This is a genomic window from Falsiroseomonas ponticola (assembly GCF_016805305.1).
In the GTDB taxonomy this organism is placed as follows: Bacteria; Pseudomonadota; Alphaproteobacteria; order Acetobacterales; family Acetobacteraceae; genus Falsiroseomonas; species Falsiroseomonas ponticola.
The window spans coordinates 277,929-333,394 of sequence record NZ_JAERQN010000002.1 but is presented as its reverse complement, the minus strand read 5'-3'; the positions used below and the strand labels follow the sequence as shown (position 1 = coordinate 333,394).

49 protein-coding genes and 1 tRNA gene (2 of these 50 cut by a window edge) are annotated in these 55,466 nt (G+C 72.9%); 19 read left to right on the top strand and 31 right to left on the bottom strand.

From position 1 onward, the window contains the following. On the bottom strand, nt 1-7 hold the beginning of the coding sequence (locus tag JJI54_RS09100; protein ID WP_203072644.1) for a dienelactone hydrolase family protein. The gene continues 656 nt to the left of window position 1, outside the view; the window shows 7 of its 663 coding nt (coding positions 1-7); it begins with the start codon at nt 5-7; its stop codon lies off the left edge, out of view. A gap of 39 nt (nt 8-46) precedes the next feature. Here JJI54_RS09100 and JJI54_RS09095 point away from each other — a divergent pair, with 39 nt between their 5' ends. Genes JJI54_RS09095 through JJI54_RS09085 form a run of 3 tightly spaced genes read left to right on the top strand, consistent with a single transcriptional unit; the run spans nt 47 to nt 1,861 of the window. Beyond that, nucleotides 47-232 (top strand): DUF4169 family protein, encoded by a 186-nt coding sequence (locus tag JJI54_RS09095; RefSeq protein WP_203072643.1) that lies wholly within the window; start codon nt 47-49, stop codon nt 230-232. A 34-nt stretch (nt 233-266) separates the two neighbouring features. Further along, a complete protein-coding gene (locus JJI54_RS09090) occupies nt 267-656 on the top strand; it encodes a YciI family protein (RefSeq protein ID WP_226381577.1) in 390 nt (129 codons plus the stop codon). Beyond that, a complete protein-coding gene (locus JJI54_RS09085; protein ID WP_203072642.1) occupies nt 653-1,861 on the top strand; it encodes a DUF6596 domain-containing protein in 1,209 nt (402 codons plus the stop codon). The genes JJI54_RS09090 and JJI54_RS09085 overlap by 4 nt, the downstream gene beginning before the upstream one ends. On the opposite strand, the gene JJI54_RS09080 is transcribed toward JJI54_RS09085, so the two are convergent. Beyond that, nucleotides 1,848-2,192 (bottom strand): YciI family protein, encoded by a 345-nt coding sequence (locus tag JJI54_RS09080; RefSeq protein ID WP_203072641.1) that lies wholly within the window; start codon nt 2,190-2,192, stop codon nt 1,848-1,850. The two genes, JJI54_RS09085 and JJI54_RS09080, sit on opposite strands and share 14 nt — an antisense overlap. A gap of 150 nt (nt 2,193-2,342) precedes the next feature. Between JJI54_RS09080 and JJI54_RS09075 the strand changes: the two genes are divergently transcribed. Beyond that, on the top strand, nt 2,343-3,479 hold the full coding sequence (locus JJI54_RS09075; RefSeq protein ID WP_203072640.1) for an Acg family FMN-binding oxidoreductase: 1,137 nt from the start codon (nt 2,343-2,345) through the stop codon (nt 3,477-3,479). Next, nucleotides 3,476-3,913 carry a MarR family winged helix-turn-helix transcriptional regulator gene (locus JJI54_RS09070; protein ID WP_203072639.1) on the top strand — a complete coding sequence of 146 codons (438 nt, stop codon included), beginning with the start codon at nt 3,476-3,478 and terminating at the stop codon, nt 3,911-3,913. Before JJI54_RS09075 ends, JJI54_RS09070 begins: the two co-directional genes overlap by 4 nt. A gap of 58 nt (nt 3,914-3,971) precedes the next feature. Here the strand turns inward: JJI54_RS09070 and JJI54_RS09065 are convergent, their stop codons facing one another. Beyond that, a complete protein-coding gene (locus tag JJI54_RS09065) occupies nt 3,972-5,405 on the bottom strand; it encodes an amidohydrolase family protein (RefSeq protein ID WP_203072638.1) in 1,434 nt (477 codons plus the stop codon). Nucleotides 5,406-5,516: 111 nt separating this feature from the next. On the opposite strand from JJI54_RS09065, the gene JJI54_RS09060 reads away from it, so the two are divergent. Next, nucleotides 5,517-7,040, top strand: coding sequence for an ABC transporter substrate-binding protein (locus JJI54_RS09060; RefSeq protein ID WP_203072637.1), 1,524 nt, complete (start codon nt 5,517-5,519; stop codon nt 7,038-7,040). 104 nt (nt 7,041-7,144) lie between these two features. On the opposite strand, the gene JJI54_RS09055 is transcribed toward JJI54_RS09060, so the two are convergent. The 3 genes from JJI54_RS09055 to JJI54_RS09045 are packed head-to-tail and all read right to left on the bottom strand — an operon-like array spanning nt 7,145 to nt 9,539. Further along, nucleotides 7,145-8,110, bottom strand: coding sequence for a Bug family tripartite tricarboxylate transporter substrate binding protein (locus JJI54_RS09055; RefSeq protein WP_203072636.1), 966 nt, complete (start codon nt 8,108-8,110; stop codon nt 7,145-7,147). Next, nucleotides 8,107-8,505 carry a RidA family protein gene (locus tag JJI54_RS09050; RefSeq protein WP_203072635.1) on the bottom strand — a complete coding sequence of 133 codons (399 nt, stop codon included), beginning with the start codon at nt 8,503-8,505 and terminating at the stop codon, nt 8,107-8,109. The genes JJI54_RS09055 and JJI54_RS09050 overlap by 4 nt, the downstream gene beginning before the upstream one ends. A 59-nt stretch (nt 8,506-8,564) precedes the next feature. After that, entirely contained in the window at nt 8,565-9,539 is a 975-nt protein-coding gene (locus JJI54_RS09045) for an OmpA family protein (protein ID WP_203072634.1), read from the bottom strand. 104 nt (nt 9,540-9,643) lie between these two features. Between JJI54_RS09045 and JJI54_RS09040 the strand changes: the two genes are divergently transcribed. The 5 genes from JJI54_RS09040 to JJI54_RS09020 all read left to right on the top strand — a co-directional run bounded on the left by JJI54_RS09040 (nt 9,644) and on the right by JJI54_RS09020 (nt 13,843). Next, a complete protein-coding gene (locus JJI54_RS09040; protein WP_203072633.1) occupies nt 9,644-10,072 on the top strand; it encodes a CoA-binding protein in 429 nt (142 codons plus the stop codon). A 166-nt stretch (nt 10,073-10,238) separates the two neighbouring features. Beyond that, the gene (locus JJI54_RS09035; RefSeq protein ID WP_203072632.1) at nt 10,239-10,937 is read left to right on the top strand and encodes a DUF2076 domain-containing protein; all 699 of its coding nucleotides are present in this window, start codon (nt 10,239-10,241) and stop codon (nt 10,935-10,937) included. A 104-nt stretch (nt 10,938-11,041) separates the two neighbouring features. Next, nucleotides 11,042-11,890 carry a LysR family transcriptional regulator gene (locus tag JJI54_RS09030; RefSeq protein ID WP_203072631.1) on the top strand — a complete coding sequence of 283 codons (849 nt, stop codon included), beginning with the start codon at nt 11,042-11,044 and terminating at the stop codon, nt 11,888-11,890. An 80-nt stretch (nt 11,891-11,970) separates the two neighbouring features. Then, a complete protein-coding gene (locus JJI54_RS09025) occupies nt 11,971-13,191 on the top strand; it encodes an MFS transporter (RefSeq protein ID WP_203072630.1) in 1,221 nt (406 codons plus the stop codon). Nucleotides 13,192-13,195: 4 nt separating this feature from the next. Next, entirely contained in the window at nt 13,196-13,843 is a 648-nt protein-coding gene (locus JJI54_RS09020; protein ID WP_226381575.1) for a trimeric intracellular cation channel family protein, read from the top strand. A 41-nt stretch (nt 13,844-13,884) separates the two neighbouring features. Here the strand turns inward: JJI54_RS09020 and JJI54_RS09015 are convergent, their stop codons facing one another. From JJI54_RS09015 to JJI54_RS08960, 12 genes are all read right to left on the bottom strand, one after another. Beyond that, nucleotides 13,885-16,731: an ATP-binding cassette domain-containing protein gene (locus JJI54_RS09015; RefSeq protein WP_226381635.1), complete on the bottom strand. Its 2,847-nt coding sequence runs from the start codon at nt 16,729-16,731 to the stop codon at nt 13,885-13,887. 5 nt (nt 16,732-16,736) lie between these two features. Continuing rightward, on the bottom strand, nt 16,737-18,872 hold the full coding sequence (locus JJI54_RS09010) for a cysteine peptidase family C39 domain-containing protein (protein ID WP_203072628.1): 2,136 nt from the start codon (nt 18,870-18,872) through the stop codon (nt 16,737-16,739). A 5-nt stretch (nt 18,873-18,877) separates the two neighbouring features. Beyond that, on the bottom strand, nt 18,878-20,215 hold the full coding sequence (locus JJI54_RS09005) for an NHLP bacteriocin system secretion protein (protein ID WP_203072627.1): 1,338 nt from the start codon (nt 20,213-20,215) through the stop codon (nt 18,878-18,880). A gap of 81 nt (nt 20,216-20,296) precedes the next feature. Then, a complete protein-coding gene (locus tag JJI54_RS09000; protein WP_203072626.1) occupies nt 20,297-21,409 on the bottom strand; it encodes a hypothetical protein in 1,113 nt (370 codons plus the stop codon). A gap of 182 nt (nt 21,410-21,591) precedes the next feature. Then, nucleotides 21,592-23,646, bottom strand: a complete 2,055-nt coding sequence (locus JJI54_RS08995; RefSeq protein ID WP_203072625.1) for a PP2C family protein-serine/threonine phosphatase — start codon at nt 23,644-23,646, stop codon at nt 21,592-21,594. Between the two features lie 4 nt (nt 23,647-23,650). After that, a complete protein-coding gene (locus JJI54_RS08990) occupies nt 23,651-24,634 on the bottom strand; it encodes an ABC transporter substrate-binding protein (protein ID WP_203072624.1) in 984 nt (327 codons plus the stop codon). Further along, nucleotides 24,631-26,670: an MFS transporter gene (locus tag JJI54_RS08985; protein ID WP_203072623.1), complete on the bottom strand. Its 2,040-nt coding sequence runs from the start codon at nt 26,668-26,670 to the stop codon at nt 24,631-24,633. The genes JJI54_RS08990 and JJI54_RS08985 overlap by 4 nt, the downstream gene beginning before the upstream one ends. After that, entirely contained in the window at nt 26,667-27,443 is a 777-nt protein-coding gene (locus JJI54_RS08980; protein WP_203072622.1) for a hypothetical protein, read from the bottom strand. The genes JJI54_RS08985 and JJI54_RS08980 overlap by 4 nt, the downstream gene beginning before the upstream one ends. After that, complete coding sequence (locus tag JJI54_RS08975) at nt 27,440-28,231, bottom strand: formyltransferase family protein (RefSeq protein WP_203072621.1); 792 nt, start codon at nt 28,229-28,231, stop codon at nt 27,440-27,442. Before JJI54_RS08975 ends, JJI54_RS08980 begins: the two co-directional genes overlap by 4 nt. Before the next feature lie 123 nt (nt 28,232-28,354). Continuing rightward, a complete protein-coding gene (locus JJI54_RS08970) occupies nt 28,355-28,774 on the bottom strand; it encodes a hypothetical protein (protein ID WP_203072620.1) in 420 nt (139 codons plus the stop codon). A 108-nt stretch (nt 28,775-28,882) separates the two neighbouring features. Then, nucleotides 28,883-29,992, bottom strand: coding sequence for an alanine racemase (locus JJI54_RS08965; protein WP_203072619.1), 1,110 nt, complete (start codon nt 29,990-29,992; stop codon nt 28,883-28,885). After that, nucleotides 29,992-31,110 (bottom strand): pyridoxal-phosphate dependent enzyme, encoded by a 1,119-nt coding sequence (locus JJI54_RS08960; protein ID WP_203072618.1) that lies wholly within the window; start codon nt 31,108-31,110, stop codon nt 29,992-29,994. The genes JJI54_RS08965 and JJI54_RS08960 overlap by 1 nt, the downstream gene beginning before the upstream one ends. 49 nt (nt 31,111-31,159) lie before the next feature. On the opposite strand from JJI54_RS08960, the gene JJI54_RS08955 reads away from it, so the two are divergent. Continuing rightward, a complete protein-coding gene (locus tag JJI54_RS08955) occupies nt 31,160-32,260 on the top strand; it encodes a M20/M25/M40 family metallo-hydrolase (RefSeq protein WP_203072617.1) in 1,101 nt (366 codons plus the stop codon). Between the two features lie 15 nt (nt 32,261-32,275). Here JJI54_RS08955 and JJI54_RS08950 read toward each other — a convergent pair whose 3' ends face one another. Genes JJI54_RS08950 through JJI54_RS08940 form a run of 3 tightly spaced genes read right to left on the bottom strand, consistent with a single transcriptional unit; the run spans nt 32,276 to nt 35,239 of the window. Further along, the gene (locus tag JJI54_RS08950) at nt 32,276-32,968 is read right to left on the bottom strand and encodes an ABC transporter ATP-binding protein (protein ID WP_318987472.1); all 693 of its coding nucleotides are present in this window, start codon (nt 32,966-32,968) and stop codon (nt 32,276-32,278) included. After that, a complete protein-coding gene (locus JJI54_RS08945; RefSeq protein WP_226381574.1) occupies nt 32,955-34,190 on the bottom strand; it encodes an ABC transporter permease in 1,236 nt (411 codons plus the stop codon). The genes JJI54_RS08950 and JJI54_RS08945 overlap by 14 nt, the downstream gene beginning before the upstream one ends. A gap of 8 nt (nt 34,191-34,198) precedes the next feature. Then, a complete protein-coding gene (locus JJI54_RS08940; RefSeq protein WP_203072615.1) occupies nt 34,199-35,239 on the bottom strand; it encodes an efflux RND transporter periplasmic adaptor subunit in 1,041 nt (346 codons plus the stop codon). 100 nt (nt 35,240-35,339) lie between these two features. Here JJI54_RS08940 and JJI54_RS08935 point away from each other — a divergent pair. Then, nucleotides 35,340-35,414 (top strand) — tRNA-Thr (locus JJI54_RS08935). A gap of 872 nt (nt 35,415-36,286) precedes the next feature. On the opposite strand, the gene JJI54_RS08930 is transcribed toward JJI54_RS08935, so the two are convergent. After that, entirely contained in the window at nt 36,287-36,937 is a 651-nt protein-coding gene (locus JJI54_RS08930; protein ID WP_203072614.1) for an invasion associated locus B family protein, read from the bottom strand. 25 nt (nt 36,938-36,962) lie between these two features. Continuing rightward, nucleotides 36,963-43,481 carry an autotransporter-associated beta strand repeat-containing protein gene (locus JJI54_RS08925; protein WP_203072613.1) on the bottom strand — a complete coding sequence of 2,173 codons (6,519 nt, stop codon included), beginning with the start codon at nt 43,479-43,481 and terminating at the stop codon, nt 36,963-36,965. Between the two features lie 254 nt (nt 43,482-43,735). Here JJI54_RS08925 and JJI54_RS08920 point away from each other — a divergent pair, with 254 nt between their 5' ends. The 3 genes from JJI54_RS08920 (at nt 43,736) to JJI54_RS08910 (ending at nt 47,074) form a co-directional block, all read left to right on the top strand. Next, entirely contained in the window at nt 43,736-44,767 is a 1,032-nt protein-coding gene (locus JJI54_RS08920) for an amino acid ABC transporter substrate-binding protein (protein WP_203072612.1), read from the top strand. A gap of 64 nt (nt 44,768-44,831) precedes the next feature. After that, nucleotides 44,832-45,977: an amino acid ABC transporter permease gene (locus JJI54_RS08915; protein ID WP_203072611.1), complete on the top strand. Its 1,146-nt coding sequence runs from the start codon at nt 44,832-44,834 to the stop codon at nt 45,975-45,977. A 2-nt stretch (nt 45,978-45,979) separates the two neighbouring features. Continuing rightward, nucleotides 45,980-47,074 carry an amino acid ABC transporter permease gene (locus JJI54_RS08910; RefSeq protein ID WP_203072610.1) on the top strand — a complete coding sequence of 365 codons (1,095 nt, stop codon included), beginning with the start codon at nt 45,980-45,982 and terminating at the stop codon, nt 47,072-47,074. 65 nt (nt 47,075-47,139) lie between these two features. On the opposite strand, the gene JJI54_RS08905 is transcribed toward JJI54_RS08910, so the two are convergent. From JJI54_RS08905 to JJI54_RS08895, 3 genes are read right to left on the bottom strand one after another with little or no spacing between them, the layout of a single operon-like run. Further along, nucleotides 47,140-47,853 carry an SDR family NAD(P)-dependent oxidoreductase gene (locus tag JJI54_RS08905; protein ID WP_203072609.1) on the bottom strand — a complete coding sequence of 238 codons (714 nt, stop codon included), beginning with the start codon at nt 47,851-47,853 and terminating at the stop codon, nt 47,140-47,142. 7 nt (nt 47,854-47,860) lie between these two features. Beyond that, entirely contained in the window at nt 47,861-49,336 is a 1,476-nt protein-coding gene (gene purF / locus JJI54_RS08900) for an amidophosphoribosyltransferase (RefSeq protein WP_203072608.1), read from the bottom strand. A gap of 12 nt (nt 49,337-49,348) precedes the next feature. Beyond that, nucleotides 49,349-49,906 carry a CvpA family protein gene (locus tag JJI54_RS08895; RefSeq protein ID WP_203072607.1) on the bottom strand — a complete coding sequence of 186 codons (558 nt, stop codon included), beginning with the start codon at nt 49,904-49,906 and terminating at the stop codon, nt 49,349-49,351. Between the two features lie 171 nt (nt 49,907-50,077). Here JJI54_RS08895 and JJI54_RS08890 point away from each other — a divergent pair, with 171 nt between their 5' ends. Beyond that, nucleotides 50,078-50,416, top strand: a complete 339-nt coding sequence (locus JJI54_RS08890) for a BrnA antitoxin family protein (RefSeq protein ID WP_203072606.1) — start codon at nt 50,078-50,080, stop codon at nt 50,414-50,416. Here the strand turns inward: JJI54_RS08890 and radA are convergent. Beyond that, entirely contained in the window at nt 50,376-51,818 is a 1,443-nt protein-coding gene (radA, locus tag JJI54_RS08885; protein ID WP_203072605.1) for a DNA repair protein RadA, read from the bottom strand. The two genes, JJI54_RS08890 and radA, sit on opposite strands and share 41 nt — an antisense overlap. 102 nt (nt 51,819-51,920) lie before the next feature. Between radA and JJI54_RS08880 the strand changes: the two genes are divergently transcribed. Next, the gene (locus JJI54_RS08880) at nt 51,921-53,021 is read left to right on the top strand and encodes a serine hydrolase domain-containing protein (RefSeq protein WP_203072604.1); all 1,101 of its coding nucleotides are present in this window, start codon (nt 51,921-51,923) and stop codon (nt 53,019-53,021) included. 63 nt (nt 53,022-53,084) lie between these two features. On the opposite strand, the gene JJI54_RS08875 is transcribed toward JJI54_RS08880, so the two are convergent. Genes JJI54_RS08875 through JJI54_RS08865 form a run of 3 tightly spaced genes read right to left on the bottom strand, consistent with a single transcriptional unit; the run spans nt 53,085 to nt 54,610 of the window. Beyond that, complete coding sequence (locus tag JJI54_RS08875) at nt 53,085-53,417, bottom strand: four-helix bundle copper-binding protein (protein ID WP_203072603.1); 333 nt, start codon at nt 53,415-53,417, stop codon at nt 53,085-53,087. 57 nt (nt 53,418-53,474) lie between these two features. Beyond that, on the bottom strand, nt 53,475-54,179 hold the full coding sequence (locus JJI54_RS08870) for an RES family NAD+ phosphorylase (protein ID WP_318987471.1): 705 nt from the start codon (nt 54,177-54,179) through the stop codon (nt 53,475-53,477). Further along, the gene (locus JJI54_RS08865) at nt 54,176-54,610 is read right to left on the bottom strand and encodes an antitoxin Xre-like helix-turn-helix domain-containing protein (RefSeq protein WP_203072602.1); all 435 of its coding nucleotides are present in this window, start codon (nt 54,608-54,610) and stop codon (nt 54,176-54,178) included. The genes JJI54_RS08870 and JJI54_RS08865 overlap by 4 nt, the downstream gene beginning before the upstream one ends. A 109-nt stretch (nt 54,611-54,719) precedes the next feature. Between JJI54_RS08865 and JJI54_RS08860 the strand changes: the two genes are divergently transcribed. After that, nucleotides 54,720-55,340, top strand: coding sequence for a hypothetical protein (locus JJI54_RS08860; RefSeq protein WP_203072601.1), 621 nt, complete (start codon nt 54,720-54,722; stop codon nt 55,338-55,340). A gap of 109 nt (nt 55,341-55,449) precedes the next feature. On the opposite strand, the gene JJI54_RS08855 is transcribed toward JJI54_RS08860, so the two are convergent. Further along, nucleotides 55,450-55,466: the end of an ABC transporter ATP-binding protein gene (locus tag JJI54_RS08855; protein WP_203072600.1), read on the bottom strand. The gene runs 760 nt beyond the window's last position; the window shows 17 of its 777 coding nt (coding positions 761-777); the start codon falls outside the window, past its right edge; the stop codon is at nt 55,450-55,452.

The window sequence follows — 55,466 nt, the reverse complement described above, 5'->3', positions numbered from 1 at the left end:
TCATCATGGCGTTTCTTCCGTTCCTGCGTCGCGGTATCCTGCCCCCATGGCCGAGATCGTCAACCTCAACAAGGCCCGGAAGGCGGCGCGGAAGCGGGAGGAAGCGGCGGAGGCCGCGGCCAATCGCGTGAAGCATGGCCGCACGGGGGCGGAGAAGCTGAACGACCGGCGGGAGGAAGCGCGCCGCCGCGCCCTTCTGGATGGCGCGAAGCGCGACGGGAAATCGACCTAGCCCCTGTCGAAACGGCGCCTCCCCCCGCGTCATCATGCCGGCGCCGACCGGGCGCCGCGACGAGGATGGGAAGACCGCCATGCAGGTGATGCTGCTGATCCATGCCGATGAGACCGCCTGGCCCCGCATGAAGGAGGCCGAGCGCAACGCCGCCATGGCGGCCTATGGCGCCTATACGGAGGCGCTGCGCGCCGCCGGCGCGCTGGTGAACGCCAACCGGCTGATGCCGGCCGCCACGGCGCATACCGTGCGGCTGGTGGATGGCGCGCCGCAGGTGCTGGACGGCCCCTATGCCGAGACGCGGGAGCAACTGGGCGGCTACTACCTGATCGAGGTGCCGGACATGGCCACCGCGCTGCGCTGGGCCGCGCGCTGCCCCGGCGCCGGCCATGGGGTGGTGGAGGCCAGGCCCGTGATGGCGTGACCGCGGCCTCGCTCGCCGCCGAACGCGCGGCGCGGGACAGCTATGGCCGGCTGCTGGCCTGGCTGGCGGCGCGGGGGCGGGACATCGCGCAGGCGGAGGATGCGCTGGCCGATGCCTTCGCCGCCGCGCTGGCCACCTGGCCGCGGGACGGCGTGCCGGACCGTCCGGAAGCCTGGCTGCTGACCGCGGCGCGGCGCCGGCTGCTGGACGGCCATCGCCGCCGCGCCACCGCCAGCGCGGCGGAGCCCACGCTGCGCCACGCCGCACTGCTGGCGGAGGAGCCCGAGCCCGACGCCATCCCGGACCACCGCCTGGCGCTGCTGCTGGCCTGCGCGGCGCCGGAGGTGGAGCGCGCGGCGCAGGCGCCGCTGATGCTGCAGGTGGTGCTGGGTCTGGATGCCGCGCGCATCGCCTCCGCCTTCCTGGTCTCCCCCGCCGCCATGGGCCAGCGCCTGGTGCGGGCGAAGCGGCGCATCGCCGCCAGCGGCGCCCGCTTCGCCCTGCCGGGGCGGGAGGGGGTGGCGGCGCGGCTGCCCGCGGTGCTGGACGCGATCTACGCCGCCTATGCCGCCGGCGCGCAGGACCAGGCCGATGGCGGCGCCCTGGCCGGGGAAGCGCTGTGGCTGGCCCGCATCGCCGCCGCGCTGGCACCCGACCAGGCGGAGGCGGCAGGGCTCGCCGCGCTGCTGCTGCACCTGGAAGCGCGGCGCCCGGCGGCGCGCAACGGCGCCGGCCGCTACGTGCCCCTCTCGGACCAGGATGTCAGCGCCTGGGACGGGGCGATGCAGGCGGAGGCGGAGGCGCTGCTGCGCCGGGCCTTCGCGCTGGGCGCGCCAGGCCGCTTCCAGTGGGAAGCCGCGGTGCAATCCGTGCACGCCGCGCGGCGGGTGACGGGCCGCACCGACTGGCCATCCATCCTGCTGCTCTACGACGCGCTGCTGGCCGCGACCGGCAGCCCCGTGGTGGCCCTGAACCGCGCCGTGGCGCTGGCGGAGGCCGAGGGCGTGGCGGCGGGGCTGGCGGCGCTGCGGGCGCTGGGCGCCGATGGGCGGCTCGTGGGCTACCAGCCCTTCTGGGCGGCCATGGCCGCGCTCGCGGCCCGCGCCGGCGAGGCGGCGGAGGCCGAGGCGGCCCGGCTGCGCGCCGCGGGGTTGGCGACGGACCCCGCGGTGCGCGACTTCCTGCTGCGCCTCAGCCCATCATGACGAGATGGGGGCGCAGCTCAATGGTGCCGAGCGCCGCGGCGGGGCAGCGCGCGGCCCAGGCCTTCGCCGTCTCCAGGTCCGGGACCTCCAGCGTGAAATAGCCGCCGAGCTGCTCGCGCGTTTCGCTGTAGGGGCCATCGAGCACGCGGTCGCCGTGGATGAGCGTCGCCGTCTCCGGCCCCTGCAGCCCGGCGCCACCCTGGACGAAGCCGGTCTGCGCCAGGGCATCGGCATAGGCCTTCCAGGCGCCCCAATAGGCGGGCGCGCGGGCGGGGTCGGTGCGCGCGGCGACATCCTCGGGCGCTTCGTGGATCAGCATCGTGACCTTCATGGCGGGGCCTGTCCTGTCTCGGCGCGCGGAATGGCGCGTCCGGCAGCATGACGGGCAAGGGGGCCGGATTTCGACAGCGGCGCGAAAAGAGTTGCATTTGTTCGTCGTCGAACCATATTGTTCGATGTCGAACATACTGGAGAAAACCCGATGCCCCTTCCCCGTCGCCTGATGCTCTCCGCCGGCCTGGCCGGCCTTGCCCTGTCCCGCACCGCGCAGGGGCAGGTCGTGACCGCCGGCGATCCGGCCGCCCCCTGGGCCGCCGCGCCGCTTGCCGCCGCGCATCCGGACCCGCGGGTGCGCGCCCTGGCCTGGGCGGTGCTGGCGCCCAACCCGCACAACCGGCAGCCCTGGATCGCGGAGCTGCCGGATGGGGCACCGGGGACGGTGGTGCTGCGCTGCGACCTCGACCGGCGGCTGCCGGTGACGGACCCCTTCGACCGGCAGATCACCATCGGCCTCGGCGCCTTCGTGGAGCTGTTCCGCATGGCCGCCGCGCAGCAGGGCTTGGCCGCGGAGGTGACGCCGTTTCCGGAAGGCGAGCCCCGGCCGAGGCTGGATGGACGGCCGGTCGCGCTGATCCGCCTGGCGCCGGGCGGCGTGGCGGATCCGCTTTTCGCCCATGCCGCCGCGCGGCGTTCGGTGAAGCGGCCCTTCGACATGGCGCGGCCGGTGCCGGAGGCGGCGCTGGCGGTGCTGGCGGCCGCCGTGACCAGCGGCTTCGGCGCCGCCACCGACCCCGCCCGCGTCGCCGCCATCCGCGACCTGGCCTGGCGCGCCTGGCTGGTCGAGGCGCGGGACGAGGCGGCGCATCGGGAGAGCGTGGACCTCATGCGGCTCGGCGCCGCCGCCGTGGCCGCGCAGCCCGACGGGATCAGCCTCTACGGGCCCGGGATCGAGGAGGGGGTCGCATCGGGCCAGGTCACGCGGGCGGCGATGCTGCCCGGCCGGCCGGGCTACGGGATGATGGTGGAGCGCTACCAGGCCATGCTGGCCGCGACCCCCGCCTATGTCTGGACGACGAGCCCGGGCGACAGCCGGGCGGAGGCTTTCGCGGCCGGGCGGGACTGGCTGCGGCTCAACCTGGCCGCCACCGGGCTCGGCCTGTCCCTGCACCCTGTCAGCCAGGCGCTGCAGGAGTTTCCGGCGATGGCGGGCCCCTATGCGGAGGCGCGGGCGATGCTGGGGGGTGGGGGCGTGGTGCAGATGCTCGGGCGGCTGGGCTATGGTCCTGCGGTGCCGGCGACGCCGCGTTGGCCGGTCGAGACAAGGATACGCCGCGCGTGAGTGATCCGCCGCTCTTCGCCCTGTTGAACGAGGTCTCGATCATCGAGCATCTCGCGCGCAACAGGCTGGAGCGGGCGTTGCCGGAGGGGCTGCGCGTGTCGCATTTCGTGGTGCTGAACCACCTGGTGCGGATGGGCGATGGGCGCAGCCTGGTGAGGATTGCGCGGGCCGTGCAGGTGGAGCGCCCCGCCATGACCAACACGATCCAGAAGCTGGAGGCGCGGGGCCTGGTACGGCTGGAGCCCGATCCGCGGGATGGCCGCGGCAAGCTGGTGTTTCTTACGCCGGCCGGCCGTGCCGCGCGGGAGGAGGCGGTCGCGATCGCGCAGGCGGCGGTGGCCCCGGTCGCCGGCGACGTGTCCGTCGCCGAGATCGAGATGGTGCTGCCCGTCCTCCGCCGTTTGCGCGCCGCCCTGGACCGCGCCCGCGACTGAAGGCGGGGTCCGGGGGGCGCCACGCCCCCCGGCGGGGGTACGGGGGCGGCGCCCCCGCTTACTGATACCGCGTCTTCTTCCAGAAGCTCTCCGGCGTGACGGCCATGTGGCGCATGCCGCTGCGGTCCAGCGCCAGCCCGATCTCCCGTGTCGCGTCGTCGAGGATGCTGTCCTCATCGACGGACAGCACGGTGCGTCCCGCCATGACGATGCGCCCGCCGACGATGACGGTGTCCACATCCGAGCCCACCGCGAAGCAGACGAGGCGATAGAGCGGCATGTCGCCGGGCCAGAGATGCGGCTTGCGGAGGTCGATGATGGCGATGTCCGCGCGCTTGCCGACTTCCAGGCTGCCGACCTCGTCGCCCATGCCGAGCGCGGCGGCGGCGTCGCAGGTGATCATCTCCAGCGCCTTGCCGGGCGGCAGGATCTTGGCGTCGCGGAAGTGGCGGCGGTGGTAGTGCATGGCCTGGAACATGTGGCGGAACATGTCGAAGCTGCGGTCGGGCGCGGTGCCGTCGGAGCAGATGGCGACGGTGGCGCCGGCATCCATCAGCTCGATCGCCGGGCAGCGGCCGATGATGGAGAAATTGGCGGAGGGGTTGTGCGCGACCTTGGTGCCTGATTCGGCGATGAGGGCGATCTCATCCTCGTGCAGGTCGATGCAGTGGGAGAGCAGCGCGTCGGGGCCGAGCAGCCCGGCTTCGGCCGCGGCGCGCACCGTCCCGCCCTTGTGGCCATCCTGCGTGAAGCCCACGCCGAGCCGCCGCGACAGCGCGCGCACCTGCTTCGCGGTGTCGTCGTATTGCGCGGCGACTTCCGGCGTCACGCCGGGGCGGCCGGAGAAGGCGACGGGCGCGCAGAGCATGACGCGGCTCATCGCGTTCGCGCGGTCATGCAGCGCGGCGGTCAGTTCCTCGCAGACCTGCAACTGGCGATCGAGCGTGACGGCGACGCTTTCGTGGCGGTCGCCGTCCCAGCGATAGAAGGTGTTGGGATAGGGCGGGGGCGAGGCGCCGGGGCAGATCACGTGCCGCACGCCGACGCGGCGATAGCCCGCCGCATGCGCCATCGCATGCGCGGGATCATCGGTGCGCGATCCATAGGCGCCGAAGATCGACAGGCTGGTGGTGACGCCGGCCTTGAGCCGTTCCAGCGCCGCGAGCGAGCCATCCGCGCCCCAGAAAGCGGGCGTGGCACCGCGGGGATAGATCGCCTCCACCGCCTCCGTCCATTTCGCGCTGTCGCCGCCGCCGAGCGTCTTCACGAGCGTGTGACCGGCATGCGCATGGGCGTCGATCAGGCCGGGCAGCACGGCCTTGCCCTTGGCACTGAGTTCGGGCGCGCCGGGGAAGCGCGCGCGCAGGGCGGCGGTGTCGCCGATGGCGGCGATGCGGCCGGCCTCGATCAGCACGGCGCCGCCTTCGATGACGCGGCGATCCGCATCCATCGTCACGACCAGCCCATCCACCACCAGCAGCCGATCCGTCATGGTCCGCCCTTCCGTTTTCCCTTGCGCGAAGCCTAGCATCGGATGACGTCAGGGAAAGGACCGGGGGCGATGAGGATGCGTCGAACGTGGGTTGCGGGATTGGCATCGGCGATGCTCGCCCTGCCGGTGGCGGCGCAGGAGGTGCGGATCGGCTATGGCGCGGCCGTCACCTCCGTCGATCCGCATTTCCATGCGCTGACCAGCAACGTCGCCATCCACCAGCACATCTACCAGGCGCTGGTCGGGCAGGATGAGAAGCTCGGCCTGAAGCCGGAACTGGCCACGGCCTGGCGCGCCATCGACCAGACCACCTGGGAATTCACGCTGCGGCGGACCGCGCGCTGGCATGACGGCACGCCCTTCACCGCGGCGGATTTCGAACCCAACATCCACCGCGTCGCCAATGTGCCGAACAGCCCCGGGCGCTTCACCATCTACACGCGGCGCATCAACCGCGTGGAGATCGTGGACCCGCACACGCTGCGCCTGCACACCGACGGGCCCCATCCGCTTCTGCCGAACCAGATGGCGGGGCTGATGCTGGTGCGTGGCAGCGATCGCGATTCCTCCACCGCCGACTTCAACAATGGCCGCGCCGCCATCGGCACCGGGCCCTATCGCTTCCGGTCATGGACGCCGGGCAGCCGCTTCGAGCTGACGCGCAACGACGAGTATGACGGCGCGAAGGAACCGTGGGAGCGCGTCAATTTCCTGCTGATCACCAACACGGCGTCGCGCGTCGCGGCGCTGCGCGCGGGCGATGTGCACCTGATCGACCAGGTGCCGACGGATGAGGTCGCGGGGCTGTCGCGGGATGCGAACCTCGCCGTCTTCTCCATCCCCGGCGTGCGCAACATCTACCTCTATGTGGACCAGGCGCGGGAGCGCACGCCGGGGGTCACGGACCTCGCGGGCAATGCCATCGACAACCCGCTGCGGGATGTGCGGGTGCGCCGCGCCCTCTCGCTCGCCATCAACCGGGACGGCATCGTGCGCGCGGTGATGAACGGCCAGGCCGTGGCGTCGGGGCAGCTGCTGCCGGCCGGCGTGATGGGGCACGACCCAGCGCTGCGCCCCGATCCCTTCGACCCCGAACGCGCGCGGCGCCTGCTGGCGGAGGCCGGCTATCCGCAGGGCTTCCAGATCGTCCTTGGTGGGCCGAACGATCGCTACATCAATGATGACCGCGTGCTGCAGGCGATCGCGCAGGGCTGGACGCGGGCGGGGCTTCGCGTGCGGGTGGAGGCGCAGCCCTCCGCCACCTTCTTCGGCCGTGCCGCGCGCAACGAGTTCAGCGTGGGGCTGCTGGGCTGGGGCACCGGCACGGGGGAGCCCGACAGCCCGCTGCAATCCCTGATCGCGACGAACGAACCCAGCCGCGGCTGGGGCGCCGTGAACCGCAGCGGCTATTCCAGCCCCCGCCTCGACCAGGTGCTGGCGCAGGCGCTGCAGACGCTGGACCCGGCAGCGCGGGAGCCGCTGTACCAGCAGGCCACGCGCATCGCGATGGAGGACCTCGCCATCATCCCGCTGCACCACCAGGTGAACATCTGGGCCGCGCGGCGGGGCTACACCTACAATGCGCGGAACGACGAGCGGACGATGGCGACGGAGTTGCGGCCGGCCGCGCGGTAGAATTCGGGGAAGGCGCTGCCTTCCCCGGACCCCATCCGCCAGGGGGCAGAGCCCCCTGGACCATCATCAGTTGAAGGGGGAGCAGCGCTCCCCCTTCGGACAGATCAATCCGCCGTCGCCCCACTCGCCCGCACGATCGGCGCCCAGCGCGCGATCTCGCTGCGGATGAAGGCACCGAACTCCGCCGGCCCGCCGTCGAGCACCTGCATCCCCTGCCCCGCCAGCCTCTCCCGCACCGCCGGCACCTCCAGCGCCGCGCGCGTCGCCGCGTTGATCTGCTCGATGACCGGGGCCGGCGTCCGCGCCGGCGCCACCAGCCCGAACCAGGCCGTGACGTCGAAGCCCGGCAGGCCAAGCTCCGCCAGCGGCTTCACCTCCGGCCAGCTCGCCATCGGCCGCAGCCCCGACAGCCCGATCGGCCGCAGCCGCCCCCCCTGCGCCATGCCGAGCGCCGCGGGCACGGAGGCGAAGGTCATCGTGGTCTGCTGGCCGAGCACCGCATTGATGCTCTCCGGCGCCGATCGGAAGGGCACATGCGTCAGCCGCGTGCCCGTCATCTGTTCCAGCACCGCGCCGCCGAGATGCTGCGACGTGCCCGACCCGCCGGAGGAGTAGGTCAGCTCCCCCGGCCTGGCCCGCGCCGCGGCGACGATGTCCTGCACCGTGCGATAGGGGCTGTCGGGATGCACCACCAGCACATTGGGGCTCGTCGCCGCCAGGGTGATCGGCGCGAAATCCGCCACCGGATCGAAGGGCATCGTGCGATACAGCGCTGGGTTGATGCCATGCGTGGAGACCGTCGCCATCAGCAGCGTGTGGCCATCCGGATCGGCGCGCTTCACCACCTCGCCCGCGATGTTGCCGCCGGCGCCGGGCCGGTTCTCCACCACCACGGATTGGCCAAGCCGCCGCCCGAGTTCATCCGCCAGCGCGCGCGTCAGGATATCGGCGGCCGATCCCGCGCCGATGGTGACGATGATGCGGATGGGGCGCGCCGGGAAGGATTGCGCGCGCGCCGCGCCGGCCATCACCAGCGCCGGCGCAGCCAGCAGAAGGGCGCGGCGGTTCATGGCACCACCCCGATGCCCTGGATCTCCACCACGATGCCCGGCCGCGCAAAGGCGCTGACCGTCAGCAGCGCGCTGCACGGGAATCTGCCCCCCGGGAAATGCTCCGCCCGCAGCTTCACCAACTGGTCGCCATGGCGGGGGTCGAGGATATAGACCGTGGTCCAGACGAGGCTCGACAGGTCGCCGCCCGCGCGCCGCAGCGTGCGGTCGATCAGCGCGTAGCAGGTGCGCACCTGCTTCTCGAAATCCCAGTTGATGTCGTTGCCGTCCAGGTCCTGCGTCGCGGTCTGGCCGGAGAGCCAGACGGTGCGGCCGCCGGAGGTGATGACGGCGGGGGAGAAGGCGCGGGATTTCTGGAAATCCGTGCCCTCAAGGTGTTCGACGACCAGGCTCATGACGCTCCCTCTCGGATCGGTACGGGAAGCGTGCAACCGATTGCCGGGCGAGGGAAGGGCTACCGCTTCACGATCTCCACGCGCCGGTTCTGCTGCCGGCCCGCATCATTGTCGTTGCTCGCGACCGGCGCCGCCATGCCGGCGCCGAAGGGCGTGAGCCGCCCGCCCGCGATGCCCCAGTCCCGCGTCAGCGCCGCCACCACCGCCTGGGCACGGCGGGTGGAAAGCGCGACGTTGTAGTCGAAGGCGCCCTGGCCATCCGTATGCCCGGCGACGACGACGTTCATCGCGGGGTTGGCGCGCAGGAACTTCGCGATCTCCTCCAGCGTCGGGCGGGACGCGGGCAGGATCTCCGCGCTGTCGAAGCCGAACTGGATGCCATAGAGCGCGACGCGCCCCGTGCGCTCCACCGCCTGCTGCATGGCGGAGGCATCGACGAAGGTGATGCGCCCGCCCTGCATCGGCCGGCTTTCCACCACATCCACCAGCACCTGCGTCCGCTGCCCCTGCGCCACCGCCAGGATCGCGACATGCACATCGCCCTCCGGCCGCGCCAGCCTGGCCAGCGTGTAGAGCTGGTTCTCCCAGCCCGGCGCCAGGCCCGGCCCCGGGCCCTGTACGCCCTCCACCACCGCGAACCAGAAATCGGACCGGTCGCCGCATTCCTGGGCGCGGCAGGCGAAGATCGTCTCGAAGCCGCCCGCCGCCAGCTTCTCCTGGTGGTTGCGCATGACCTCGAGCGGCGATCGCCCCTCCGGCCCCTCATAGCGAAGCCGGAAGGCGCGGCCGGAGACGGGGGTGGAATTGCGGTCATTCACGCGCGACCCCGTCTCCCGCGTGTCGCGGCCGAAGACGGGGCGGTTGATCATGCGGAACTCGTCATAGTCCCGCGCGCGGTAGTGGCGGATGAAGGACCCCTCGTAGCGCCCGACCAGCGGATGGTCCCGCCCGCCGGCGACATCGGGTGCCGGGCGCGGCTGCGCGGCAGCCGGGGTGGCAAGCAGCAGGGCGGCGAGGAGCAGGAGCAGGCGCATGCGGCATCATTCCGCGCGCGGCGGAAACCGGGCAATCGCGGCATTGTTTCATCCGCTTCGCGGCCACCCTTCCCGGCCCGCGGCGAAGGGCGCAGAACACCGCCATGACGACGACCGACGACACCATCCGCGACCTGCTGCTGAAGACCCGGCGCATCGCCGTGGTCGGCGCCTCCGACCGGCCCGACCGGCCGAGCCACGGCGTCCTCGGCTTCCTGCTGGCGCGGGGCTATGAGGCGACGCCGGTGAACCCGACCCTGCCGGGCCAGGCGATCCAGGGCCGCCCGGTGGCCGCCCGCCTGGCCGATGCCGCGCCGCTCGACATGGTGGACATCTTCCGCCGCAGCGCGGAAGCCGGCGCCGTGGTGGATGAGGCGATCGCCCTCGGCGCCCGCTCCGTCTGGCTGCAGCTCGGCGTGGTGGACGAAGCGGCGGCGGCACGGGCACGGGCGGCGGGGCTCACGGTGGTGATGGATCGCTGCCCCGCGATCGAATGGCGGCGGCTCGGCCTGCCGGCCCGGATCGGTCCCTGAACCGTCACGCTTCGATACGCCCTCCCCCGCTTGAAAACGGGCCCCCGCTGGGCCACCTTCGGCGGCAGGTTACATGCCGGTAAGGTGAAGCGGGCAACCCGCCGGCCCCACCCCGCCCGCCCGGACCGCCCCGCGGCCGGCCTTCCTGACAGGGAACGAGAGAGACATGACGGACGAGGAACGCCGGATCATCACCGGCTATGTGGAGCGGGTGAGCGGCGCGGCGAACGCGGCGCCGGCGCGCCCGGCCTCGCCCTGGGGCGCGTTCGGCGGCCAGCAGCAGCAGGCCACCCCGCCGCTGCCCCCGGTGGACCGGGAAGCCGATGCGCTGATCGCGGACCTGTTCAACCGCTACCCGGAAGCGCGCTACCGCATCACCCAGACCGCCTTCGTGCAGGAGCACGCGCTGGTCGAGATGCAGAACCGCATCCAGCAGCTGGAGTGGGAGCTGGAGAACGCCCAGCGCCAGGGCCAGGCGGCGCAGAACCGCGGCATGTTCGGCGGCATGTTCGGCGGCGGCGCGCGCCCCGCGCCGATGCCGCCCCGCCCGCAGCCGCAGTATCCGCCGGGCTACAACCCGGCCGCCATGCAGCAGGGCGGCGGCCGCGGCTTCCTCGGCACCGCGATGATGACGGCGGTCGGCGTCGCGGGCGGCCTGATGCTGGGCAATGCGCTGATGTCCGCCTTCGGCGGCGGCGCGGCGCAGGCGGCGGCCCCCACGGCCGGCGATGCGGCGGGCGCCTCCCCCTGGACGGATCCGGGTGCCGCGGCCAGCGACGCGCCCACCTATGGCGACGACGCCCAGGCCTATGACAATGGCGGCTACGAGGACGCCGGCGGCGGCGGCTACGACGAGGAGATCTGATCGCCCCGGCGATCGGTGAGGGGCGCGGCGGGGCAACCTGCCGCGCCCTTTTTCATGCGCGCCCTTCATTGATCGCCCCGGATCCATTGGCGATATTGAAGGGAATGCGGATACCGGACCTCGACCTCGACCTGCTGCGCTGCTTCGTCACGGTGGCGGAGCAGGGCGGCTTCACCGCGGCCGGCACCGCGCTCGGCCTGACCCAATCCGCCGTCTCGCTCAAGATCAAGCGGCTGGAGGATCTGGTCCGCCGCCCCGTCTTCCAGCGCACCAGCCGCCGCGTGGCCCTGACGCGGGAGGGGGAGACGCTGCTGGCCTATGCGCGCCGCATGCTGGCCCTGAATGACGAGGCCGTGCGCCGCCTGGTGGCGCCCCCCGTCGCGGGCAGGCTGCGGCTTGGCGTCGCCGATCATTTCGTCCCCCGCAGCCTGGCCCCCATGCTGGCCCGCTTCGCCACCACCTATCCCGAGGTGCGGCTGGAGGTGGAGGTGGGCCGCAGCCACGAACTCCGCGCCAAGCAGGCGCGCGGCGGGCTCGACCTGGTGCTGGGCAAGCGGCGGGATGGGGAGACGGCCGGCGTCGCCATCTGGACGGAGACGGTGGTCTGGGCCGCGGCGCCGGACTGGCAGCCGCCGGGGGGGCGGCCCCTGCCGCTCGCCCTGCTGCCGGAAGGCTGCATGTTCCGCGAACGCGCCCTGGCCGCCCTGGCGCGGGCGGGGCTGGGGTTCGAGGCCGTCTTCACCTGCGACAGCCTGCTGGGCCTGGCCGCCGCCGCCCAGGCGGGCTTCGCGCTGACCGTGCTCGGCCGCAGCGGCTTCCCCCCCGGGCTGCGGGAGGTGCCGGGCCTGCCGCCGCTCGGCGTGGTGGAGATGGCGGTCTTCGGCGACGAGACCGGCCGCAGCCAGGTGGTGGCGCCGCTGGTCGGGCTGATCCGCGACAGCCTGCGGGAGTAGGGGCAGCCCTGCGCGCGTGGCGATTGACCGCGCGCGGGGGCGCGGCGCAGCGTGGCGCGCGAGACCCGGAGCCACCCCGCATGCAGGCCGACGCCGCCGACCACCCCCATCACGATGCCCGGGTCCTGGCGCTGATCGGCACGGGCCACTTCCTCAGCCATTTCTACATGCTCTGCCTGCCGCCGCTCTTCCTGGTGTGGCAGGCGGAATTCGGCGTCTCCTTCGCCACGCTCGGCCTCGCGGTCGCGCTGATGGCGGCCGTCACGGCGGCGCTGCAGACGCCGGTGGGCTTCCTGGTGGACCGGCATGGCGCCATGCCCTTCCTGCTGGGCGGCGTGCTGCTGATGGCGCTCTCCATCGCCGCCATGGCCTTCGCGCCGGGCTACTGGGCCATCCTGCTGCTGGCGATCCTGTCCGGCGTCGGCAATTCCGTGATCCACCCCGCGGACTATGCCATCCTCGGCGCCTCCATCCACCCGTCCCGCATCGGCCGCGCCTTCGCCATGCACACCTTCACCGGCAATCTCGGCTTCGCCGCCGGCCCGCCGGTGGTGGCGGCCATGCTGCTGGTGATGGATTGGCGCATGGTGCTGCTGCTGCTGGGCCTGGCCGGCGTGCCGGTGGTGCTGGCCATCCTGTGGCAAGGGCGCATCCTGAAGGACCAGGCGAAGCCCAAGGACCGCAAGGCCGGGCCCGGCGGGCGGGAATTGCTGCTCTCCCGCCCCATCCTGCTGTTCTTCGCCTTCTTCCTGCTCTCCTCCATGGCGGGCAGCGCCATCCAGGCCTGGTCCATCACGGTGCTGGGCAAGCTCTGGGGCACGCCGGTGGCGGTCGCCTCCCTCGCGCTGACGGCCTACATGGTGGGCGCCACGGGCGGCACGCTGGTGGGCGGCTGGTTCGCGGACAAATCCACGCGCCACCTGGTCTTCGTGGTGTCCACCACCATCGCCTCCGCCGCGCTGCTGCTCTCGCTCGGCCTGGTGCCGATGCCGGAATGGCTGCTGCCGGCGGTCGCCGCCGCCTCCGGCCTGCTGATGGGGTCGTCGCGCACGCCGCGCGACGTGATGCTGAAGAACGCCATCCCACCCGGCCAGATGGGCAAGGTCTTCGGCTTCGTCTCCTCCGGCCTGCCGCTGGGTGGCGCCATCACGCCGGTGCCCTTCGGCTGGCTGATCGACCTCGGCCTCGCCTGGCTGGTCTTCCCGCTGGCGGCCGCGCTGCTGGTGGCGTCGCTGTTCTGCATGGGCAGCGCCCAGGGCGCGGCGATGCGCGCCCGCGCCATGCCCGTGGCGGCGGAATAGGCGCTTGGGCAGCTTCGACACGGCGCTGCGGGTCCTCGACCTGCTGGGCATCGCCGTCTTCGCCGCTTCCGGCGCGCTGGTCGCCAGCCGGAAGCAGATGGACATCGTGGGCTTCGTGCTGATCGGCGTCATCACCGGCTTCGGCGGCGGCACGGTGCGGGACCTGCTGCTGGGCCGCACGCCGATCTTCTGGCTGAAGGCGCCGGAGCTGCCGGCCATCGCGGCGGCCACCGCCATCCTGGTCTTCTTCTTCGCCCACCGGGTGGAAAGCCGCTTCAAGGCGCTGCTCTGGGCGGATGCGGTGGGCCTCGCCCTCTATGCCGTGCTGGGGGCGGAGATCGCGCTGATCGCCGGCGCCAACCCCTGGGCCGCCGTGCTGCTCGGCGCCGTCACGGCGACGGCGGGCGGCATCATCCGCGACGTGGTCTGCAACGAATTGCCGCTGATCCTGCGGAAGGAGATCTACATCACCGCCGCCATGGCCGCCGCCGCCGCCTATGTCACGCTGCGGCTGGCGCCGCTGCCGCGCGACGTGGCGCTGACGGCCGGCATCGCCATCGGCTTCGGGCTGCGCGGCGTGGCCCTGTGGCGCGGCTGGTCCCTGCCGCCCTTCCGGCCGCGCCCGGCGCGGGATTATCCGGACGCCCGCTGACCGCGCGCTTGGACTGACTCGCGGCCCCGGCCGCCTGGCGCCTACCCCGCCTCGATCACCCCCGCCTCGGCCAGCTCCGCGAAGGTGCCGGCATGGGCGACGCGCCCATCCTCGATCACCAGGATGCGGTCGGCGCCGCGGATCGTCTCCAGCCGGTGCGCGATGACGATCCGCGTGCAGGTCATGGCGGCCACGGTGCGCGTCGTCACCGCCTGGGTCGCGGGGTCCAGCGCGCTGGTCGCCTCGTCCAGCACCAGCACGTCCGGCCGGTTCACCAGCGCGCGGGCCAGCAGCAGCCGCTGCACCTGCCCGCCCGACAGCACCTGCGCCGCATCGGCGATCGGCGTGCGCAGGCCGAGCGGCATGGCCCGCACATCCTCCGCGATCGCGGCCCCTTCCAGCGCCTGCCAGATCTGCGCCTCGCTCGCGTCGCTGAAGCCGCGCAGCGTGTCGATCAGCGCGCCGGGCGGCAGCGTCGCCCCCTGCATCACCGTGCCGATCCGCCGCCGCAGCAGGCCGAGGTCGAGCGAGGCGAGGTCCTGCCCGTCATAGGCCACGGCGCCGAAATGCGGGCGCTCCAGCCCCAGCAGCAGCCGCACCAGCGTCGATTTGCCGCAGCCGGAGCGGCCGATGATGGCGACGCATTCGCCGGGCTCGATCTCCATCGACAGGCCGCGGAACACCGGCTGCTCCGCCCCTTCATAGGCGAAGGCGACGTTGGACAATTCGATGCGCCCGGACAGGCGCCCGGGGTCGATCCGCCCCGCCGTCGCTTCCGGCAGGGACTGCATCAGGGGCGCGGCGAAGTCCCGCATGGCGTGCACGGGGTGGAAGCCGATGAAGGCGGCGCCCAGCCCGGCCGCCGCGCCATGGGCGATCATGAAGGCCATCAGGAAGCCGACCACCGCCGGCTTGGCACCGGGATCGCCCGAGGCGAAGACCAGGAACAGCAGGCCGAGCGCGATGAAGGTCAGGCAGGCGGAAGCCGCGGCATGCCAGGTCTCCACATGCTCCTCCGCCAGCTTGCTGCCGCGCAGCGCCATGAAGCGTTCCGCCCAGCGCGCCAGCAGCCGCTGCTCGCCCCCGGCCAGGCGCAGCTTGGTGATGCCGCCCACCGCCTCGATCGCCAGCGCATCCGCCGCCCCGGTCTGCGCCAGCCGCGCCGCATGGGCGCGCGTCTTCAGGAACCCCGCGGTGATGGACAGGCCGAGCTGCGCCAGCACCAGCGGCAGCGCCACCACGGCGGCCAGCGGGATATAGGCGAAGAGCGCCGCCATGGCCGTGACCAGGGTCGCCACGCCGCCGATCACCGCCAGCCGGTAGGTCTTGCGCCCCAGCGGCACCGCCAGCGCGACGCCGAGGCGGGAGGCGAGTTCGGAGGGGTTGTGCCGCCGCAGCACCGGGATGGGCAGCCGCAGCAGCCGGTCCCACAGCGCGGCGTGCAGCGGCGCCTCCATGGCCGCCGTCATGCGGTGCTTGGCGATGTCGCCCGCCATCTGCACGACGAAATTCGCCAGCCCGACACAGGCCAGCGCGATGCCCAGCTCCACCAGCCCGAAGCGGTTGCCGCCGGGGATGAGGGAGCCGGTGGCGAAGGACATGGCCACCGGCATGCCGAGGCCGAGGAAGGCGCCGATGATGGCCGCGCCAAGCGCCAGCGCCTTGTCCGGCCCCTGCGGGGTGACGAAGTTCTGCAGCTGCGGCCAGGCCAGCGGCTGGTCGGGCAGCGGCTCGATCAGCGTCCAGGCGCGCGGCACCAGCGCGGCCGCCACGGCGGCCGTCACGGCGCGCGGCGCGGCGCCGGGCCGTTCCACCACATAGCCGCCGCCACGGCGCAGCAGCGCCACCGCCTCGCCCCCCTCCTCCTGCCCCAGCAGCGGGCCGAGGTCGCGCTTCCACCAATCCGCCGGCAGCGCCACCTGCCGCAGCCGCAGGCCGGAGGCACGCGCGATCTCCTCCATGGTCGGCGGCGTGTCGATGTCCTGTTCCCGCAGCCGCGTCGGCCGCGTGATGCGCGGGCGCAGCCCGGCCGCCTTGGCGACCGCCACCATGGCCAGGAACAGCGGCTCCGCCGCCGCATCGCCGGCCGCCTCGGCATCGGGCGGCGCCGGCGCGTGCAGCAGCGCGGCGGCGATGCCGGCGGTGCGGCCCTCGGCCTCCCGGTCCTGCCGCGCGCGCTGTTCCAGCCGCCCGCTCTCGTCGATCTCCGCCAGGCTGCGCAGCCCGGGCAGCATGGCGACGCAGGCATCGGTGAAGGCGGCGATGCCGGCCGCCGCCTCCTCCATCGCCTCCGGCGCCACCCCCGCGAAGACCGGCGCCTCGAAGGCCGAACCGGCGACGATCCAGCCCTGCGGCGGCAGCGGCATCAGGCCGGAGACGGGCTCCAGCCCCAGCAGCATGGCGCCCTGCGCCGGCAGCCGCAGCCAGGCGCCGCTGCCCCGCGTGGTGGCGGATTGCCGGTCCGCCAGCTGCAGCACGCGCCCCGGCCGCGCCACGCGGTCGATGTTGGAAGGCCGCCAGAGCCGCGCGCCGAGCCCCTGGGCCAGCATCCCGGCCCAGCCCTGCATCGCCTCCAGCACCGCCTCAGACCCGCCCAGCGCGGCGGGCTGCGGCAGGCGGCGCAGCATGGCGCCCGCGCCCGGCCGGATCACCAGGCATTCGATGTCGGGCGCATGGCCGACGACGAGGCTGCCGGCCTCCAGCCGCCCGACGAAGAGGTAGGGGCCGGGCGGCGCGACATCGTCCTCCAGCCCCGCCACGGCGGCGAAGAGGTCGGCCTCGCCCCCCTCCAGCACCCAGAAGGCGCCGGGTTCCGCCAGGCTGCGCGGCGGCTGCTGGAAGCGGCGATCCACCGGATCGAGCGGCAGGGTGGAGGTCAGCGTATCCATCACGATCAGGCCTCCTGCAGCATCAGCCGCGCGAAGGCGCCGCGGCGCGCCGCCAGTTCCCCGGGCGGACCCATCTCCACGATCCGGCCGCGCTCCATCACCACCACGCGGTCGCAGTCGCGCAGCGGCGCCAAGCGATGCGCGACGATCAGCATGGTGGCGCCGCGGCGGCGGAGGTTGGACAGCAGCTCCGCCTCCGTCTCGTCATCCAGCGCGGCCGTCGCCTCGTCGAAGACCAGGATGCGCGGGTCCTGCACCAGGGCGCGGGCGATCTCGATCCGCGCGCGCTGGCCGCCCGACAAGTTCAGCCCGCCGCCCGCCACCGGGAAGGCGTAGCCCTCTCGCCGGTCCAGGATGAAGTCGTGGATGACGGCGTCGCGCGCCGCGGCGTGCAGCCGTTCCTCCGACACCGTCGGGTCCCACATCGCGATGTTGTCGCGCACCGTGCCGGTGAACAGGAAGCCGTTCTGGTCCACCACCTGCACGCTCTGCCGCAGCACGGCGCGGGGGATGTCGCGGATCGGCCTGTCGTCCAGCAGCACCTGGCCCGACCAGGGCTCGTGCAGCCCCGCCGCCAGCAGCGCCAGCGTCGATTTGCCGGACCCCGAGGCGCCGACGATGCCGACGCGCTCGCCCGCCTCGATGGTCAGCGACACGCCGGTGATCAGCGGCGCCGCGCGGCGCGAATGCCCGAAGGTAACGTCGCGCAGCTCCACCTTGCCGGCCAGGCGCCGGATCAGCCGCGGCGCGGGCGGGGACTTCACGAATTCCTCCGCCAGCGGGTGGCGCAGCGTGTCGTCCAGCAGGCGGAGATTGGCGCCCGCTTCCTGCAGCCGGGGGCCGAGCTGCACCAGCCGCCCGACCGGCGCCAGGAAGGCGGATTGCAGGAACAGGAAGGCGACCAGCGCGCCGATCGACATCTGCCCGTCGATGATCAGCCCGCCGCCCACGCCGATGGCCGCCGCCGCCGCGATGGTGGTCACCAGCCCCGGCAGGTGCTTCAGCGCCGCGCGGCCCAGCATCAGGGATTGCCGCAGGTTCAGCGCCCTTGCGCGCCGCGCCGTCAGCCGGTCGAACAGCAGCGCCTCCGTCCCGCTGGCGCGATAGCTGTCGATCATGCGCAGCCCCTGCTTGGCCTCCGCCTCCTCCAGCCCCTGCTCGTTCAGCAGCCGCTGCTGGTCCTCCCGCAGCCGGGCGGAGAGCGCGAGCAGCGCGAGGCCGAGCGTCGCGGCGCCGAGCGCGGAGACCAGGCCGAGCCGCCAGTCGAATAGCACCAGCACCGCGAGGTAGGTGACCGCCATGACGAGGGCGAGCATGGTGCCGCCGATCTCCCGCGCCACCGTGCCGGCGACGCGGTCGTTCAGCATGACGCGGTCCGCGATCCCCGCCGCGCCGCGCTGCCCGTAGAAGGACAGCGGCAGCCGCAGCACGCGCTCCATGAACTCGATCCCGCCGCGCACCGCGACGCGGGTTTCGAGGTTGTGCTGCAGCGTCTTCTGCATCCAGGTGCAGAGCGCGGCGAAAAGCCCCGCGCCCATCACCACCAGCACGATGGGCCAGAGCCAGGCGATGACGCCCGCCGACATGATGCGGTCGAGGAAGACCTGCCGGAAGCTCGGCTGCAGCACGCCCGGCACCGCCAGCATCAGGCTGATCCCGATGGCGAGCCAGACCGCGGCGCTGCCGCCCTTCAGCCGGTCCGCCAGGCCGCGCAGCGCGCTCGGCGCGCTGCCGCCGCGTTCGAAGGCGGGGCCGGGCTTCATCATCAGCAGCACGCCGCTGAACTGGCGGCGCAATTCGCGGTCATCCACGCGGCGGCGGCCGCGCGCCGGGTCGTTGACGCACCACTGCCCGCCGCGCCGGCCTTCCAGCACCAGGAAATGGTCCATGCCCCAATGCAGGATGGCGGGGCAATCGGCCTGCTCCAGCGCCTCCGGCTCGCAGCGCACGGCGCGGACCTCGAAGCCCAGCTCCCGCGCCGCGGCCACGATGTGCTGCGCCTTGCTGCCATCGCGGGAGACGCCGCAGCGCGCGCGCAGATCCTCCAGCGTCAGCCACAACCCGTGATGCGCGGCGATGATGCCGAGCGCCGCGGCGCCGCATTCCGCCGCCTCCACCTGCAGGATGGTCGGCGTGCGCATCGGCGTCACCGCTGCGCCACGGTGGTGGTGGCGGCGGCGGGCGCGGCGGCTTCGCCGGGCACGCGCACATCCTCGCCCAGCCAGCGCTGCAGCGCGGGCAGGCCGAGCGCGATCATGCGCACCTGGCGCACCGTCGCCTGCATGGCGGTCGGCGTGCCGCCCTCGATCGAGAAGGCGGGGCCGCTGCCGCCGGACCAGACATGGCGGCCGCGCGCATCCTGCTCCAGCGCGATGTTCACCTCGAACAGCGTGCGCTGGTTGCGCTGGAATTCGGACACCAGCGCATCGTTCTGCAGCGTGCGCAGCATGCCCGCGCTGCTGGCCGGCGTATCCGCCACGCGCACCACGCGGCCGCGCAGGAAGCCGTATTCCTGCGACGGCGCCGTGGCCGGGGAGAGATCGACGGTCATGCCCGGCTGCAGCTTCTTGCCATCCTGCGCGCCGACATAGACCAGGCCGACCAGCGGGCCGGAACCCGCATCGCTGTCGCTGCGCACCAGCGTCAGCAGCGGCCCGCCGCGGCTGACCACCTGGCCGACATTCGCCTTCGTCTCCACCACGCGGCCATCGAAGGGCGACCGCACGGCGCCCATGCGCTGGATCCGCTCGCCGAGCGTCGTCACCTGGCGCTCCGCCGTCGCCACGCGCTGGTCGGCCGCCAGCAGGTCGCGCTCCCGCTGGGTCTGGCGCATCATCGCGTCCATCTCCAGCACGCGGCGCTCATTCTGCAGCGATTCGATCTGGTCGCGCACGCCGAACAGCTCGATCTGCGCGCCGATGGCGCGATCCCGCGTCGCGAGCGACCGGTCCGCGAGGTCCCGCACCACGCCTTCGCGTTCCGTCAGCAGGCGCAGGCGGTCCTGCGCGGCGCGCAGGCTGCGCGCCAACCCCTCGTCCCGCGCCGCGCGCCAGGCGCGGTCGGCGGCCTGCTCGCGGTCCTGGAAGCGGCGCATCTCGCTGCGCGCCGTCTCCGCATCCCGCAATTCGCCCTCCGCCGCCGCCAGCTGCAGGCGAAGCTCCGCCTGGTCCACCACGGCGACGACGCTGCCGGCCGTGACCAGGTCACCGGGCCGCGCGGTGAACTCCACCACCCGCCCCTCGGTGTCGGAGACGATGTCGGTGAGGCCGCCGGCCGAGAGCAGGATGCCCTGGCCGTTGATCTTCACCGGCACGTTCGTCACCGCGGACCAGCCGATCAGGCCGATGGTCAGCGCGCCCAGCACGCCCCAGAGGATGCGCAGCGGCGGCGGCACCACCTCCAGCGCATCGTCCACCGTGGTGACGGAGGTGGCGGAGGCGACGGCCTCCGCCCGGAACAGCGGGGTCTTGCCGGGGTTTTCCATGGGCGTGGTTCCGCGCGCGGGGTGCAGCGACAAGGCGATGGCGGACAGGGCGCGGCCGCGAAGGCCGCGCCCCGTCGCGGATCAGCGGAACAGGCGCCGGATCTTCCTGCCCACGCTCTTGGCCGTGCTCTTGGCCTTGTTCGCCGCATCCTGCGCGGCCTTGGCGGCATCGGCCGCGGCCTTCTCGGCCTGGGCACGCGCCTCGGCGGCCGCCCTCTCGGCCTGCGCCTTGGCTTCGGCCGCGGCCTTCTCGGCCTGCGCCTTGGCTTCCGCGGCCGCCTTGTCGGCGGCGACCTTGTCGGCCAGCGCCTTCGCTTCCGCCGCGGCCTTGATGGCGGCGTCGCCGGTCGCCATCGCGCCCTTCTCCGCGGCATCGGCCACGGCCTTGGTGTCCACGCTCACGCTCATGCCCGCATTCAGGCCGCCGATGCCCACCGCGGCCTCGCCGCCGATGCCGAGCGTGATCTTGCCCTTGTCCAGCGCCGCGGTGCCGTTCAGGCCCACGCCGGCGGAACCCAGATCGACATAGCCGGCGGAGGCGGTGCCGGAGGCTTCCTTGGTGCCGATGGTCGCTTCCGCGGTCACGGAGTAGTAGGCGCCGGCCATGACGCCCGCATCCGCCTTCACGCCGGTGACGCCATAGGCCAGCTGGCCCTCCACGCCCGCCTTCACGCCGGCCTCCACCGTCGTGCCCGTGGTGGCGGTGACGCCGGCGCCGAGCTTGTGCTCCGTCTCCACCGTCACGCTGACCGTGCCGCCGATGCCCGCGACACCGGAGACGGCGACGCCCGTCGCGCCCACCTGCGCCCCCACCATGACGCCGGAGGCGACTTCCGCCGTGACGGTGGTGGTGACGTTGCCCTCCGTCTTGCTGCCGCTGATGGTGGCGAAGGCACCCGCGCCGGCGGAGGCGCCGACACCGGTCATCGTCACCTCGTAGCTGCCGCCCGCGAAGGCGCCGGCCGCGCCATTCACCTGCACGCCGCCGATCTCGGTGGACACCGACTTCATGGTGCCGACGCCGGCGCTGCCCGACTTCACGACGGGCCCGGTGATGGCGACGCCGTATTCGACATCATCCTCCTGCCCGTCGCCGGCCTGGGTGCTCGACTGCACGGCGCCACTGCCACCGACGACGGCGGCCAGCATGTTGTCGTCCAGCTCCACGAAGGCGGGCTTGGTGACGGCATTCATTGATGCGGATTCCCTGTCAGGATGGAAGCGATGGGGGCACCCTGGCCGTCATGACCCCGGGCGTCCTGGCATGCACCGCATCCTGCGGGCATCCGGATGATACGGGGCCGCGGGTTGCGTGCCGGTTAAGCGCCGGCCATCCCCGCGCTACGCGCTACGCGCTACGCGCCCCGTGCGCCGCGCTACGCGCAGGCCAGCGCCGCCGTGGCGGGCGCCGCCGGCATCGCGGCGGCCGTGCCGCGCCAGTGCAGCGCCAGCATGGTGATGTCATCCGCCTGCGGCTCGGTATCCGCGAATTGCTCCACCTGCCGCGCCACCGCTTCCACCAGCTGCGCGGGCGCTTCCAGCGCGGGGTCGGCCACGATCGCGGCCAGGCGGTCATCGCCGAACAGGATGTCGCCCGGCGCCACCGCTTCCGTCACGCCATCGGTGAACATCAGCACCATGTCGCCGGCATCCAGCGTGACCTGCTGGTCCTCGAACGCCATGCCGTCCATGACGCCGAGTGCGATGCCGCGCGCCACCGGCAGCTCCGCCTCCCCCATCGCGCCGCGGCGGCGGGGCGGGTTGTGGCCGGCATTGGCGTAGGTCAGCAGCCCCGTGCGGCAATCCAGCACGGCGGCGAAGACGGTGGCGAACATCATCGTCGGGTTGTCGGTGGACAGCACGTCATTGGCCTGCGCCAGCGCCTCCGCCGGGCTCGCGCCGCGGCCGATGGCGGCGCGCAGCAGGCTGCGCGCCATGGCGATGAAGATGGCGGCATGCACGCCCTTGCCGGAGGCATCGCCGATCAGCAGCGCCAGGCGGTTCTTGTCCAGCATCACGAAGTCGCAGAAATCCCCGCCCACTTCCTTCGCCGGCACCATCGCGGCATGCAGGCGGAAATCGGGACGCTTCGGGAAGCTGGTGGGCACGGAGGACAGCTGCAGGCGCCGCGCGACATCCAGCTCCTCCCGCATCCGGTTGAGCTGGGTGCGTTCCTCCAGCGCCTGGCGCACCAGGGCCAGGTCGCGCGTCCGCTCCTCCAGCAGCGTCGCCATCGCCTGGTGCTGCTGCACCACATGGCCCGACAGCCGCGTGAAGGCGGGGCCGAGCGCGGCGCCCTCGCCCTCCAGCAGGCCCAGGATCTCCTGCCGCTCCGGCCCGTCCAGCACGGCGGTCAGGCGGGCGATCTCCTGCCCGATCAGCGCGCGTTCGCGCAGCGCCGACAGGCGGTTGCGCGTCTGCAGCCGGTCCAGCGCCAGGGTGTTGCTGCGCAGCGCCTCCAGCGCCGCCTGGATGGCGCCGACCTCGTCCCGCCGCGCGGCGATGGCGGCGGAGGCGAAGATGTCGCCCCCCGCCACCGCCTGCAGCGCGCGGGCGAGTTCGCTCAGCGGATCGATCGCGTCGCGGATGACGCGGTAGAGCAGCCCGCAGGTCACGGCGGCGGCCACCACCAGCAGCGCGCCCGCCAGCAGCAGCAGCAGCTGGCGGGATTGCGTCTCCGCCGTCGCATCCGCCAGCACCAGCACCTGGCCCACGCGCGCGCCGGCGGAATTGTCGAGCGCCGTGGCCTCCACGCGCACGATGCGCCCGCCGAGCGCGACGGACTGGCCTTCCCGCAGCGTGGCCGCGCCATCGCGCAGCGCCGGGCTGGTGGCGAAGACGGCATTGCCGCGCCGGTCCCGCAGCAGCAGCTCCGCCCCCATCTGCCGCGCCACGCGGTCCAGCGCCGCTTCCGCCGCCATGCTGGCCGAAAGCAGGTCACCATTGCCGCCGCGCAGGCTGACGACCAGCAGCATCGGCCCATCGGCCATCGCCTCGAACCGCGCGGAGATGGCGTCCCGCGGCAGGTCGCGCTGCAGGGCGGAAGCGCCGCTGGCCAGCGGGTCCGCCATGGCAGGCGCCGCCGCCAGCAGCTGGCCCTGCGGCCCCACCAGGTCGATCCGCGCGGCGGGGCCTTCCAGCCCCATCTCCGCCCGCAGCGCCGCCAGCCGCTGGCGCAGCGCGGATTCGTCATGCGCCGCGCGCGCCGCCAGCAGCGCCTCATCCGCCGCCGCCTGGCGGAGGGAGGACACCAGCGGCGCTGCGGCGCGCTCCACCGCGTCGTTCAGCGTGGCGGATTGCAGCCCGGCGCGCAGCGCCGCGGCACGATCCTCCCCATCGCGCAGCACCAGCCAGGCGGGCATGGCGACGGAAGCGGCGACCAGCGCCATGGCGAGGGCGAAGAGAAGCAGGATGCGGGATCGCAGCAGCATGGCTTCAGACCGTCTCCGCCACGCGCAGCAGGCCGACCGGCGGGTAGGACCGCAGGCGCCGCGCGCTGTCCATGCGGATCAGGAAGGACATGCGGGTCAGCGTCTCCACCGGGATCGTCTCCGCCGCCCGGCCGCCCCGCAGGATCTGCTCCGCCTTGTAGGCGGTGAAGGCGCCGACGCTGTAGTAGCGGCTGACCAGGCCGGCCAGCCCCTCGGCGAACTGCACGAAGCGCTCCGTCGCCGCGAAGGTCGGCAGCCCCTCCGCCAGCGCCGCCTGCGTCAGCACCGCGCGATGGTCGTTGAGGAAGGTGTCGGGCGGGATGTAGAGCCAATCCACCCCCGCCTCCCGCGCCGCCGCCACGCGGCCGGGGATGGAGGCAGGGTCGGGCCGCCGCGCGGCATCCAGCGCCACCGGCAGCTCCACCAGCCCGTCGCCCAGCAGCGCGCGCATCTGCGCGACGACGGAGAGCGAATTGCGCTCGTTCGGGTTGAAGATGGCGGCGACGCGCGTGAAGGCGCGGTAGCGCGCCATGGCGCGCATCTGCACCTCGACCGAGGCGATGTATTCCGTGCCCGTCACCGCCCGGCCCGGCGCTTCCGCGCTCTGCACCAGGCGGTTGCCGACGGGGTCGGTGACGATGTTGAACACCACCGGCACGCCGGTGATGTGCCGCGCCGGATCCGCGCCATCCCAGGGCCCCAGCGCCGCGATGGCGAGCGAGGTGCCCCAGACATAGACGAGGTCCGGCTTCGCCTCCCGGATCTCCGCCACGAAGGCGGGCAGGCGGCGGAGGTCCTGCGCCACGTCGCGCACCGTCAGCTCCACCGGGATGCGCCGGGCCGCGAAATGGTCCCGGAAGCCGTCGCAGGCTTCCTCCCAGCCGCGGAACAGCAGCATGGTGATGCGGTGGGGCCGCGCCTGCGCCAGCGCCGGCGCCGCCAGCAGCAGGGTGGAGCCGGCCAGCAGGCCGCGCCGTGCGATGCTCATGCGAAGGCCTCCCGCCTCGTCCGCCCCAGCAGCAGGGCCAGGGCATAGGCCAGCGCCGTGGCGGCGGAGACGACGCCCAGCACCATCATCGCCTGCTCCCCGCCGCCCAGCGCCAGCAGCGCCGCCGCGGCGGGCGGGCCGACCACGCTGCCCAGCCGCTCCGCCAGGCGCAGGAAGCTCATCATCGCGGCGGAGCTCGGGGCGCCCGGGCGCAGGCTCAGCGCCGGCACCATCGCCAGCATCGGCGCGGCGGCCAGGCCCTGGGCGAAGCCGGTGGCGACCACCGCCAGCGGCAGCGCCATCGGCGCCGGCAGCCACAGCGGCGCCAGCAGCCCCGCGCCGTTCAGCAGCCCCGCCACGACGATGATGCTGCCGCCGCGGCCGGACCGGTCCGCCAGCCAGGCGCCCAGCATGATGGCCGGCAGCATGCACAGCCCGTAGAGCATCACGTTGCGCCCGATCGCCGCCTGGCTCAGGCCAAGCTCCCGCAGCTCCAGCGGCGCCAGGAAGAAGACGAAGCCGCCCAGCAGCACCTTGGCCGGGATCGCCGCCAGCAGCACCAGCATCAGGAAGCGCGGCTCCGCGAAGGCGGCGCGGGCGGAATGCCACACGCCGCCGCGCTTCTCCGCCGCCGCGCCGCCTTCGGGCATGCAGCGCCAGGCCAGCACGGCGATCGCCAGCACCAGGATGGCGGCGGCCAGGAAGGTGAGGCGGAAGCCGACCCGGTCGGCCAGCACCGCGCCGATCGCGGTGCCGCAGACCGCGCCCGTCATCACCGCAGCGGTGAAGCCGCCCAGGCTGCGCGCCATGCGGCCCGTCGCGGCTTCCCGCGCCAGCTGCACCTGGCAGGCGATGGTGACGATGGCGTAGCCGCCGCCGCAGATGGCGCGCGCCACCGCGAGGGTGACGAGGTCCGGCGCCAGCGCCGCGCCGACATGGCCGATGCCCGCCGGGATCATGCCCAGCAGCAGCGCGTGCCGCGGCCCGTGCCGCGCCACCATCTCCCCGCCCCAGGGCGTCAGCAGCGCGACGGCCGCGACAAAGGTCACCAGCGGCAGCGCGGCACCCAGCATGCCCGCCTGGCCGCCCGCCAGCTCCATCGCGAAGATCGGGTTGAAGGAGGTCGAGAGCTGCTCGGCGAAGACGAAGAGGAACAGCGGCAGCCGCGCGGAAGCGGCGCCGCCGCCCAGGCCTTCCCGCACCGATTCCGCGCCGAAGCGCAGCCGGTCCCGCACGCCCTCCAGCACCGCCGCGGCGCGGCGGCCGGCGCCGCTTTCGCCCGCCAGCCAGCACAGCCGTTCCCAGCGGTCATTGGTGCGGCGCACCAGCACGTTGAAGTGGCGCGCGACGCGCCCGGCCTCCGCGCCGATGTCGCCCGGCGCGCGCACCGTCCAGTCCCCGCCCGCCAGCCGCGCCTGCAGCCGCAGCACCATGTCGATCGGCGCGGCGACGAGGCGGGAGAGGATGAAGCGCAGGAATTCCGCCGTGGCCAGCAGCACCACCAGCAGCACGATCAGCACGTCCCACCGCATGTCGTCCAGCGCGGTGTCGAGCCGCGCGCGCGCGATGCCGACATGCAGCCACCCCGCGACCTGCCCTTCCTCCACCAGCGGCTGCGCCGCGTCGTAGCTGCCGCCCTGCACGCGCATCAGCGCGCCGCGGCTGGGCGGCACCGTGCCCGCCGGCAGCCCCGCGAATTCCGCCGGCGCCTGCCCCGCCTGCGCGACCACGCGCCCCGCGCCGTCGGTCAGCAGCACATAGGCCAGGCCCTCCCGCGTCGCGAGCAGCCCGGCCAGGTATTCATCCAGGCCCGACAGCCCCGCGAAAGGCACGCCGAGGTCGAGCGCGCGCTGCACCGCCTGCGCGCCGATGCTGCCGACCACCGTCGCCTCCCGCTCCAGCTCCGGGCGCAGCTCCGTCTCGAAGCTGCGCAGCGCGGCGGAGGAGACGAAGCCGACGGCGAGCGTCAGCAGCAGCACCGCGACGGCGACGACGCTGCCGACCAGGCGGCGATCCGGGGTGACGGCCGGGGTCATGGCGTGGCGGGCTCCGTGCGGGCGGTCGTCTCGGGCAGGGATGCGGCGATGGCTTCCAGCTGGCGCTCGGCGGCGGAGAGCACGCCATCGGCCTCCGCGATCGCCTGCTGCAGGCCGGTGGCCAGCGGCTCCGGCGCCGCGCCGGGCTGCATCGCGGCTTCCACCGCCGCGAACCAGCGCCGCGCCTGGCGCGTCACCAGATGGATGCCGATGACGCCGAGCGGGATGGCGAAGGCGAGCGCGAGCAGCCCCGCCTGCACCATGCCGAGCAGCGCGGAGGTCAGGCGCTCATTCACCGCCTCCCGCCCGTAGCGCAGCAGCACGGCGCCTTCCAGCTGGCCGAAGCCGTTGATGATGGGCGCGCCGATCCCGTGGCGCGCGCCGTCATGGAAGCGCCAGGCCTGCGTCGCCGCGCGCGGGTCGAACAGCCCGCGCGGCATGGTGGTGCCGAGGTTCTGCCGGTCCGTGTCGAACAGCACGACGCCATCGGAATCCGCGATGGCGAGGCCGCCGATCAGCGGCTCCGCCGCCCGCGCGCGTTCCAGCAGCGCCTGCGCGCCCGGCACCCCGGCCAGGCGCACGCCGAGCGCGAGCGAGTTCTCCACCGTGGCGCCGAGCTCCACGGCCAGGATCTCCAGCACCTTCGCCTGCTGCGCCAGCAGCATGCGTTCGAACTTCAGGTAGTTCAGCCCCGCCGTCAGCCCGCAGCCCAGGAGCAGCATCGCCGCGATGACGCCGCCGAGCCGCGCGGCGAAGGAGGCGCCGCCCGTCATGCCGCGGCGCTCCATCGCACCGGCGCCGTCGCGCGCGGCGGGAAGGCCGCGGCCAGCGTCTCGGCGAAATCCTGCGCCGTCACGATGGGCACGGGCAGCGCCGCGAAATCCTCCGGCGCGGGGAAGCGGTAGTAGTGGCCGCCCACGGGCTGCGGCGTGCCCGCCGGCACGCCCCCGGCCGCGATGGTGGCCGCCGCTTCCGCCGCGATGGCGACGCCGCCGCGATACAGCGCCGCCGTATGCGCCATGAGGGAGCGGGAGGTGTCGAGCGGCACGCGCGCGATGCCGAGGATGGGCCCGGTGTCGATGCCGCGATCCACCATGTGCACGGTGCAGCCCAGCTCCCTCTCCCGCTTCAGGATCTGCCAGAAGGGGGCGAAGAGGCCGCGATACCCCGGCAGCGCGCCGGGATGGACGTTGATGATGCCGCGCGGCACCGCATCGATCACGCGCTGCGGGAAGATCAGCGAGAAGCGCGCCGAGATGACGAGGTCCGGCCGGAAATCGAGCAGCTGGCGCGCGCCGCCATCCGCCTTCAGGTCCAGCAGCGGCGTCCAGTGGTCGGGATGCGGCAGCACGTCGAAGCCGGTCTCCAGCGCCGCGAAGGTGTCGATCGCGACGTCGCGTTCCAGCAGCTTCATGATCTTCAGCGCGGGGACGGCATTCTCCGCATCCCGCGTCTTCACGCTGCAGAAGAATCGCAGGGTGGCGAAGGAAAGCCGTTCGGCCAGGATCCGGGCCGCGAGCAGGCCGTGGATGTCCTTCTTGACGCAGAGCGCGATACGCATGCCCGTCCCATGCCTTTCGCGGCGCGCGGGATTCTTCCCGCCGGCACCGCGCCATGTGTCCGGGCCTTCTGCCCCGAACCTAGATAAGCCGGGGCAGGTTGATGCGCGGTGAAGAGGGTAAGGCTAGCCGCAGACGCGGACGGCTTCCGGCCCCTCGAACCCCTCGAACTCCGCGAGGTGGTCCGCCGCCTCGATCCATTGCAGCAGGCCGGGTTCGGCGGTGATGCGGGCGGTGCCCTGGATGATGCGGGTCGAGGAAATGGCGCTCTGCCGGCGATAGCTCAGCGACAGGCCGTCATCCGCGATGGCCCAGTCCAGCACCGGCAGCGGCTTGCAGAAGAACAGCAGGCGGACGGAGATCACGCCGGTGCGGTTGCCCTCCAGCACCAGCCGCGCCTGGCCGTTATCCCCGTTCAGCTTCGCCGTGCGCCCCACCCATTCCGGGAAGGGCGGCACGCGCGGCCGCGCCCGCGCCGGCAGGGCCAGCAGCAGGGGCGCGGCGAGCGAGGTGGCGATGACGGTTCGGCGGGCAAGGGCAGGCATGGCTGGGATCGTGCGGCACCAATCCTGACGACATCGTATCCATGCCGGGGATCGGAAGCTTCCGCAAGAAATGTCACATTTCGAAAAAAAAGCCGCCCGATCAGCGCATTACCAGCCGTTAATCCGCGACCAGATGGCGACCACCCGGCCCCCTTCCAGCACATGGTAGCGGTCATGCGCCGCCGCCGTCAGGCAGACATGGTTCGGCACCACGCGCACCCGCGCGCCGACGGGCAGGCGGTCGATCGGCAGCGCGCCCCCTTCCGCCGCGCGGACCTCCCCATGTTCCTGGTGCACGCGCGTCACCAGCGCATCGCCCAGCGTGGCGTGGCCGTCGCGGTCCAGCACGCGGCCGAACTTCCAGTCCCGCGGCGCGCCTTCCGTGCTGCGGTCCTTGGACAGCGCCAGCGCCCCGGCATCCAGCAGCACCGCGCCGCGCTGCGGGTAGCGGCCGATGACGCTGCCCAGCACCGTCACCGCGATATCCTCCAGCGGATGGGTGCCGATCTGCCCCTGCAGCAGGTCGCCCATCATGTACACGCCGGCCCGCATCTCCGTCACACCCTCGAGGTGCCGCGCATGCATGGCGGTGGGCGATGCGCCGGCCGAGACGATGGCCACCTTGTGCCCCGCCTCGCGCAGGCGCGTGGCGGCCGCGACGATGCCGGCGCGCTCCGCCTCCGCGATCTCCGCCATCTGCGCATCGCTGCGCCCGGCATAGGAGTGGCCTGAATGGGAGAGCACGCCGGCGAGCTTCGGGCCGAGTGCCTGCGCGATGGCCAGCAGCGCCGTGCCATCCACGGAGACGCCCGCGCGCCCCTCCCCCACATCCACCTCGACCAGGGTCGGCAGCACGCCCGGATGCGCCGCGATGGCGCGGGCCGTCTCCAGGTCATCGGTGATGATCTTCACCGAGGCGCCCTGCGCGTTCAGCGCCGCCACCTGTTCCAGCTTCGCGGGCACGATGCCCACGGCATAGACCTGGTCGAGGAAGCCGTGCTCCGCGAAGTAGCGCGCCTCCGCCAGCGTCGAGACGGTGATGGCGCCCTTGCCGGGGGCGGCGAGGTCCGCGACCTGCGCCGATTTCGCGGTCTTGAGGTGCGGGCGCAGCATCACGCCGGGATGCCGCGCCATGGCGGCCTCCATCCGCGCCAGGTTGCGCTTCAGCACATCGAGGTCGAGCAGCAGGCAGGGCGTCGGCAATTCGTCGAGCGTCATCAGATCGCCACCCCCATGAGTTCCGCATAGCGCGGCGTGGCCTTGAGGCCCGTGCCCGTCAGCACCACCACCGTCGTCTCCCGCGCCGCGATCGTCCCGGCGGCGAGGAGCTTCGAATAGGCGGCAGCCGCCTGGGCGCAGGTGGGCTCCACATAGATGCCGGTCCGGGCCAGGGAGAGGCTGGCCGCGGCGATCTCCGCCTCCTCCAGCAGCACGGCGCCGCCGCCCGACTCGCGTAGGGCGGTCAGGCATTCCGGCAGGCGGATGGGCTGGGCGATGGCCGTGCCCTCCGCGATGGTGGGCTGCGCGGCCTGTTCGGGCAGGCCCAGCGCCGCGCGGGCGATCGGCCCGCAATTGGCGGGCTGCGCGGCGAAGATTTTCGGGAGTTTCCCGATCTGCCCTGACCGCAACAGCTCCGAGAATCCGAGCCAGCAGCCCAGCACGTTCGATCCCGCGCCACAGGGGACGATGACGTTGTCGGGCGCCTTGAAGCCGAGGTCCTCCCAGAGTTCGTAGGCCAGCGTCTTCGTGCCCTCCAGGAAGAAGGGCTGCCAGTTGTGGCTGGCGTAGAACAGCTCCGCGGACTTCGCGAGCGCCGCATCCGCGCAATCCTGGCGCGAGCCGGGAATGAGTTCGATGGTGGCACCCGCGGCGCGGGACTGCACGGTCTTGGCCGGGCTGGTGCTGGCGGGGACGAAGATCGTCGCCGCGATCCCGCCCGCCGCCGCATAGGCGGAGACGGCTGCGCCGCCATTGCCCGAGGAATCCTCCAGCACCGCCGCCACGCCCTGGTCCTTCAGCAGGGAGAGCATGACGGAGGCGCCGCGATCCTTGAACGACCCCGTCGGCATGAACCATTCGCATTTCAGCAGCGCCGTGCCGCCGGGCAGGGCGCGTTCCACCAGCGGCGTGCAGCCCTCCCCCATGCTGATCCGCGCCTTGGGCGCCCAGGGGAGTGCGGCGGCATAGCGCCAGATGCTGCGCGTGCCCGTCTCGATCTCGTCCTTCGAGAGGCCGGGGCGTTGCGTCAGCAGCAGCGGCGCCTGGCCGTCGCCGCACCAGCGGGGGGTGGAAAGGGGCCAGGTCCGGCCGGTCCGGGGGTCGAGGTAGCTCTGCATGGCGGCACTCTCCCTTGCCCGGCGGGCCGCGGCAAGCGAGGCTCCCCGCATGATCACGACCGACCCCGTCCTCCGCCTGGCTGCCGACCTGATCGCCATCGACAGCCGATCCTCCCTCTCCAACCTGCCGGTCGCCGAGCGGGTGGAGCAGGAACTCCAGGGGTTCGAGGTGGAGCGGCTGGACTACACCGATGCCAACGGCGTCGCGAAGCGGGCGATCGTCGCCCATAAGGGCCCGAAGGGCGGCTATGCCCTGTCCGGCCACATGGATACGGTCCCCGCCACGGGGTGGGAGAGCGCGCCCTGGACGCCGCGGATCGACGAGGCGGGGTTCCTGCACGGCCTGGGCTCCGTGGACATGAAGGGCCAGGTGGCCGCCGCCATCATCGCGGCCCAGCGCGCCCCGGCCGATATCGGCGCCACCCTCCTCATCACCGCGGATGAGGAGACGACGAAGCAGGGCGCCGCCATCATCGCGAAGCAGTCCGCGCTGGCGAAGTCGCTCGGCCTGAAGGGCATCGTGGTGGCGGAGCCGACGGGGCTGGTGCCGGTGCGCGGCCATCGCAGCCACATCGCCTTCACGGCGGTGGCGCGAGGGCTGCAGGCGCATTCCTCCACCGGCAAGGGGATCAACGCCAACTGGAAGCTGCTTCCCTTCCTGGCCGCGATGCGCAGCGTCCATGACGAGCTTCGCAGCAACCCCGCGCTGCAGGACCAGGCCTACGATCCCCCCTTCAGCGACTTCAACCTCGTCATCGACAACCACGGCACGGCGATGAACGTCACGGTCGCCAAGGCCAGCGCATTCATCAAATTCCGCTACAGCGCGAAGGTCGATCCCAAGCCCATCCTGCACGCCGTCCGCCAGGCGGCGCGGGAGGCCGGGATCGAGCTGGCGGAGCAGCATGAGGGCTTCCCGCCCGAACTGGCCCTGGACCACCCGCTGGTGGCGCTGGCGGTGTCGCTGACCGGCCAGCCCGCCCGCACCGCGCCCTACGGCACCGATGCCAGCGAATTGCAGGCCCTCGCCCCCTGCGTCGTGCTCGGCCCCGGGGATATCAGCACCGCCCACACGCCCCGCGAATGCGCCCGCGCGCAGGATCTGGTGGATGCCGTGCCGGTCTTCGGGCGCTTCCTCGCCTCGGCCTGAGCCCTCGCCAGGCGCTCAGGCGCCGCTGTCGCTGACGACCCGCCCATCCACCAGCTGGATGCGCCGGGTCGCGCGCCGCGCCAGGTCCGGGTCATGCGTCACCACCACCACGGTGCGGCCCTGGTCGCGCGTCAGCCGCTCGAAGATGTCGAAGACCGCGCGGGCATTGGCGGTGTCGAGGTTCCCCGTCGGCTCATCCGCCAGGACCAGCGCGGGGTCGTTCGCCAGCGCCCGGGCGATCGCGGCGCGCTGGCGCATGCCGCCGGAGAGCTGTTCCGGCAGCTTGCGCGCGGCCTCCGCCAGCCCCAGCGCGCCGAGCAGCGCCATCGCGCGGTCCCGCACCGCCGCCCCCTTCAGCCGGCCGAGCCGCCGCATCGGGATCTCCACATTGTCCAGCGCGGTGAATTCCGGCAGCAGGAAGTGGAACTGGAAGACGAAGCCGAGCTTCGCGAGGCGCAGCGCCGCCAGCTCGTTGGTGGAAAGCCGCGCCGTGTCCCGCCCCTCCAGCGCCACATGCCCGGCACTCGGCCGGTCCAGCAGGCCGAGCAGGTAGAGCAGCGACGATTTCCCCGACCCGGACGGCCCGGTGACGGCGACGAATTCGCCCCGCCCGATGGTGATCGTGACGTCCCGCACCAGCACCGCGCCTTCCGGCAATTGCCTTGTGGCGCCGGCCGTCTCCAGCAGCGGCGCGTCAGGCGGCGCCACGCACCACCTGCACGGGATCGAGCTTGCTGGCGCGCCGCGCCGGGATGACGGAGGCGATGCCGGCCGCCATCAGCGCGAAGAAGCTGGCCGCGGCGTAGATCCGCCAGTTGCGGTCCATGATGAAGCCGTTGGCGCCGGATGGCGTCGCGGTCGCGAAGCGGATCTGGGCCAGCGCCTCGATCATCAGCGCGCCCAGCGCGCAGCCGATGACGGCGCCGAGCAACCCCGCCACCAGCCCCTGCACCAGGAACAGCAGCTGGATGTCGCCCTCCGTGAAGCCCAGCGACTTCAGGATGGCGATGTCGCGCGTCTTCTCGAACACCACGGTGGAGATGATGTTGTAGATGCCGAAGGCCGCGACCAGCAGGATGGCGCCGGTGACGGAATAGGTGATGGCGTTCTGGATGACGAAGACCGTGAGCACATTGGCGCTCTGCTCCTCCCAGCTCTCGGCCCGGTCGCCGAAGCGGGATTCGATCAGCCGCGCCATCGGCTCCGCCTGCGTCACATCGGCCAGGCGCACCAGGATCTGGTTCACCACGTTCGGCCGGTCCTGCAGCACCTGGTTCACCTTCAGCAGCGCGAAGGCGTGGCCCTGGTCCACCGTCTGGATGCCGGTGCGGAACAGCCCCGCCACCTGCATGGACAGCACCACCCCCTGGGGCGAGATCACCGTCAGCGTGTCGCCCATCCCGATGCCGAGCCGCTCCGCCAGCCCGACGCCGATGATGATGCCGTTCGCCGTGCGCCGCAGGTCCTCGAGCCGCCCGGCGACCATGTCCTTCTCGATGTTGGAGACGCGGGCATGCCGCGCGGGGTCGATGCCCGTCACCACGGCGGAGACGTCGCGCGAGCCGTAGCGCATCAGCGCCTGGCCCTGCAGCACGGGGGCGGCGGCGACACCCTCCATCGCCTCCAGCATCGCCACCTTGTCGCCGGCGGCGCGGATGCCGCGGATGCGGTCCCTGGGCTTCACGCCCCGCAGCGCGATGGCGGCCTCGGGATGCGCCAGTTCCGCCGCCTGCGGCGCGGGGATGCGCGTCTCGTCCTTGATGGTGATGTGGGGGGCGACGTCGATGATCTGGTCCACGAAATAGGTCTGGAAGCCGCGCATCAGCGCCACGATCGCGATGAAGAAGGCGACGCCGAGCGCGACCCCGCTGACCGAGACCAGCGTCTGCCGCCGCCGGCGCGCCAGCATGCCGCGCGCGATGTCCATCATCAGGAACATCAGGGCGGCGCCAGGCGGACCGCCTGGCCGTCCACGAGGCCCTCCGGCGGCGCCAGCACTACCGCCTCCCCGGCCGAGAGCCCGCGCCGGATCTCCACGCTGCGCGGCGCCTGGACGCCGATCTCCACCTCCCGCCGCCGCACCCGCTCCTTCTCCACCACCCAGACGAAGGGGGCGGCGCGGGCGGTGCCGGGCGCCGCGCCGCGGGGCGCGGGGGGCAGCACCACGGCGGCGGGCGGCAGCAGGATGGCGTCCGGCGTCTCCCGCAGCACGATGTTCGCCTCCACCGTCATGCCGACCAGCAGCGGCGTGTCGTCCGGCAGGGCGAGGCGCACGCGATAGGCCTTGCGGGTGGTGTCGCCCTTCGGCGTGATCTGCGTGACCGCCGCCGTCAGCACCCGGCCGGCGAAGGCATCGGCGCGCAGCAGCACGCGCTGGCCGGTGGCGATGCGGGCGATATCCTCCTCATCCACCTCGGCCGTCACGCGCAGCGGCCGGGGCTCCCCGATCCAGAACAGGCTGGCGGGAGTATCGACCACCTCCCCCACCTCCACGTCCCGGCGCAGCACCACGCCATCGGTGGGCGCGCGCACCAGGTAGTCATCCAGCCGCTGCACCGCGGCATCGGCGGTGGCGCGGGCGGCGCGGGCGTCGCGTTCCGCCCGCTCCAGCGTGGCGCGGGCGGCGATGTCGCGCGCCACCAGGGTGCGGGTGCGGGCCAGGTCTTCCTGCGCGAAGCGGGCGCGGGCCTCGGCCTCATCGGCCATCGACCGGGTCTGGCGGTCATCGATCCGGGCCAGCACCTGGCCTTCGGTGACGCGCGCCCCCTCCTCCGCCATCACGGCGCTGACGCGGCCGCGCACCGCGGGGCCGACCCGGGCCCAATGGACCGGCTCCACCGCCCCGGTGGCATAGACCGCCTCCATCGCCGTGCCGGTGGTGGCGGTGGCGATCCGGACGCGCGGCGGCAGGCCGAACAGGGTCCAGAGGACGGCGCCGCCGATGGCGAGACTGGCAAGGAGGAGCAGGAGGCGGCGCATCTGGGGCGACGCTAGCCCCTTTTCGGCGCCTCGGGCAGTGTCCCGGCGCAAGGCGGGTTGTCCGCGGCCGCGCCGGGCGCTATAGGCCCCGCCGCAGCGTGCCGGCATAGCTCAGTGGTAGAGCAACTGATTCGTAATCAGTAGGTCCGCGGTTCAAATCCGCGTGCCGGCACCATTTTTTCCAGTGGGTTGCCCCCACCGCTGCGGACGCCACCGGACCATGATCAGGCGAGACGTGCAGGTCGGGGCTGAGGCGTGGCTTTCGGGCGGCCAGGCCGATCCTTCCTCCGGCAGCCGGCCTGCTTCCCGCTGAGCGCCAACGGCGCCCGATGCCTGCGCCTGGGGCGCCTCCACGAATGCGCGGGCGGCAGAAGCGTAGACCATCGCGACGGGCGGCGGCGGCAACCCGGTCGCGTGTCTCCTGCTCATGGCATGACCCGCACCCCATCACCCGCAGGGAAAAGAACCACGGGAAGCCAAGCGCGCAGCGCAGGAGGCCGATTTCATGCCTATCTGGTGCGGTCATGGAATGCATGCGATTCCTGCGATCTCAAGCGGAGATCGCCCATGCGCCTCATGCCCCTCGCCGCCCTCGCCCTGCTGGCCGCCGGCTGCGCGCCTACCCGGTTGGACTACGCCAGCCGCTGCGCTGGCCAAGGCGTCCAGCTGGGCACGTCGGACATGGACCGGTGCGTCGTGAATGCCGACAGCAGGATCCGCGAAGGGGGGGTGTTTCGGGGCGGCCGCCCGCCGGCCCCGCAATCCGTCTTCGCGGCGCCCGACAACGGTGTTCCCGCCAACCGATTCTGAGCGGCACTCTCCAACCCCCCCCCCGACCTGCCCGACCCGCCCTTCATGCGGGGATCGAGCGGCCGGCCAGGCGGGAGGCAAGGCGGCGGACCGAACGGGCGCCGCGCGTCACCTGAACGCTGGTGACCGGGCCTTCGCGCCGCCCGCGCACCGGATGAAGCGCGCGCCAGGCTGGATCGGCTTCGCCGACTGATCGGCGCAAGGAACCGCGCGGCGAAGGCCACCGCCCTGGCAATGTCACCGCGTCTCCCGCGCCAGCGCCTCCGCCGCCGCGGCGAAGCCCCGGAAGCTCGCGGGCAGCGCCATCTCCTGCCCCGCCGCGTCCCGCCATTCCAGCCGGCTCAGCTGTTCCGCCGGCAGGGCGCGCAGGCGGCGCACCGCATCCTCCCGCAGCTCGATCTCCGCGAAGCAGCCCAGCCGGTTGCAGCTCTGGAAGGGCAGGGCCAGCGGCTCCGCCCCTTCCAGCACCAGCCGCACGGGCTGGGAGACGCGGATATTCACCGGCAACTGCGCCACCAGGCGCAGCGGTGCCTCCCGCGTCGCGCGGCCCAGCGCCAGGGCGGCGCCCAGCTGGCGGCCCTGGTCGCGCACGCCCATCACCATCTCGCAGGCCCGCGCGGGGGCGCGGCCGGCGCAGTTCACCGACCAGTCGCCGAATTGCGCGCTGGTGCGCTCCGGCGCCTCGGCGCCCAGCGCGGCCGGGGTGGCCACCGGGGTGGCGGCCGGGGCGCTGCCCGGCGTCGTCACCACCGGGCTCGGCGCGGGGCGGCCCGCGGGCTGCGCCACCGGCCCCACCAGCGGCCACAGCACCGCGCCGCCCGCCACCACCAGCAGCCCCGCCGCCAGCCCCCATTGCCGCCCGCGCGGCACGACCCTGCGAAGATCCATCGTCACTCCTCCTCCTCTGCCCGGTTCACCACTGGAAGCGCGCGCCGATCTGGCCGGCATGGCTCGACACATCGGCCTGCACCACGCCGTCATAGGCGGCGAAGAGCGTGACGCCCCCCGGCAGGCCGAGGTCGATCCCCACCCCGCCCAGCGCCGCCGTGCGGCCCCGCTTCGCGCTTTCCGCCGTCATGGCCGTGCCCGGCGCGCCGGCGAAGGTGCTGGTGGTGCGGGCGGCCGCCTCCTCCAGCTCCTGCGCCAGGTGCAGGCGCAGCGTCGGGCGCAGCGTGTAGCCATCGCCGAGGCTCGCCACCGTCTCCGCCCGCAGGCCGGCGGTGGCGCGCAGCCGGCTCAGCTGGCTGTCCTCCACCGTGAGCGAGAGGACGCTCGCCCCCTGTTCCGCCAGCCGGCCGCGCGACAGCGTGTCATGCCGCAGGCCGAGGCTCGGCTGCACCTGCCAGCCGCCAAGGCTGTGCCGCGTGCCGGCCTCGATCGCCGCGGCGGTGCCGAGACCCCCGCCCGAGCCATGCGCGGACAGCCCGTTGAGGCCGAGGTTGCGGCGCGCCGCGACGCGGGCATGGCCGAGCCCCGCCTGCGCATCCACGAAGAACGGCCCCCGGGTCCAGCTGGCATAGAGCGCGCCGTGCACCGCCTCTCCGCCCACGCGCGCATCGGCGCCGCTGCTGCTGATGCGCCCGCTGCTGCCGCCCAGCGCCAGGCCCAGCAGCACGCCGCCCTCCAGGCGGACATCCATGCCCACCGCCATGCCGCTGGTGCTGGCGCGGTAGCCCGTGTCGCCGGTGGCGTCGAAGCGCGCATTGCCCCCGAAGCCGCTGGCCCAGGCGGTGCGGCCGCCTTCCGCCGCCAGCGTGGCGCGCCCCGCCAGGCCGCGCCGCGCCGCCATCTCCGCCGCGATCACCTCGCCGAAGGCGCGGCTGCGGTCGATGCCGACCGCCAGCGCATCGCCATAGATCGTGCCGGCCAGGCGCGTCATCAGCGGCGGCAGGGCCGCCGGCGCCTGGCTGAACAGCGTGGCGAGCACCGCCGTCCGCTCCGCATCCGTGCGCAGGCCGGGCTCCGGCCGCAGCGCATCCAGCCCGGCCGCGACGCCGCGCTGGTTCGGCGTCAGCCCGATGCCGAAGGGGTTGAGGTTCGCGTAGGTGGCGGGCGTGGCGTAGAGCGTCAGCGCCTGCGCGGTGTAGAGCGCATCCATCCGGCTGCCGGGCAGCAGCCCCTCGGGCTGCGTCAGCCCGGCGAAGCTGCCCAGCACGCCGCCATCCGCCTGCACCACGGTGAAGGCCTGGCCGACCGGCGGGCTGTAGGCATTGGTGGCGTCGCCGGTGATGCCGCGCAGCACGGGGATGATGGTGCCGCCCTGCGCCGTGAAGCTGCCGCCAGCCACGACGACGCGGCTGTAGTTGCCCGCCCCCGTCCCCGTGCCCGGCCCATCGATGTCGAGCCGCAGCGTGCCGGAGGACCCCATCACGACGGGGGCCAGGAAGGTCAGCGTGCCCGGGCTGTTGCCCGGCGCCAGCACGCCGTTGATGGTGGTGGGGGTATAGACCTGCCCGGTGCCGCGCAGCGTGGCATTGGCCAGCACGGTCAGCCCCTCGGCCCCCACCGTGATCGGCCCCTGCACGGTGGCATTGCCGTTGAATAGCGTGACGTCGGGCGCATTCGCCTGCTGCATGGCGATCGGCCCGCTCAGGTTCAGCACGAAGCCATTGGCATCGATCTCGCCGGCCTGATTCACCTGGATCGGCCGGGTCGAATTGAAGCTCGCCAGCGCCAGCAGCTTGCCGTTGTCGATCACCAGCGGCGCGGTGGGCTCGCCGAGTGCCGCATCGCTGCCGACGGCCAGCGTGGTGCCGCCGATCACCAGCGTGCCGCCGCTGTAGCTGTTGCTGCCCGTCAGCGTCAGCACGCCGCCGCCATCCGCCACCAGCTGGCCGGCGCCGCCGATGGCGCCGGAGAGGGTGATGGCCCGGCGGTTGGTATCCACCGTGCCGCTGCCCGCCAGCGTGATGGCGCGGGCGGAGGTCGCATCCGCCAGGAAGCGCAGCCGCCCGTCATCCAGGCTGATGCCGCCCGACGCCGCCCCCAGCGCCCCGTCGCCCGCCACCGCCAGCGTCGCGCCATGGGTCACGAAGGTGCCGCCGCTGTAGCTGTTGAGGCCGCTCAGCGTCATCGTCCCGCCGCTGACGGCGAAGCCGCCCGTGCCGCCGATGCTGCCCGTGAATTCCGTGCTGGCGGCCGTCACCGTCAGCCGCCGCGCGCCCAGCGCCACGCTGCCCGCGCCCGCCAGCGTGGTGATGGCGGCGCCCGCGCTGGTGGCGCCGATGCCGAAGGTGCCGGCGACATCGACGATCGAAGCCTCCGCCACGCTGCCCGTCCCCGCCAGTTCCAGCACGGCGGAGGAGGCGATGGTGAGCGCGCCGCGGAAGATGTTCTGGCCCGAGAGCTGCTGCGTGCCGCCGGTGACCGTGACGCCACCGCTGCCCGTGATGCCGCCCGCGAAATCCGTGCTGCCCGCCGTGATGGTCAGCGTCCGGGTGCCGAGCCGCATCACGCCGCCGCCCGACAGCGACCGGATCGAGGCGCCCCCGCTGGTGCCGGCGATGGAGGCGACGCCATCGCTGCGCAGCGCGGCGGCATCGGCGATGCTGCCCGCGCCCGCCAGTTCCAGCGTGGCCCCCGCATCGACCCCGACGGTGCCGGTCAGCGTATTGGCGCCCGCCAGGCGCTGCGTGCCGCCGGCGACGGTCACGCCGCCACTGCCGCCGATCACGCCCGCGAAGGTCGTGCTGCCCGCCGTGATGGTCAGCGTCCGCGCGCCCAGCGCGACGCTGCCCGAACCCTCCAGCGTGCGGATCGCGGCGCCGGCCGTGCTGCCCGCGATGTCGAGCGTGCCGTCGGCCAGCACGCCCGCGGAGGCGGCGATGCTGCCGCTGCCCGTCAGCGCCAGCGTCGCGCCCACCTCGATGACGGCCGCGCCGGTGAAGGCGTTGGTGCCGGACAGCGCCTGCGTCCCGCCCGCGACGATGACGCCCCCGCTGCCCGCGATGCCGCCCGCGAAGCCGGTGCTGCCCGCCGTGATGGTCAGGCTGCGCGTGCCCAGCGCGACGCTGCCCGTGCCTTCCAGCGTCGTGATGGCCGCGCCCGCGCCGGTGCCGGCGATGCTGAAGCTGCCATCGGCGCGCAGGCGCTCGGCCGCCGCCACGCTGCCCGCCCCCGTCAGCGCCAGCGTCGCGCCCGCATCGATGATGGCGGCGCCGGTGAAGCCGTTGCCGCCGGTCAGCGTCTGCGTGCCGCCCGCGATGGTGATGCCGCCCGTCCCGCCGATGCTGCCCGCGAAGCCCGTGCTGCCCGCCGTGATGGTCAGGCGCTCCGCCCCCAGCGCCACCGTGCCGCCGCCCGTCAGCGTGCGGATGCTCGCGCCGCCGGCGCGCGCGCTGATGTCGAAGTTGCCATCCGCCTGCACCGCCGATGCGGCGGCGATGGCGCCGCTGCCCGCCAGCGCCAGCGTCGCGCCCGCATCGATGATGGCGCTGCCGGTGAAGCCGTTGCCGCCGGTCAGCGTCTGCGTGCCGCCCGCGATTGTCACGCCGCCCGTGCCGCCGATGCTGCCGCCGAAGCTTGTGCTGCCCGCCGTGATGGTCAGGCGCTGCGCGCCCAGCGCCACGCTGCCCGTGCCCGCCAGGGTCGTAATGCCGGCGCCCGCCGTCGTATCCGCGATGCTGAAGGTGCCATCGGCCTGCACCAGCGCCGCATTGGCCAGGCCGCCCGCGCCGTTCAGCGCCAGCGTCGCGCCGCTATCCACCCGCGCCGTGCCGGCGAAGCCCGCATTCGCCCCCGTCAGCGTCTGCGTCCCGCCCGTCACGCGCAGCAGGCTGGATCCCGTGCCGGTGATGCCGCCGCCGAAGCTGGTGCTGCCGGCGGTGATGGTCAGCGTCGTGCCGCCCAGCGCCGCCGTGCCCGTGCCCGCCAGGGTGCGGATCGCCGTCGCCGTATTGCCCGTGACGTCCAGCGTGCCGCCGAGCTGCAGCTGCGAGGCCTGCGCGATGCTGCCGCCGCCCGAGAGCACCAGCGTCGCGCCATGGGCGACGCTGGCCTGGCCGGTGAAGCCGTTGCTGCCCGTCAGCGTCTGCGTCCCGCCGGAGAGGGTCAGCCCGCCCGTGCCGCCGATCGCGCCCGCGAAGCTGTGCGCGCCGGCCGTGATGGTCAGCGTCCGCGCCCCCAGCGCCACGCTGCCGGCGCCGGACAGGCTGCCGATGCTGGCGCCGCCGGTCGTGGCGCTGATGTCGAAGCTGCCCTCCGCCGCCACGCGGGACGCGCCCGCGATGCTGCCCGTGCCGGAGAGCGCCAGCGTGGCGCCGGATGCGATGGTGGCCTGGCCGGTGAAGGTGTTGCTGCCCGTCAGCGTCTGCGTGCCCGCCGCGATGGTCAGCCCGCCCGTGCCGCCGATCGCGCCCGCGAAGGTCGTGCCGCCCTGGGTGATGGTCAGCGTCCGCGCGCCCAGCGCCACCGCCCCCTGCCCCGACAGTTGCCGGATGCTGGCGCCGGACGTCGTGCCCGCGATGTCGAAGCTCGCGCCGGAATCGACCGTGACGCCGCTCGATGTCGCGATGCTGCCGCCGCCGCGCAGCGCCAGCGTGCCGGACTGGATGGTGGTGGCGCCGGCATAGTCATTGGCCGCCGTCAGCACGAGCCGCGCGCTGCCCCGGTTGCCCGTGACATTCAGCCCGCCATTGGACAGCACGCCGGCCAGCACGGCCTCGTTGCCGCCATTCTCCTCCACCCGGACCGTGCGCGTGCCGCCGCCGAGGTCGATGGCATTGGCGAAGGTCACGTTGCCCGTGGCGGTCGCGGAGCCGAGCACCAGGCTGTCCGTGTTCGCGACGAAGCCGGTGCTGCCCCAGGTGAGCCCGGCGCCGCCATTCAGCGACACCGTCAGGTCCCCGCCCCCGCCCGCGAAGCCGCCGGATCCCGTCCATTGCACCCGCCCGGGCTGGGCGCCGATGAAGCGGCTGAAGGTGCCGCTGGATTCCAGCACGCCGCCGGCCAGGTTCAGGTTGCTGGCATTGTGCAGCCCCACGCCATCCACCGCGCGCAGCGCGCCGCCGGTGATCCGCGTCTCCCCGGTATAGGTGTTGGTGCCGTTGAAGATGACGAGGCCGCTGGCGATGGTGACGCTGGCGCCCTGCCCGGTGGCCACGCTGCCGAAGCTGATGCTGGCCGCGCTGTCATCGGCGATGCCGCCATTCACCGTGATGGTGTTGCCCGCCCCGGCCGCGAAGGTGACGGTGGCGCCCCGCATGGCGAAGATGTCGCTGCCCGCGGTGGAGCCGACGGCCCCGCCATTCAGGCTGCCGCCGGCCAGCACGGTATTGGATCCGAGGGTGGTGTTCCCGGTGATGGTCAGCGACCCGCCATCCCGCACGAAGACCGCGCCGCCCAGGCCCGACCCGCCGCCGCCGCCCGCGCTGGCCGCCACGCCGTTGCCCACGCCGCTGCTGCCCACGCCGCCGCCGAAGCCCGCCGCGCCGCCCGCACCCGCCGCGCCCCGCGTGGCGCCCAGCCCGCCATGGCCACCGGAGCCACCGCCGGCGCCGAACCCGCCCGCGCCACCCGTGCCGCCCGCGCCGCCCAGCCCATCCCGCGCGCCGCCCTCGCCCGTGCCGCCCGCACCGCCCGCGCCGCCACGGCCGCCGCCGAAGCCGAAGCTGCCCTGGCCGCCGACGCCGCCCGCGCCGCCATCGCCGCCCAGCCCCACATCGCCCGCCGCCAGCGCATTCTCCCAGGTGACGAGCTGGGCCGTCGCCTCCCCCAGCGCCGCCGTCGCGGCGACCAGGGCCGCGGCGGCGGCGATGGCCTGGGCGGGGTTGGGTGGCACCTCGGCCGAGGCCGCGGTCACCTCCGCGATCGCGACGGCTTCCGCGACGGTCGCCTGGGTGACCGCATAGATCAGCGCGGGGTTCGTGGCCCAGCCATCGCTGCCGCGCCCGCCGGTGCCGCCCGTGCCGCCGAAGCCGGCGGTGCCCGCCCCGGCATTGCCGCCATTGCCGCCCAGCATGCCGTTGCCGTTGCCGTCGCCGATCAGGACGACGTTGTCGCTGAACACCGTGCCGGTGCTGCCATTGGCGCCATTGGCGGTGGCCGTCAGCAGCCCGTTCAGCACACCCCCCGTGAAGCCGCTGCCGCCGGTGCCGCCGATGGCGCTGTTGCCCGCCATGGTCACGCTGTTCAGCACCAGGCTGGCGCCCGAATCGACGAAGACCACGCCGCCCAGCCCGGCGCCCCCGCCGCTGCCCGCCCCGCCCTGCGTCACGAAGTTGGAGACGGTGGCATTGCTGATGGTCAGCGTCGCGCCCTGCACCAGGTAGCCGCTGCCGAAGGCGCCGTTCTGCGTGCCGGTCAGGGTGCGGTCCGCCGTCACCACCTCCCCGGCCACGCCGGGCGCGGCGACGCCCACCAGGATGAAGACGGGAACGACGACGACCGAACGCGGCCGGGCGTGACGCCTCGCTCGGTACTTCCTGGACTTCATTCGGTGGAATCTTTCCCCGGTGCATGCGCGGCTTTTCCGCGCGCCGAGACCTAGCCGCCGGGCGTTTAATCCAGGGTTACCGCCCGCCGCCGCGCGCCCCCGCGCCGCCTGACCAAGCCGGCGGCACAGGGCGGGGCATTCGCCCAGAAAATGGCCACCCAATTACAATCTTGCAATTAGATGGACTTCCGGCCATGTCCCCGCGCGGAAGCGAGGACCGGAACGGTCCCGCGGGGTAACAGGGAAGCAGAGAGATGAAGTGGTCGATGCTCGCCGCCGCCGCGGCGGCGTTCATGTCCCTTGGCGTGTCGGAGGCCCTGGCAGGCCGCGACCTGGACCAGATCAAGCAGCGCAACACGCTGCGCTGCGGCGTGCAGGGCCCCTCCAACCCCGGCTTCGGCGTGCCGGACAGCCAGGGCCGCTGGTCCGGCTTCAACGTGGAAGTCTGCCGCGCCATCGCCATCACCATCTTCGGCGACCCGAACCGCGTCGAATTCGTCCCCGTCACCACCCAGTCCCGCTTCCCGGCGCTCTCCTCCGGCGAAGTGGACGTGCTGTCCAACAACACCACCTGGACGCTGACGCGCGACAGCAACGTCAACCGCTTCAACCAGCCCGCCATCACCTTCTACGACGGCCAGGCCATCATGGTGCCGCGCCGCCTGAACGTGACCAGCGCGCGCCAGTTGAACGGCGCCACGGTCTGCGTGCAGCCCGGCACGACGACGGAGCTGAACATCGCGGACTACTTCCGCGCCAACAACCTGCGCTTCACGCCGGTCGTCATCGCCGACCTCGATGAGGTCCGCCGCGCCTATGACAGCGGCCGCTGCGACGTCTTCACCAACGACTTCGCCGCGCTGGCCGCCCAGCGCACCCTGCTGACGCGCCCCGCCGACCACGTCATCCTGCCGGAGCGCCTGTCCAAGGAACCGCTGGCCGTCACCATCCGCCAGGGTGACGAGGAACTGACCAACATCGTCGCCTGGACCACCTTCGCCCTGATCGACGCCGAGGAACTCGGCATCACGAGCGCGAATGTCGAGCAGATCGCGGCCTCCTCCACCAACCCCGTCGTGCGCCGCCTGCTCGGCGTCGAGGGCAACATGGGTGAGAGCCTGGGCGCCGCCCGCCCCGACTATGTCCGCCAGATCATCCGCACCTTCGGCAACTACGGCGAGATGTTCGAGCGCCACCTCGGCACGAACACCCCGCTCGGCCTGGAGCGCGGCATGAACAACATCTGGACCCGCGGCGGCCTGCTCTACGCCCCGCCGGCGCGCTGATCCCACGCCCAGGAAGGGGGCCCCACGCCCCCTTCCCCCCCTGCCTCCCCGGGATCAGCGCCGCATGAGCCTGTCCGTCCTTCGCGGCCCCGCCCGCGGCTACCTGATCCAGGCGGCGCTCCTCGTCGCACTCGTCGCCACGGGCCTGTGGCTGTGGTCCAACGCGGAAGCCAACATGGCCGCGCGCGGCCTGCGCTTCGGCTTCGGCTTCCTCGACCGTTCCGCCGGCATCCCGATCGGCGAAAGCCTCATCCCCTACACGCCGGCCGATACCTATCGCCAGGCGCTGACCGTCGGCCTGCTGAACACGCTGCGCGTCGCCATCATCGGCTGCATCCTGGCCACCATCCTCGGCGTGCTGCTGGGCCTGGCGCGGCTCTCCGCCAACCCGCTGCTGCGCGCGCTGACCGGCGGCTATATCGAGGTCATCCGCAACACGCCGCTCGTCCTCCAGCTCGTCTTCTGGCACGCCGTGATGCTCCAGATGCCGAGCGTGCGGCAGGCGCTGAACCCGCTGCCCGGCGTCTTCCTCAGCCAGCGCGGCCTGAAGATTCCCGCCCTGATGGCGGACCCCGCGCTCTACGCCTTCCTCGCCGCACTCGCCGCCGGCGCCATCGGCTGGTGGGTGCTGCTGCGGCGGGAACGCGCGCGCCAGGTGGCAACGGGCGAACGCCGCCCGACCGTGCTGCCGGGCCTGGCCATGCTGGCGGGCTTCCCCGCGCTGTCCATCGCCGCCGGCTTCGTGCCGCAGGTGCAGTGGCCGGAACTCGCGGGCTTCAACTTCGAAGGCGGCCTCGCCCTCTCCCCGGAATTCTTCGCCCTTCTCGTCGGCCTCGTCGTCTACACCGCCGCCTTCGTGGCGGAGATCGTGCGCAGCGGCATCCAGTCCGTCCATCGCGGCCAGTGGGAGGCAGCGCGCGCGCTGGGCCTGCCGGGCGGGCGCATCATGCGCCTCGTCATCCTGCCGCAGGCGCTGCGCGTCATCATCCCGCCCATGACCTCGCAATTCCTGAACCTGACGAAGAACTCCTCGCTCGCGGTGGTCATCGGCTACCCGGACCTCGTCTCCGTCGCCAACACCTCCATCAACCAGACCGGCCAGGCGATCGAGGTCATCACCATCTTCATGACCATCTACCTGGCGCTGAGCCTCATCACCTCCGCGCTGATGAACTGGTACAATGCGCGCGTCGCGCTGAGGGAGCGCTAACCATGGCACATGGCGCCGACGCGCCGGGGCGTGCCGCCCCCACCCTCCCCGGCTTCGCCGCCCGCGCCATCGGCTTCGCCCGCGCCTGCTTCGATGGCCCGCTGAACGCCGCCATCACGCTGGGCTGCCTGGCGCTGCTCTGGTGGCTGGTGCCGCCCTTCTGGGACTGGGCCGTGGCGCGCGCCACCTGGAACGGCAACGCCAATGCCTGCCGGGAAGCCGGTGGCGCCTGCTGGGCCTTCATCCGGGAGAAGTTCTGGTTCTCCATCTTCGGCCTCTACCCCTACGAACAGCGCTGGCGGCCGGCGACGATGATGACGATCCTCATCGTCATGGTCGTGGCCTCCACCCAGCGGCGCCTCTGGGGCCGCGGGCTGCTGCTGGCCTGGGCGGTCGCGGCGCCCGCCATGCTGGTGCTGATGGCGGGCGGCGTGCTCGGCCTGCCCGCGGTGCAGACGCGGCTCTGGGGCGGGCTCACCATCACCGGCGTCATCGCGGTCTATGGCCTGGCGCTCGGCTATCCCCTCGCCATCCTGCTGGCACTCGGCCGGCGCAGCGACCTGCTGCTGGTGCGCTGGTTCTCCACCGCCATCATCGAATGCGTCCGCGGCGTGCCGCTGATCAGCCTGCTCTTCATGGCGGCGATCATGCTGCCGCTGTTCCTGCCGGAGGGCGTGACGCTGGACCGCCTGGCCCGCGTGCTGGTCGCCTACACGCTCTTCACCGCGGCCTACATGGCGGAAGTCATCCGCGGCGGCCTGCAGGCCATGCCGCGCGGGCAGTACGAGGCCGCGGACGCGCTCGGCCTCTCCTACTGGAAGAAGATGCGGCTGGTCATCCTGCCGCAGGCCCTGACCATCACCATCCCGTCCCAGGTCAACACCTTCATCGGCCTGTTCAAGGACACGACGCTGGTGGTGGTGATCGGCGTCTTCGACTTCTTCACCACGCTCCGCGCGGCCCTCGGCGACCCGAACTGGCTGGGCTTCGCGACGGAAGCCTACGTCTTCGCGGCCGGGGTGTACTTCCTGCTGTGCTTCACGATGAGCCAGTATTCGCAAAGGCTGGAACGGAGCCTGCGGCCGGGAGGACGGTAATCCCGGGAAAGGCTCTGCCTTTCCCGGACCCTATCCGCCAGGGGCGAACCGCCCCTGGACCGTCTTCAGAGGGTGATGCGCTCGGCGTGGCGGGTTTCGCTCGGCAGACAGAGCGCGGCCAAAGCGGGGGCGACGTCGGCGGGCTGGGCGATGGTCGCGGGGTCCTCGCCGGGCATCGCCGTCGCCCGCATGCGCGTCGCCACCACGCCAGGATCGGCCAGGTTCACGCGCAAGGGCGTATTCGCCACCTCCTGCGCCCAGGTCTGCACCAGATGCTCCATCCCCGCCTTGGCGGCGCCATACATGCCCCAATAGGCCTTGGGCCGCAGCACGCGGCCGCTGGTCAGGAACACGGCACGGCCGGCATCGGAAGCCCGCAGCGGCGGGTCGCAGGTGCGGATCAGGCGCCAGGCGGCGGTCAGGTTCACCGCCATCACCTCCGCCCAGTCCCGGGGGTCGATATGCGCCACCGGCGTCAGCTTGTTCAGCGCGCCGGCATTGTGCACGAGGATATCCAGCCGGCCGAACCGCTCCATGACGGAAGGGCCCACCAGGTCCAGCTGCTTCTCCGCATCCTTCTGCAGGTCGAGCGGCAGCAACGTCGCCCCCCGCCCCGTCTCGGCGCGGATCTGGTCATCCACCTCCTCCAGCCCGCCCTGCGTGCGGGCGATGAGGACGAGCTGCGCGCCCAGCCGGGCCAGTTCCAGCGCCAGCGCCGCGCCGATGCCGCGCGACGCGCCGGTGACGAGCGCGACACGATCCTGAAGCGGGAGGGACATGGCGATCCTAGCGGTTGGCAGCCTGGAGGAGCGACAGCGGACGCTCCGAATTATCCTGCGAATCCGTCAGCGGAATCGCGTAGTCGCCGGTGAAGCAGGCATCGCAATAGGCCGGCGCCCCGGCATCCCGCCCCTTCTTGCCGAGCGCCCGATACAGCCCGTCCAGCGAGATGAAGGCCAGGCTGTCCGCGCCGATGATCTGCGCCATCTCCGCCACGTCATGCTTCGCCGCCAGCAGCTTGCCGCGCTCCGGCGTGTCGATGCCGTAGAAGCAGGAATGCGTCGTGGGCGGGGAGGAGATGCGCATATGCACCTCCGTCGCGCCGGCCTGGCGCACCATCTCCACGATCTTCCGGCTGGTCGTGCCGCGGACGATGGAATCGTCCACCAGCACCACGCGCTTGCCCTCGATCATGCTGCGATTGGCGCTGTGCTTCAGCTTCACGCCGAGGTGCCGGATCTGGTCCGTCGGCTCGATGAAGGTGCGGCCGACATAGTGGTTGCGGATGATGCCGAGCTCGAAGGGAATGCCGGCTTCCGCCGCATAGCCCATCGCCGCCGGCACGCCGCTGTCCGGCACCGGCACGATGACGTCGGCCGCGACGCCGGATTCACGGGCCAGCTCCGCGCCGATGCGCTTGCGCGTGTCATAGACCGGCGTGCCTTCGACCACGCTGTCGGGCCGCGCGAAGTAGATGTATTCGAAGATGCAGAAGCGCGACTGCGCCCGCGCGAAGGGGCGGATCGACTTCATGCCGCTGTCGTCGATCATGATGATCTCGCCCGGCTCCACATCCCGCACCATGTCGGCGCCGATGATGTCGAGGGCACAGGTCTCGCTGGCCAGCACATAGCCGCCGGTGGCGAGCTTGCCGAGCACCAGCGGCCGCACGCCCAGCGGATCCCGCGCCCCGATCAGCGCGCCGTTGTGCAAGGCGACCAGGCTGTAGGCGCCCTGCACCTGCTTCAGCGCGTCGATCAGCCGGTCCATCACGGTGGTGTAGAGGCTGATGGCGATGAGGTGGATGAACACCTCGCTGTCCGTGGTGGACTGGAACAGGCAGCCGCGGCGCACCAGGGCGCGCTTCAGCTGGTGGGCATTGGTCAGGTTGCCGTTATGGGCCACCGCGAAGCCGCCGAATTCGAAATCGGCATAGAGCGGCTGCACGTTGCGCAGCGCCGTCTCTCCGGTGGTGGCGTAGCGGTTGTGGCCGAGTGCCGCACGCCCCGGCAGCCCGGCGATGACCTGCGCATCGCCGAAATTGTCGCCCACCAGCCCGCGGCCCTTATGGGCATGGAACTGCCCCTGCCCCGCGAGGGAGACGATGCCCGCGGCTTCCTGCCCCCGGTGCTGCAGGGCGTGCAGGCCGAGCGCGGTCAGCGCCGCGGCGTCGCTGCTGCCCCAGATGCCGACGACGCCGCATTCCTCATGCGGGTGGTCGTCATCGCCGGTTTCCCAAGGCTGGGTTGAAAGATCGGTCATGCGCGTCCTTCGCTACCGGCTGCGCGCGGGGGGGCGGAGCAGCTGGTCCATGCTGGGATCCTGGCGGCCCGTGCCCTCAGGCAGGCGCGGGCGGAATTCCTCGGGCAGCTTCGCCACCACCCAGGCCGCGCCATCGGCCGCGAGCGGCAGGCTGCGCGCTTCGCGGACGGGGTCAGGCCATTTGTCGGTGGCGGGCAGCAGCAGCCCGGCGACGATATAGGCAACCACGACGAGGAAAGCACCCCGCGCGGCGCCGAACAGCAACCCCAGCGCGCGATCCACGCCACCCAGCGCGGAACGCTGCACCTTGCCCGCCAGCCAGGCGATGATGATCTTCAGCACGACGAGCACCGCCAGGAACACCACGCCCACCGCGGCGCCGGTGGCCAGCCAGGGCGGCTGGACGTATTGGGCGGCGATCGGGGTGGCCTGCGGCTCCGCCACCACGGCAGCGATGATCGCCCCCGCCCAGGCCCCGATGCCCAGCACTTCGCGCACGAGACCGCGGAAATAGGCGAGGCCCGCCGAAAGCAGGATCACCGCCAGGACAAGGCCATCAACCCAGGTCATCGGGCGCGGGTATAGCGGGGGCGGGGCGGGGTGTCATGGTGGTGTCTTGGGGGATGTAAGGTGAGGAACCGGTATAGCGACGCGATCCCCACCCCGACCCTCCCCCACCCGCCCGGGGGAGGGTCGGGGTGGGGGTCCGCACAACAACGAGGCAGCAGCCAGGGCCACCTCATGACCGACGACAACCACATCCGCCGCTACTCGATGCTCGGACTGTATGAGAAGCGCGCCCGGGGCGAGAGCCGGACCGATGACACCTACATCCGCTCGCTGACCGAAGCCGAGCTCGAGCGATCCATCGCCGACGACCCCGACTGGAAGGACATTCCGCCCGACTGGCACGACAACGCGACCGTCGTCCGCGCGCCGGCCAAGACGCTCATCCCGATCGACGAGGACATCGTCGAGTGGTTCCGCGCCAGCGGCCCCGGCTACCAGACCTGGATGAACGCCGTGCTCCGCGCCTATGTCATGGAGCAGAAGAGGAAGCAGGGGCCAGGGAAGCCGTAGCCCCCTCCCCCTTCTTCTTCACCGTCCTGGCCGCGAAGATCGCGACCAGGTCGGCCAAATGCCCCGTCTCCGTCAGCTTCAGCCCCGGCACCGCCGCCGGCGGCGCGGACCCGCGCGCCACGCGCCGCGGCAGGGTCGCCGCCGTGAAGCCGAGCTTCTGCGCCTCCCGCATCCGGCTCTCGGTCTGGGACACCTGCCGCACCTCGCCGGAGAGCCCGACCTCCCCGAAATACACCGCGCCGGGGTCCGTCGGCCGGTCTGTCGCGGCGCTCACCAGCGCCGCCGCCACCGCCAGGTCCGCCGCCGGCTCCGCGATGCGCAGCCCGCCGGCCACGTTGAGATAGACATCGTTCATGCCCACCCCCAACCCGCAGCGCGTCTCCAGCACCGCCAGCAGCATGGCCAGCCGCCCGCTATCCCACCCCACCACCTGCCGCCGGGGCGATCCGCCCGAACTGGGCGAGAGCAGGCATTGCACCTCCACCAGCACCGGCCGCGTGCCCTCGATCCCCGCGAAGACCGCGCTGCCCGACACATTCCCCCGCCGCTCCGCCAGGAACAGCGCGGAGGGGTTCGCCACCTCCACCAGCCCGCGCTCCGTCATCTCGAAGACGCCGATCTCATCCGTCGCGCCGTAGCGGTTCTTCACCGCGCGGAGGATGCGGAACTGGTGGCCGCGATCGCCTTCGAAATAGAGCGTCGCATCCACCATGTGCTCCAGCACCCGCGGCCCCGCGAGCGTCCCCTCCTTCGTCACATGCCCGACCAGAACGATGGCGAAGCCCCGCGCCTTGGCCAGCCGGATCAGCTCCGCCGCGCAGGCCCGCACCTGGCTGACCGTGCCGGGCGCCGAATCCAGCGCGTCCAGCCACACGGTCTGGATGGAGTCGATGATGACCAGCGCGACATCCTGCTCCCCCTCCAGGCTCGCCACGATGTCGCGCAGGCTGGTCGCGGCCGCCAACCCCAGCGGGCTGTCCGTCAGGCCGAGCCGCGCCGCGCGCAGCCGCACCTGCTCCACCGCCTCCTCGCCCGAGATGTAAAGCGCGCGCCGCCCGGAACTCGCGATCCGCGCCGCCGCCTGCAGCAGGATGGTGGATTTGCCGATGCCCGGATCGCCGCCCACCAGCACGGCGGAGGCCGGCACGAGCCCGCCCCCCAGCACCCGGTCCAGCTCCGCGATCCCCGTCAGGATCCGCTGCGGCGGCGCCGACCGCCCCTTGAGGCCCACGAACTCCACCCGCCGCCCGCCCCCGGCCTTGGCCGCCGGGCCGGGGCCGCGCGCCTCCGTCGTTTCCTCGGACAGCGTGTTCCATTCGCCGCAGGCATCGCAGCGGCCCTGCCATTTCGGGTGCGGCGCGCCGCAGGCCTGGCAGACATAGCGGGTGACGGGCTTGGCCATGCGACGTGGCTAGCACGAAACAGGAACGGCAATGAAGGGGGTCCCGGCTGGACCCCGCATCGCATCGGGTCCACCGTTTCCCGCATCACGGAGGAAGCCGCCATGATCCGCCCCACCCGCCGCGCCACGCTGGCCGCCGGCGCCCTCACCCTGCTCGGCGCCCCCAGCCTCGCCCAGACCCCGGCCATCCCCGGCACCAACTGGGCCCGCCACGCCCGCCCGGAAGACGCCGGTTTCCGCAGCGACGGCCTCGCGGAGGTCGAGCGCATGACCAAGGACCTCACCACCACCTCGCTGATGGTGGTGCGCGGCGGCCGCATCGCCTGGAGCCTCGGCGACATCGCCGAGGTCAGCTACCTCGCCTCCGCCCGCAAGAGCATCCTCTCCATGCTCTATGGCCGCTACGTCGCGGACGGGACCATCGACCTCGACCGCAGCATCGGCGAGATCGGCATCGATGACGTGCAGACCCTGCTGCCGATCGAGCGCACGGCCAAGATCCGCCACCTGCTGACGGCGACCTCCGGCGTCTACCACCCCCAGGGCAGCCCGGGCGGCTCCACCACCGGCGTCCCGGCCCGCGGATCGCGGGAACCCGGCACCTACTTCTACTACAACAACTGGGACTTCAACGTCTGCGGCACGGTGTTCGAGAAGCTGACAGGCAAATCCGTCTTCGCGGCGCTGACCAGCGACCTCGCCGGCCCGCTGGGGCTGGAGGATTACGACGCCTCCCGCCAGCGCATGCTGGGCTTCCCCGACCAGTCCCGCCACCTGGCCTACCACCTCTTCCTCAGCGGGCGGGACATGGCACGCCTCGGCCTGGTCATGGCCCGGGGCGGCCGCTGGGGCGACCGCCAGGTGATCCCGGCCGACTGGGTGCGGGAAAGCACGAAACTCCGCATCCCGGCCGCCAACCTGACGGAGGGCTTCAAGGACGGCCCCCTCGGCTACGGCTACCTCTGGTGGGTGCCGGAAACCCGCACCGGCGCGGCCTGGCGGAACGCGGCACTGGCGAATGGCAACTACGGGCAGTTCATCCTGGTGATGCCGGAAACCGACACCGTCATCGTCCACCGCCGCGCGGTGACGGACGCCTTCGCCATCGGACGGAACATGGGGACGGACAACTCCAACCCGCGCGGCGTCACCTCGGGCGAGTTCCTGCGGCTGGCGGACGCCATCGTGGCGGCGGGCGCGTAGCACGCAGGGGGGCGCCGCCCCCCTGCAACCCCCTGCCAGGGGCGAGACGCCCCTGGACCGTCGTCAACGGGGACGGGCCATCCGGCCGCATTCCTCGGCGCAAGCCCGACAGGAGGCGGCGCAGGCCTGCATGGCGGCGTCCGCCCCGGGATGGCCCTCGCACTCCTCGGCGCATTGCCGGCAGATCTCGGCGCATTCCGCGCAGAGATGCGGGTGGTGCTCCGACCCCCTGATCATGAAATCCGCGCTGGTGGCGCAGATCTGCGCGCAATCCATCATCAGCCGGATATGCCCGGCCTCCGCATGATGCCCGCCCAGGCCGAGGCAATGCTGGATGGTGGCGAGGCAGGTGCGGTGGCAATCCAGGCACGCAGCGATGCAGCGATCCATGTCCATGGCGTGATGCTCCCTCTCCCGAAGGGGCCATCACGCCCGGCACCAAAGCGGGTTCCCCTACCCCGCCACCCGTTCCACCTCCGGCTCCGCGCGCCCCGCCCAGCGCAACCGCCAGATCGCCCCCTGCGCCGGTGACTGCACGGCATGCGGCCACAGCGCCACCAGGCAGATGCCGCCGGGATCGCGCAGCGACGGATAGAGGATGCCGTTATGCCCCGCCGCCATCACCGCCGCCGCCAGCGCATTGCCGGCGGGATAGCCCCGCGCGGGGTCCGGATGCAGGCAGTCCGGCGGCGGCGCCGCCTCCCGCAGATCGAGGAAGGCACCGGCGAAGGCGGCATGCATCTCCACATACTCGACCACCGCCTCGAAGACGCCGGCGTCGCGCAGATGGTTCGTCAGGTGGAAGCTGACCTCCGCCAGCGCCGTCCGCACCGCCATCGCCGCATACCAGGCGCCGCGCCCCGGCCCGTTGAACCGGTTGAGCGAGCGCGGCTGCGCATAGGCGAAGGCGGCATTGACGAAGGCAGCATGCGGCACCCGCCCGACCAGGTCCTCCGGCGGCAGCCCGGGCAGCCTTCCCGCCGCCGCGCCGAGCCTGGCACTCGTCGCCCCCTCCAGCCGCGCCAGCAGGTCCAGCTCCTCCGTCGTATCGGCCAGCGCCTTCAGCACCGCCTCGCGCAGCCGCGCCGTCGTCACCAGCCGGATGGTCCGCGGCAGCGCCTGCAGCCGGACGGGAAAGCCTTCGACGGCCGGGATCACAGCCCGCCGCGCATCGCATCCACCAGGCGCCGCGCCTCGATCATGCCGGGAATGCCGTCCTCCGCCATGGCGACCAGCGGCGTGCGGCCGCCGAAGAGCGGGTTGCGGTTCGGCAGCCCCGGCCAGCGATCCGCCATCCCATCGGCGAACAGCAGGTGCAGCCCCTTGTAGAGCCCGATCAGCGCGGAGGCCCGTGTCAGCTGATCCTGCGACAGGGTGCCGGACCACCGCCCGGCGCGCATCCGGTCCCAGGTGGTGGCGGAAACGCCAAGCAGCGTCGCCGCCTCATGCCCCGTCACCCCCCAGGCCTCCAGCAGCCGCCTCAGCGCCTTCAGCGCCACCGGCGTGAACTGTGCGCGCTCCGCCTCGCTGGCGAAATTCGGGATCGGGCCGGGCGTCGCGGCGGGCGCGGGATGCAGTGTGGCGGACATGGCGACCTCCAACTGACGGAAAGAATGGCGTCAGCTGGTGCCGGCTTCAAGCGCGCCACCATGTGTCACACTCGGATCAATCGCCCGGAATGCCCCAGGAATCCCCACGATGGAAAAGCCGCGCCTGTCGGATCGTCATGTCTGGCGCCAGGTCCTCCTCACGGACCTGGCAGCGGGCGGCACGGACATGCGCGCCCGCATGCATCAGATCATGAATGACCGGAAGCAGCGCGCCCAGGCCGATCAAGCCATCGCGCAGCTTCAGGACGCCTTCGTGGCTGCCTATCGCGAAGACGCGGTCCTGCGAACGGACTCCGTCATCGAGGACTATCTGAACCTCAGCATCATCTTCACCGACCTGCTGACGGAGGCGATCGACGTTTCGGAACTCGATATCGAGGGTTCGACGACCCCATTGCCCGCCGAGATCACCGGCGGGAAGCGACGGGATCTGGGTGTCGAGCGGGCGAGGGTCATGATCCTGGCCATGTTCCAGGATGAGCCGGCGCTGACCGCCGCCGCCTGCCAGGCCTGGCAGCAGGAGATGAAAGGCGAGGAATCGGACTGGCTGGCGTTGTCCCAGCGCTGGTTCACCGCCTGCCAGCGGCTGGATGGACCGAAGGAGGACCTGGACTACAAGCAGGTCACCCACCGGTTCACGGACTTCCTGCGCTTCCTGACCAGGACCGAACAGGCGCTGCCACCGCCCCTGCAGCGGCTGTTCGGGTGATCCTGGAGACGCGCGGCCGGATGCGCCTGCCGGGGCTGGCGGCTGCGCCTTCGCGTCGTGCAGGTCGCCCGCATCCCGTCTGGCGGCCAGATGCCACCGCCCAGGGGCGCTACTTCCTCAGCTCCA

What these genes read in the sequence shown, in the direction of transcription:
- JJI54_RS08860 (WP_203072601.1), top strand. Translation starts at nt 54,720, where the DNA reads ATGGAAAAGCCGCGCCTGTCGGATCGTCATGTCTGGCGCCAGGTCCTC.
- JJI54_RS08915 (WP_203072611.1), top strand. Translation starts at nt 44,832, where the DNA reads ATGAGCCTGTCCGTCCTTCGCGGCCCCGCCCGCGGCTACCTGATCCAG.
- purF (WP_203072608.1), bottom strand. Translation starts at nt 49,336, where the DNA reads ATGACCGATCTTTCAACCCAGCCTTGGGAAACCGGCGATGACGACCAC.
- JJI54_RS09015 (WP_226381635.1), bottom strand. Translation starts at nt 16,731, where the DNA reads ATGGATACGCTGACCTCCACCCTGCCGCTCGATCCGGTGGATCGCCGC.
- JJI54_RS08965 (WP_203072619.1), bottom strand. Translation starts at nt 29,992, where the DNA reads ATGACGCTCGACGAATTGCCGACGCCCTGCCTGCTGCTCGACCTCGAT.
- JJI54_RS09075 (WP_203072640.1), top strand. Translation starts at nt 2,343, where the DNA reads ATGCCCCTTCCCCGTCGCCTGATGCTCTCCGCCGGCCTGGCCGGCCTT.
- JJI54_RS09045 (WP_203072634.1), bottom strand. Translation starts at nt 9,539, where the DNA reads ATGCGCCTGCTCCTGCTCCTCGCCGCCCTGCTGCTTGCCACCCCGGCT.
- JJI54_RS08925 (WP_203072613.1), bottom strand. Translation starts at nt 43,481, where the DNA reads ATGAAGTCCAGGAAGTACCGAGCGAGGCGTCACGCCCGGCCGCGTTCG.
- JJI54_RS08930 (WP_203072614.1), bottom strand. Translation starts at nt 36,937, where the DNA reads ATGGATCTTCGCAGGGTCGTGCCGCGCGGGCGGCAATGGGGGCTGGCG.
- JJI54_RS08880 (WP_203072604.1), top strand. Translation starts at nt 51,921, where the DNA reads ATGATCCGCCCCACCCGCCGCGCCACGCTGGCCGCCGGCGCCCTCACC.
- radA (WP_203072605.1), bottom strand. Translation starts at nt 51,818, where the DNA reads ATGGCCAAGCCCGTCACCCGCTATGTCTGCCAGGCCTGCGGCGCGCCG.
- JJI54_RS08945 (WP_226381574.1), bottom strand. Translation starts at nt 34,190, where the DNA reads ATGATGGACATCGCGCGCGGCATGCTGGCGCGCCGGCGGCGGCAGACG.
- JJI54_RS09010 (WP_203072628.1), bottom strand. Translation starts at nt 18,872, where the DNA reads ATGCGCACGCCGACCATCCTGCAGGTGGAGGCGGCGGAATGCGGCGCC.
- JJI54_RS08975 (WP_203072621.1), bottom strand. Translation starts at nt 28,231, where the DNA reads ATGCGTATCGCGCTCTGCGTCAAGAAGGACATCCACGGCCTGCTCGCG.
- JJI54_RS08990 (WP_203072624.1), bottom strand. Translation starts at nt 24,634, where the DNA reads ATGAGCATCGCACGGCGCGGCCTGCTGGCCGGCTCCACCCTGCTGCTG.
- JJI54_RS09050 (WP_203072635.1), bottom strand. Translation starts at nt 8,505, where the DNA reads ATGAGCCTGGTCGTCGAACACCTTGAGGGCACGGATTTCCAGAAATCC.
- JJI54_RS09080 (WP_203072641.1), bottom strand. Translation starts at nt 2,192, where the DNA reads ATGAAGGTCACGATGCTGATCCACGAAGCGCCCGAGGATGTCGCCGCG.
- JJI54_RS09035 (WP_203072632.1), top strand. Translation starts at nt 10,239, where the DNA reads ATGACGGACGAGGAACGCCGGATCATCACCGGCTATGTGGAGCGGGTG.
- JJI54_RS08910 (WP_203072610.1), top strand. Translation starts at nt 45,980, where the DNA reads ATGGCACATGGCGCCGACGCGCCGGGGCGTGCCGCCCCCACCCTCCCC.
- JJI54_RS09040 (WP_203072633.1), top strand. Translation starts at nt 9,644, where the DNA reads ATGACGACGACCGACGACACCATCCGCGACCTGCTGCTGAAGACCCGG.
- JJI54_RS08920 (WP_203072612.1), top strand. Translation starts at nt 43,736, where the DNA reads ATGAAGTGGTCGATGCTCGCCGCCGCCGCGGCGGCGTTCATGTCCCTT.
- JJI54_RS08960 (WP_203072618.1), bottom strand. Translation starts at nt 31,110, where the DNA reads ATGCAGAGCTACCTCGACCCCCGGACCGGCCGGACCTGGCCCCTTTCC.
- JJI54_RS08940 (WP_203072615.1), bottom strand. Translation starts at nt 35,239, where the DNA reads ATGCGCCGCCTCCTGCTCCTCCTTGCCAGTCTCGCCATCGGCGGCGCC.
- JJI54_RS09030 (WP_203072631.1), top strand. Translation starts at nt 11,042, where the DNA reads ATGCGGATACCGGACCTCGACCTCGACCTGCTGCGCTGCTTCGTCACG.
- JJI54_RS08980 (WP_203072622.1), bottom strand. Translation starts at nt 27,443, where the DNA reads ATGACGGGCGGCGCCTCCTTCGCCGCGCGGCTCGGCGGCGTCATCGCG.
- JJI54_RS08890 (WP_203072606.1), top strand. Translation starts at nt 50,078, where the DNA reads ATGACCGACGACAACCACATCCGCCGCTACTCGATGCTCGGACTGTAT.
- JJI54_RS09025 (WP_203072630.1), top strand. Translation starts at nt 11,971, where the DNA reads ATGCAGGCCGACGCCGCCGACCACCCCCATCACGATGCCCGGGTCCTG.
- JJI54_RS09000 (WP_203072626.1), bottom strand. Translation starts at nt 21,409, where the DNA reads ATGAATGCCGTCACCAAGCCCGCCTTCGTGGAGCTGGACGACAACATG.
- JJI54_RS09005 (WP_203072627.1), bottom strand. Translation starts at nt 20,215, where the DNA reads ATGGAAAACCCCGGCAAGACCCCGCTGTTCCGGGCGGAGGCCGTCGCC.
- JJI54_RS08905 (WP_203072609.1), bottom strand. Translation starts at nt 47,853, where the DNA reads ATGTCCCTCCCGCTTCAGGATCGTGTCGCGCTCGTCACCGGCGCGTCG.
- JJI54_RS09055 (WP_203072636.1), bottom strand. Translation starts at nt 8,110, where the DNA reads ATGAACCGCCGCGCCCTTCTGCTGGCTGCGCCGGCGCTGGTGATGGCC.
- JJI54_RS08875 (WP_203072603.1), bottom strand. Translation starts at nt 53,417, where the DNA reads ATGGACATGGATCGCTGCATCGCTGCGTGCCTGGATTGCCACCGCACC.
- JJI54_RS09090 (WP_226381577.1), top strand. Translation starts at nt 267, where the DNA reads ATGCCGGCGCCGACCGGGCGCCGCGACGAGGATGGGAAGACCGCCATG.
- JJI54_RS08865 (WP_203072602.1), bottom strand. Translation starts at nt 54,610, where the DNA reads ATGTCCGCCACACTGCATCCCGCGCCCGCCGCGACGCCCGGCCCGATC.
- JJI54_RS08985 (WP_203072623.1), bottom strand. Translation starts at nt 26,670, where the DNA reads ATGACCCCGGCCGTCACCCCGGATCGCCGCCTGGTCGGCAGCGTCGTC.
- JJI54_RS08970 (WP_203072620.1), bottom strand. Translation starts at nt 28,774, where the DNA reads ATGCCTGCCCTTGCCCGCCGAACCGTCATCGCCACCTCGCTCGCCGCG.
- JJI54_RS08895 (WP_203072607.1), bottom strand. Translation starts at nt 49,906, where the DNA reads ATGACCTGGGTTGATGGCCTTGTCCTGGCGGTGATCCTGCTTTCGGCG.
- JJI54_RS08995 (WP_203072625.1), bottom strand. Translation starts at nt 23,646, where the DNA reads ATGCTGCTGCGATCCCGCATCCTGCTTCTCTTCGCCCTCGCCATGGCG.
- JJI54_RS08955 (WP_203072617.1), top strand. Translation starts at nt 31,160, where the DNA reads ATGATCACGACCGACCCCGTCCTCCGCCTGGCTGCCGACCTGATCGCC.
- JJI54_RS09095 (WP_203072643.1), top strand. Translation starts at nt 47, where the DNA reads ATGGCCGAGATCGTCAACCTCAACAAGGCCCGGAAGGCGGCGCGGAAG.
- JJI54_RS09065 (WP_203072638.1), bottom strand. Translation starts at nt 5,405, where the DNA reads ATGACGGATCGGCTGCTGGTGGTGGATGGGCTGGTCGTGACGATGGAT.
- JJI54_RS09060 (WP_203072637.1), top strand. Translation starts at nt 5,517, where the DNA reads ATGCTCGCCCTGCCGGTGGCGGCGCAGGAGGTGCGGATCGGCTATGGC.